The sequence below is a fragment of the Pedobacter suwonensis genome (assembly GCF_044762335.1).
In the GTDB taxonomy this organism is placed as follows: Bacteria; Bacteroidota; Bacteroidia; order Sphingobacteriales; family Sphingobacteriaceae; genus Pedobacter.
In genome coordinates, this window is record NZ_JBIWEB010000003.1 from 1 (window position 1) to 57,671 (window position 57,671).

At 39.5% G+C, this 57,671-nt stretch carries 50 protein-coding genes (1 of these 50 running past the window's edge); 22 read left to right on the forward strand and 28 right to left on the reverse strand.

Annotated features, from left to right (window positions below):
* Positions 1–170: 170 nt before the first annotated feature.
* Together pnp and rpsO are read right to left on the reverse strand one after the other, a co-directional pair.
* The gene (gene pnp / locus ACIQXP_RS05900) at positions 171–2,306 is read right to left on the reverse strand and encodes a polyribonucleotide nucleotidyltransferase (protein ID WP_387505139.1); all 2,136 of its coding nucleotides are present in this window, start codon (positions 2,304–2,306) and stop codon (positions 171–173) included.
* Between the two features lie 303 nt (positions 2,307–2,609).
* A complete protein-coding gene (gene rpsO / locus ACIQXP_RS05905) occupies positions 2,610–2,894 on the reverse strand; it encodes a 30S ribosomal protein S15 (protein WP_090979643.1) in 285 nt (94 codons plus the stop codon).
* Between the two features lie 689 nt (positions 2,895–3,583).
* Here rpsO and ACIQXP_RS05910 point away from each other — a divergent pair.
* The 5 genes from ACIQXP_RS05910 (at position 3,584) to ACIQXP_RS05930 (ending at position 9,352) form a co-directional block, all read left to right on the forward strand.
* Positions 3,584–4,003 (forward strand): acyl-CoA thioesterase, encoded by a 420-nt coding sequence (locus ACIQXP_RS05910; RefSeq protein WP_387505138.1) that lies wholly within the window; start codon positions 3,584–3,586, stop codon positions 4,001–4,003.
* Between the two features lie 337 nt (positions 4,004–4,340).
* Positions 4,341–5,765 (forward strand): MATE family efflux transporter, encoded by a 1,425-nt coding sequence (locus ACIQXP_RS05915; RefSeq protein ID WP_387505137.1) that lies wholly within the window; start codon positions 4,341–4,343, stop codon positions 5,763–5,765.
* Between the two features lie 304 nt (positions 5,766–6,069).
* Positions 6,070–7,857 (forward strand): translation elongation factor 4, encoded by a 1,788-nt coding sequence (gene lepA, locus ACIQXP_RS05920; RefSeq protein ID WP_387505136.1) that lies wholly within the window; start codon positions 6,070–6,072, stop codon positions 7,855–7,857.
* A gap of 84 nt (positions 7,858–7,941) precedes the next feature.
* Positions 7,942–8,823 carry a bifunctional 5,10-methylenetetrahydrofolate dehydrogenase/5,10-methenyltetrahydrofolate cyclohydrolase gene (locus ACIQXP_RS05925; protein WP_387505135.1) on the forward strand — a complete coding sequence of 294 codons (882 nt, stop codon included), beginning with the start codon at positions 7,942–7,944 and terminating at the stop codon, positions 8,821–8,823.
* Positions 8,824–9,010: 187 nt separating this feature from the next.
* Positions 9,011–9,352, forward strand: coding sequence for a PIN domain-containing protein (locus ACIQXP_RS05930; protein ID WP_400453352.1), 342 nt, complete (start codon positions 9,011–9,013; stop codon positions 9,350–9,352).
* A gap of 109 nt (positions 9,353–9,461) precedes the next feature.
* On the opposite strand, the gene ACIQXP_RS05935 is transcribed toward ACIQXP_RS05930, so the two are convergent.
* A complete protein-coding gene (locus ACIQXP_RS05935; protein WP_387505134.1) occupies positions 9,462–9,797 on the reverse strand; it encodes a Rieske (2Fe-2S) protein in 336 nt (111 codons plus the stop codon).
* 106 nt (positions 9,798–9,903) lie between these two features.
* Between ACIQXP_RS05935 and ACIQXP_RS05940 the strand changes: the two genes are divergently transcribed.
* The 4 genes from ACIQXP_RS05940 to ACIQXP_RS05955 all read left to right on the forward strand — a co-directional run bounded on the left by ACIQXP_RS05940 (position 9,904) and on the right by ACIQXP_RS05955 (position 13,861).
* Entirely contained in the window at positions 9,904–10,527 is a 624-nt protein-coding gene (locus tag ACIQXP_RS05940; RefSeq protein WP_090979664.1) for a 7-carboxy-7-deazaguanine synthase QueE, read from the forward strand.
* Between the two features lie 37 nt (positions 10,528–10,564).
* The gene (locus ACIQXP_RS05945; protein WP_387505133.1) at positions 10,565–12,451 is read left to right on the forward strand and encodes an OmpA family protein; all 1,887 of its coding nucleotides are present in this window, start codon (positions 10,565–10,567) and stop codon (positions 12,449–12,451) included.
* A gap of 142 nt (positions 12,452–12,593) precedes the next feature.
* Complete coding sequence (locus tag ACIQXP_RS05950; RefSeq protein ID WP_387505132.1) at positions 12,594–13,010, forward strand: DUF6526 family protein; 417 nt, start codon at positions 12,594–12,596, stop codon at positions 13,008–13,010.
* A 206-nt stretch (positions 13,011–13,216) separates the two neighbouring features.
* Positions 13,217–13,861, forward strand: coding sequence for a YceH family protein (locus ACIQXP_RS05955; protein ID WP_378934600.1), 645 nt, complete (start codon positions 13,217–13,219; stop codon positions 13,859–13,861).
* Between the two features lie 181 nt (positions 13,862–14,042).
* On the opposite strand, the gene fabF is transcribed toward ACIQXP_RS05955, so the two are convergent.
* Positions 14,043–15,293 carry a beta-ketoacyl-ACP synthase II gene (fabF, locus tag ACIQXP_RS05960; RefSeq protein ID WP_387505131.1) on the reverse strand — a complete coding sequence of 417 codons (1,251 nt, stop codon included), beginning with the start codon at positions 15,291–15,293 and terminating at the stop codon, positions 14,043–14,045.
* A gap of 395 nt (positions 15,294–15,688) precedes the next feature.
* Between fabF and ACIQXP_RS05965 the strand changes: the two genes are divergently transcribed.
* The 3 genes from ACIQXP_RS05965 to ACIQXP_RS05975 all read left to right on the forward strand — a co-directional run bounded on the left by ACIQXP_RS05965 (position 15,689) and on the right by ACIQXP_RS05975 (position 18,549).
* A complete protein-coding gene (locus tag ACIQXP_RS05965) occupies positions 15,689–16,600 on the forward strand; it encodes a helix-turn-helix domain-containing protein (RefSeq protein ID WP_387505130.1) in 912 nt (303 codons plus the stop codon).
* Positions 16,601–16,688: 88 nt separating this feature from the next.
* A complete protein-coding gene (locus ACIQXP_RS05970) occupies positions 16,689–17,522 on the forward strand; it encodes an SDR family NAD(P)-dependent oxidoreductase (RefSeq protein WP_387505129.1) in 834 nt (277 codons plus the stop codon).
* 187 nt (positions 17,523–17,709) lie between these two features.
* Entirely contained in the window at positions 17,710–18,549 is an 840-nt protein-coding gene (locus ACIQXP_RS05975; RefSeq protein WP_293741099.1) for an SDR family oxidoreductase, read from the forward strand.
* Positions 18,550–18,724: 175 nt separating this feature from the next.
* Here the strand turns inward: ACIQXP_RS05975 and ACIQXP_RS05980 are convergent, their stop codons facing one another.
* Positions 18,725–21,010, reverse strand: a complete 2,286-nt coding sequence (locus tag ACIQXP_RS05980) for a GH92 family glycosyl hydrolase (RefSeq protein ID WP_387505128.1) — start codon at positions 21,008–21,010, stop codon at positions 18,725–18,727.
* A gap of 318 nt (positions 21,011–21,328) precedes the next feature.
* Between ACIQXP_RS05980 and mnmA the strand changes: the two genes are divergently transcribed.
* The gene (gene mnmA, locus ACIQXP_RS05985; RefSeq protein ID WP_387505127.1) at positions 21,329–22,420 is read left to right on the forward strand and encodes a tRNA 2-thiouridine(34) synthase MnmA; all 1,092 of its coding nucleotides are present in this window, start codon (positions 21,329–21,331) and stop codon (positions 22,418–22,420) included.
* A gap of 192 nt (positions 22,421–22,612) precedes the next feature.
* Here the strand turns inward: mnmA and ACIQXP_RS05990 are convergent, their stop codons facing one another.
* The 3 genes from ACIQXP_RS05990 to ACIQXP_RS06000 form a co-directional block, all read right to left on the reverse strand.
* The gene (locus tag ACIQXP_RS05990; RefSeq protein WP_134203646.1) at positions 22,613–22,927 is read right to left on the reverse strand and encodes a hypothetical protein; all 315 of its coding nucleotides are present in this window, start codon (positions 22,925–22,927) and stop codon (positions 22,613–22,615) included.
* A 699-nt stretch (positions 22,928–23,626) separates the two neighbouring features.
* Positions 23,627–24,223, reverse strand: a complete 597-nt coding sequence (locus ACIQXP_RS05995; protein WP_387505126.1) for an FMN-dependent NADH-azoreductase — start codon at positions 24,221–24,223, stop codon at positions 23,627–23,629.
* Positions 24,224–24,343: 120 nt separating this feature from the next.
* A complete protein-coding gene (locus ACIQXP_RS06000) occupies positions 24,344–25,033 on the reverse strand; it encodes a DUF4142 domain-containing protein (protein ID WP_387505125.1) in 690 nt (229 codons plus the stop codon).
* A 162-nt stretch (positions 25,034–25,195) separates the two neighbouring features.
* Here ACIQXP_RS06000 and ACIQXP_RS06005 point away from each other — a divergent pair, with 162 nt between their 5' ends.
* Positions 25,196–25,498: a hypothetical protein gene (locus ACIQXP_RS06005; RefSeq protein ID WP_293741103.1), complete on the forward strand. Its 303-nt coding sequence runs from the start codon at positions 25,196–25,198 to the stop codon at positions 25,496–25,498.
* Positions 25,499–25,619: 121 nt separating this feature from the next.
* On the opposite strand, the gene ACIQXP_RS06010 is transcribed toward ACIQXP_RS06005, so the two are convergent.
* Entirely contained in the window at positions 25,620–26,471 is an 852-nt protein-coding gene (locus ACIQXP_RS06010) for an SDR family oxidoreductase (protein WP_387505124.1), read from the reverse strand.
* Between the two features lie 443 nt (positions 26,472–26,914).
* Here ACIQXP_RS06010 and ACIQXP_RS06015 point away from each other — a divergent pair, with 443 nt between their 5' ends.
* Both ACIQXP_RS06015 and ACIQXP_RS06020 read left to right on the forward strand, forming a co-directional pair.
* Complete coding sequence (locus tag ACIQXP_RS06015) at positions 26,915–27,634, forward strand: DUF481 domain-containing protein (RefSeq protein ID WP_391527756.1); 720 nt, start codon at positions 26,915–26,917, stop codon at positions 27,632–27,634.
* 336 nt (positions 27,635–27,970) lie between these two features.
* Positions 27,971–28,171 carry a hypothetical protein gene (locus ACIQXP_RS06020; RefSeq protein WP_387505122.1) on the forward strand — a complete coding sequence of 67 codons (201 nt, stop codon included), beginning with the start codon at positions 27,971–27,973 and terminating at the stop codon, positions 28,169–28,171.
* A 172-nt stretch (positions 28,172–28,343) separates the two neighbouring features.
* Here ACIQXP_RS06020 and ACIQXP_RS06025 read toward each other — a convergent pair whose 3' ends face one another.
* The 3 genes from ACIQXP_RS06025 to ACIQXP_RS06035 are packed head-to-tail and all read right to left on the reverse strand — an operon-like array spanning position 28,344 to position 33,321.
* On the reverse strand, positions 28,344–29,645 hold the full coding sequence (locus tag ACIQXP_RS06025; protein WP_387505121.1) for a PepSY-associated TM helix domain-containing protein: 1,302 nt from the start codon (positions 29,643–29,645) through the stop codon (positions 28,344–28,346).
* A gap of 38 nt (positions 29,646–29,683) precedes the next feature.
* Positions 29,684–30,931: a DUF4374 domain-containing protein gene (locus tag ACIQXP_RS06030; RefSeq protein WP_293741107.1), complete on the reverse strand. Its 1,248-nt coding sequence runs from the start codon at positions 30,929–30,931 to the stop codon at positions 29,684–29,686.
* A 32-nt stretch (positions 30,932–30,963) separates the two neighbouring features.
* Positions 30,964–33,321 (reverse strand): TonB-dependent receptor, encoded by a 2,358-nt coding sequence (locus ACIQXP_RS06035; RefSeq protein WP_387505120.1) that lies wholly within the window; start codon positions 33,319–33,321, stop codon positions 30,964–30,966.
* Between the two features lie 270 nt (positions 33,322–33,591).
* Here ACIQXP_RS06035 and ACIQXP_RS06040 point away from each other — a divergent pair, with 270 nt between their 5' ends.
* The gene (locus ACIQXP_RS06040) at positions 33,592–34,173 is read left to right on the forward strand and encodes a DUF4142 domain-containing protein (RefSeq protein WP_387505119.1); all 582 of its coding nucleotides are present in this window, start codon (positions 33,592–33,594) and stop codon (positions 34,171–34,173) included.
* A gap of 251 nt (positions 34,174–34,424) precedes the next feature.
* Here the strand turns inward: ACIQXP_RS06040 and ACIQXP_RS06045 are convergent, their stop codons facing one another.
* The gene (locus ACIQXP_RS06045; protein ID WP_387505118.1) at positions 34,425–35,099 is read right to left on the reverse strand and encodes a competence protein; all 675 of its coding nucleotides are present in this window, start codon (positions 35,097–35,099) and stop codon (positions 34,425–34,427) included.
* 522 nt (positions 35,100–35,621) lie between these two features.
* Here ACIQXP_RS06045 and ACIQXP_RS06050 point away from each other — a divergent pair.
* The 3 genes from ACIQXP_RS06050 (at position 35,622) to ACIQXP_RS06060 (ending at position 39,316) form a co-directional block, all read left to right on the forward strand.
* The gene (locus tag ACIQXP_RS06050; protein ID WP_090979705.1) at positions 35,622–35,840 is read left to right on the forward strand and encodes a DUF6965 family protein; all 219 of its coding nucleotides are present in this window, start codon (positions 35,622–35,624) and stop codon (positions 35,838–35,840) included.
* A 189-nt stretch (positions 35,841–36,029) separates the two neighbouring features.
* Complete coding sequence (pta, locus tag ACIQXP_RS06055) at positions 36,030–38,117, forward strand: phosphate acetyltransferase (protein ID WP_387505117.1); 2,088 nt, start codon at positions 36,030–36,032, stop codon at positions 38,115–38,117.
* A 2-nt stretch (positions 38,118–38,119) separates the two neighbouring features.
* Positions 38,120–39,316, forward strand: a complete 1,197-nt coding sequence (locus ACIQXP_RS06060) for an acetate/propionate family kinase (RefSeq protein ID WP_387505116.1) — start codon at positions 38,120–38,122, stop codon at positions 39,314–39,316.
* 64 nt (positions 39,317–39,380) lie between these two features.
* Here ACIQXP_RS06060 and ACIQXP_RS06065 read toward each other — a convergent pair whose 3' ends face one another.
* Positions 39,381–39,764: a VOC family protein gene (locus ACIQXP_RS06065; RefSeq protein ID WP_378934564.1), complete on the reverse strand. Its 384-nt coding sequence runs from the start codon at positions 39,762–39,764 to the stop codon at positions 39,381–39,383.
* Positions 39,765–39,857: 93 nt separating this feature from the next.
* Positions 39,858–40,370, reverse strand: coding sequence for a DinB family protein (locus ACIQXP_RS06070; protein WP_293741114.1), 513 nt, complete (start codon positions 40,368–40,370; stop codon positions 39,858–39,860).
* A 76-nt stretch (positions 40,371–40,446) separates the two neighbouring features.
* Between ACIQXP_RS06070 and ACIQXP_RS06075 the strand changes: the two genes are divergently transcribed.
* Complete coding sequence (locus tag ACIQXP_RS06075) at positions 40,447–41,520, forward strand: aminotransferase class V-fold PLP-dependent enzyme (RefSeq protein ID WP_293741115.1); 1,074 nt, start codon at positions 40,447–40,449, stop codon at positions 41,518–41,520.
* Here ACIQXP_RS06075 and ACIQXP_RS06080 read toward each other — a convergent pair.
* The 5 genes from ACIQXP_RS06080 to ACIQXP_RS06100 are packed head-to-tail and all read right to left on the reverse strand — an operon-like array spanning position 41,517 to position 47,554.
* On the reverse strand, positions 41,517–42,491 hold the full coding sequence (locus tag ACIQXP_RS06080) for an L-histidine N(alpha)-methyltransferase (RefSeq protein ID WP_387505115.1): 975 nt from the start codon (positions 42,489–42,491) through the stop codon (positions 41,517–41,519). The two genes, ACIQXP_RS06075 and ACIQXP_RS06080, sit on opposite strands and share 4 nt — an antisense overlap.
* Before the next feature lie 7 nt (positions 42,492–42,498).
* Entirely contained in the window at positions 42,499–43,647 is a 1,149-nt protein-coding gene (egtB, locus tag ACIQXP_RS06085; RefSeq protein ID WP_387505114.1) for an ergothioneine biosynthesis protein EgtB, read from the reverse strand.
* Entirely contained in the window at positions 43,647–45,218 is a 1,572-nt protein-coding gene (locus ACIQXP_RS06090) for an ABC transporter permease/substrate-binding protein (protein ID WP_387505113.1), read from the reverse strand. The genes egtB and ACIQXP_RS06090 overlap by 1 nt, the downstream gene beginning before the upstream one ends.
* Positions 45,211–46,170: an ABC transporter ATP-binding protein gene (locus ACIQXP_RS06095; protein ID WP_387505112.1), complete on the reverse strand. Its 960-nt coding sequence runs from the start codon at positions 46,168–46,170 to the stop codon at positions 45,211–45,213. Before ACIQXP_RS06095 ends, ACIQXP_RS06090 begins: the two co-directional genes overlap by 8 nt.
* A gap of 1 nt (position 46,171) precedes the next feature.
* On the reverse strand, positions 46,172–47,554 hold the full coding sequence (locus ACIQXP_RS06100; protein WP_387505111.1) for a mercuric reductase: 1,383 nt from the start codon (positions 47,552–47,554) through the stop codon (positions 46,172–46,174).
* A 177-nt stretch (positions 47,555–47,731) separates the two neighbouring features.
* On the opposite strand from ACIQXP_RS06100, the gene ACIQXP_RS06105 reads away from it, so the two are divergent.
* Positions 47,732–47,866: a hypothetical protein gene (locus tag ACIQXP_RS06105; protein ID WP_293741121.1), complete on the forward strand. Its 135-nt coding sequence runs from the start codon at positions 47,732–47,734 to the stop codon at positions 47,864–47,866.
* Between the two features lie 309 nt (positions 47,867–48,175).
* Here ACIQXP_RS06105 and ACIQXP_RS06110 read toward each other — a convergent pair whose 3' ends face one another.
* From ACIQXP_RS06110 to epsC, 8 genes are all read right to left on the reverse strand, one after another.
* Positions 48,176–50,737 (reverse strand): M1 family metallopeptidase, encoded by a 2,562-nt coding sequence (locus ACIQXP_RS06110; protein WP_387505110.1) that lies wholly within the window; start codon positions 50,735–50,737, stop codon positions 48,176–48,178.
* Positions 50,738–50,748: 11 nt separating this feature from the next.
* Positions 50,749–51,933, reverse strand: coding sequence for an NRAMP family divalent metal transporter (locus tag ACIQXP_RS06115; protein WP_387505109.1), 1,185 nt, complete (start codon positions 51,931–51,933; stop codon positions 50,749–50,751).
* Positions 51,930–52,691 (reverse strand): 5-oxoprolinase subunit PxpA, encoded by a 762-nt coding sequence (locus ACIQXP_RS06120; protein WP_387505108.1) that lies wholly within the window; start codon positions 52,689–52,691, stop codon positions 51,930–51,932. The genes ACIQXP_RS06115 and ACIQXP_RS06120 overlap by 4 nt, the downstream gene beginning before the upstream one ends.
* The gene (locus tag ACIQXP_RS06125) at positions 52,688–53,686 is read right to left on the reverse strand and encodes a 5-oxoprolinase subunit C family protein (protein WP_387505107.1); all 999 of its coding nucleotides are present in this window, start codon (positions 53,684–53,686) and stop codon (positions 52,688–52,690) included. The genes ACIQXP_RS06120 and ACIQXP_RS06125 overlap by 4 nt, the downstream gene beginning before the upstream one ends.
* Positions 53,667–54,428 (reverse strand): 5-oxoprolinase subunit PxpB, encoded by a 762-nt coding sequence (pxpB, locus tag ACIQXP_RS06130; RefSeq protein WP_387505106.1) that lies wholly within the window; start codon positions 54,426–54,428, stop codon positions 53,667–53,669. Before pxpB ends, ACIQXP_RS06125 begins: the two co-directional genes overlap by 20 nt.
* A gap of 168 nt (positions 54,429–54,596) precedes the next feature.
* The gene (locus ACIQXP_RS06135) at positions 54,597–55,880 is read right to left on the reverse strand and encodes an ATP-binding protein (protein ID WP_387505105.1); all 1,284 of its coding nucleotides are present in this window, start codon (positions 55,878–55,880) and stop codon (positions 54,597–54,599) included.
* 322 nt (positions 55,881–56,202) lie between these two features.
* Positions 56,203–57,075, reverse strand: a complete 873-nt coding sequence (gene cysM / locus ACIQXP_RS06140) for a cysteine synthase CysM (protein WP_387505104.1) — start codon at positions 57,073–57,075, stop codon at positions 56,203–56,205.
* Positions 57,076–57,086: 11 nt separating this feature from the next.
* Positions 57,087–57,671 carry the 3' portion of a serine O-acetyltransferase EpsC gene (gene epsC, locus ACIQXP_RS06145; protein WP_387505103.1) on the reverse strand. It continues 228 nt past the right edge of the window, so the window shows 585 of its 813 coding nt (coding positions 229–813); the start codon falls outside the window, past its right edge; it ends in the stop codon at positions 57,087–57,089.

Here is a 57,671-nt window from a genome sequence, read left to right on the forward strand (position 1 = left end):
TCACCCGCGACACCCTTGTCTCTGGCTAGCACTTCCTACTGCAGAGCGTGTTCGGGACTCTAACCCTATAGTCGATTGCCATGCCCGGCGCACCAACAAAAAACCCTTTCAGTAACCTGAAAGGGCTTGTATTTGAGCTGCTGAAACAAGTTCAGCAAGCCGATTACCAATTAAGCTTTTGGCGCAGCTGGTTTTTCTGGTCTTGGCAATAAAACTTTACGTGAAAGTTTCATTTTACCCTGTTTATCGATGTCTAACAATTTAACTTCGATTTTATCACCTTCTTTCAATACACCGTCCATAGTTTCTAACCGCTCCCATGAAATTTCGGAGATATGTAATAAACCATCTTTACCTGGCATTACTTCAACAAATGCACCAAACGGCATAATTGATTTTACTTTACCCTGGTAAATTTCACCTATTTCCGGTTTGGCAACAATATTACGGATACGGGTAACTGCTGCATCAATTGCCGCTTTGTTATCGGCAAATACTTCAACGATACCTTTACCGTCAACTTCTTCAATTGAGATGGTAGCTCCGGTTTCGCGTTGCATTTCCTGGATAATTTTACCTCCAGGGCCAATAATAGCACCAATGAATTCCTTATCAATAGTTAAAGAAACAATACGAGGTGCATGCGGTTTGTAATCCTCATTAGGCTGACTGATGGTTTTCTTCATCTCGTTTAAGATGTATAAACGACCTTCTTTAGCCTGTAATAACGCTTTGGTTAATACTTCGTAAGATAAACCATTGATTTTTAAATCCATCTGGCAGGCAACAATACCATTTTCGGTACCGGTTACTTTAAAATCCATATCACCTAAGTGATCTTCATCACCTAAAATATCAGAAAGGATAGCATATTTACCCGTTTTTTCATCGGTAATCAAACCCATCGCGATACCAGAAACCGGTGCTTTTATTTTAATACCTGCATCCATCAGTGCCAATGTACCTGCACAAACAGTCGCCATTGATGATGAACCATTAGATTCTAAAATATCAGATACGACACGGATAGTGTAAGGATTTGCCTCGCCTTGAGGTAATACCTTTTTCAAAGAACGCTGAGCCAGGTTACCGTGACCAATCTCGCGACGGCCGGCGCCTCTGTTTGGTCTAACCTCGCCAGTAGAGAAACCCGGGAAATTATAGTGTAACAAGAACTTCTGGTAGCCATTAAAAAAAGCACCATCAATCATTTGCTCATCATCTTTACCACCCAAAGTAACCGAAGTTAACGATTGGGTTTCTCCCCGCGTAAATACAGCTGAACCGTGTGCAGCAGGCAAATAACCCACTTCACTCCAGATCGGACGGATTTCGGTAGTCTTACGGCCATCTAAACGGATACCTTCATCCAACAACAGGTTTCTGATTGCATCATACTGAACATCATGGTAATAATGTTTAGCCAATGCTTTGGTCAAATCGGCAGTATCTTCAGGCATGGCCTCAAAGAACTCGTTTATGATCGCTGTGAAACCTTCTTTACGCACATCCTTATTACCGCCAGCTTTAGCCACGGCATAAACTTTATCATAAGTATCAGCGTAAACCTTTGCTTTTAAATCGGCATCATGGTCTTCATGACTGTATTCACGTTTAACGGTTTTGCCGGTTGCTTCGGTTAATTCAACCTGAATAGCGCACTGAACTTTAATCGCATCGTGTGCAAATTTTAAAGCTTCAACCATTTCATCCTCCTGAATTTCGTCGCATTCACCTTCCACCATACAGATATCGTTGGCAGAACCTGCCACCATAAATTCAAGTGTTGCACGCTCTAAATCGCTGGCAAATGGATTGATTACCAGTTTACCATCAATTTTAGCCACACGTACTTCAGAAATTGGCCCGTTGAAAGGAATATCAGAAACGGATAATGCAGCCGATGCGGCTAAACCCGCCAAACAATCTGGCATGATATTTTTATCAGCAGAGATTAAAGAAATCATTACCTGTGTATCGGCATGATAATCTGAAGGGAACTGTGGACGTAAGGCCCTGTCTACCAAACGGGAAATTAACACCTCATAATCAGATAATCTTGCCTCACGACGTAAAAAGCCACCTGGAATACGGCCGGTTGCCGCATATTTTTCCTGATAATCAACCGATAACGGTAAAAAATCAGTACCTGGTTTAGCACCAACAGTAGATACAACTGTTGCCAGTAGCATGGTATCACCCATTTTTACTACAACCGAACCATCTGCCTGTTTAGCCAGTTTACCTGTTTCAATTTCTACAATTCTACCATCGCCCAAATCGAACGATTTTTTTATTACATTCATTTAAAAATTATTGTGATCTGTTTTTCCTCTTTCGAACAGATCGGGTTTATATATTCGAATTTATTTATTATTTCTTAGTAAAATAGCCCCGGCGATTGCGCAAAGTCCAAAAAATGTACCTGCTCCATCATTAATGTGAATACCTGTAAATGGTATGGATAGATATAATACAAAAAATAAAATCGCTGGTAAAAATAAAATTATTGCAATAATTTTAAGTAATCTATTTATGATCATTTTCAAATAACGTAAGAACGAAAAAAAGCCATTCCTTAAAGAATGGCTTTCGTTGATAAAATTCGCTTATTTTTGTTTAATGATATCACGAAGCGATAAAGCTTTGATGATAGCACGATAGCGCTCAATATCTTTTTTGTATAGGTAAGCCAAAATACCGCGGCGTTTACCTACCAATTTTTGAAGTGACAACTGTGTAGAGAAATCTTTACGATTTTTCTTTAAGTGTTCTGTTAGGTGCGCAATACGGTATGTAAATAACGCTACCTGACCTTCTGCAGAACCAGTGTTGGTTTCTACTTCGCCGTGTTGTTTAAAGATTTCGGCTTTCTTTTCTGAACTTAAATACATTCTTGAATAATATTAAAGCAATAAATTAATTAATTGTGGCGCAAAGATAATGCTATTTTTATTCATTAGCAAGTGTTTATTGTACGATGAACAAAAGTTTCTTTTAGCGAATTTCTGGATAACGTAAACCGATCGATATTCTTAATCAATTGCTCTACCCCCGCCCACGCTTCAACTTTAAAAACTTCTGTCGTGCTTCGTGCCTCAGCATAACAGCGTATTCTCTACTACTTCATATTTAAAGCCAATTTAGAGAAGTGGATTGGAAAACCTCAGGCTCTGTAAGAAACTTAATCGCTTTTATTAATTCTTTCTAATTCTATAACATCAAGCTGATCTTTAGGCCTATTCGTAGTCCGCTTGTTATCCTAAAGATGATTATAAATGCAGAAACCTTGCTTTTATTCCATTAATTTCATCTACAGTGGACATTCGGAAATACTCATCAAATTTTCGTTTATCCAATCCGGGAATATCTGTCATCAAAACGCTTGTCGGCGGTATGGCTCAAATAAATAGCACCACGTTCCTCAACGATTGATTCGCGTGGAATATTAATATCATATCATTTGAGTTTTCCCATTTTCATATCAAAAATAGGCAACTAATACGTTATTTTTTTTTCCGCATTAAGCAAGTAATACCTTACAATCAAGCTTTATTTTTACTTTTGATAAAAACGTTTAACCTTGGAAAAAAATCAATACAGCATATTTGAAACCGAATTACGTGTCCGTCCGGATGATATAGACATGTTTAACCATGTACATAATAGCAAATACCTGGATTATGTACTGGCTGCACGTTATGAGCAGATGGAAAAGTTTTACGGCATGCCCTGGGAGCATTTTACCCAGCAAGGTTTGGGCTGGGTGGTCAGCCATGTTGATATCAATTTCAAGCGACCGTTATTAATGAACGATTTAATGCTGATCCGGACAGGCATTTTAATGATGCACGATAAAGGCTGCTCTGTTCAATTCGAAATCATCAGCAAAAAAACCGGAAAGGTAGCTTCGGATGGGATCTTTGATTATGTACTTATCGATTTAAATACAGGCAGAGGGACCAAAGTTAGAGAAGAAATGATTGTAGCATATAGCATATAACTTTATTTAGTCGTTCTTTCGAGCTAAGCCGGAAAATCGTTAGAACTCATTAACTCAACTTTCAACAATTCTCTACCGAATATTCGGGATTGCGCTTCAGTCGAAAGGATGAAATTGCGAGTTCTGTGTTTAAGTGGCAAAAATCTGCAAATCAATCCTCAAAATTTGACAATAAAAATTTTTACTTATCTTTGCCATATCAAAACGACCAGAACCATGATAGTATCTGCAATCCGTTTGAGGTTCTAAGCAACCGAGGATTCCCTCCCATTTTAATTTAGATATGTACGCTTAATGGCGTATCATTGGTTTATACACTATTCATTATTATAATTATATGTCACAGTCTAAAAAGACACAGGGCAAACTATCGGCTTTTTTCGATATTCTCGTTCAGTCTTTAAAAGGTCATGAGGTTGACTTAACTTCAATCAGTATTAAACGCGCCATTATTTTACTCGCCATTCCAATGATGTTGGAAATGGCTATGGAATCGGTTTTTGCTTTGGTGGATCTTTATTTTGTTGGCCATCTGGAAAATAGCAGTCATGCTATCCAAACAGTGGGATTAACAGAATCGGTTTTAACCATTATCTATTCATTAGCCATTGGTTTAAGTATGGCTGCAACTGCCGTAGTTGCACGGAGAATCGGCGAGAAGAATCCGGAAGCAGCATCGAAAGCTGGTATTCAGACCATTTTAATAGCCGTTTTTGTCAACATTATCATCAGTATCCTTGGTTTAATTTACGCCAAAAATATCCTGTTGCTTATGGGAGCTTCAACAGAAACAGCCGAGCAAGGTGTTGCATTCGTTCGTATTATGATGGGCGGAAGCATTATTATCGTCCTGCTATTCTTAATTAACGGGATTTTCCGTGGCGCAGGTAATGCGGCGATTGCTATGCGCAGTTTATGGATCGCCAACATTGCTAACATTGTCCTCTGCCCTGTTTTGATCAATGGTTTAGGCCCGATACCTGCATTGGGTTTAACAGGTGCAGCCATTGCCACTACCATTGGTCGTGGTTTAGGTGTTACCTATCAGGTATCTCATCTGTTTAATGGTAAAAATGCTTTAAAAATCCACCTTAGCCACTTTATTCCTGATTTGGAACAGGTTAAAGCCATTGTAAAAATTGCTGCTCCAGCTATTTTTCAATTCGTTATTGCCAGCTGCAGCTGGGTATTTCTGGCCGAACTGGTTGCTACCACAGGTGGAGATACCGGCTCGGCAGGTTATCAAACCGCACTGCGCCTGATGATGTTTTTTATGCTACCGGCATGGGGTTTAAGTAATGCCGCTGCTACTCTGGTTGGGCAGAATTTAGGTGCGGGCTACGTAGACCGCGCAGAAAAATCGGTATTCCAGACCTTAAAATACATCGTGATTTTTATGGGCGTGGTAACTGTATTGTTTTTAACCTGTGGACATTTGTTCGCAGCATTTTTTACTGCAGATAAAAATGTGATTGCCGTTGCAGGTGAGGCTTTAAAAATTTTAAGTATCGGCTTTGTGATTTATGGTGCCGCAATGGTATTTAATAGCGCATTTAACGGTGCCGGAGATACCTGGACGCCTACCAAAATTAATGTATTCGCCTTTTGGCTCTTCCAGATCCCATTGGCATACTTTTTAGCAAAGTATTTAGAAATGGGTCCAACAGGCGTTTTCATTGCCATCCCTGCAGCCGAAGCAGGTATTGCGGTAGCGGCATTTATTTTGTTTAAAAAAGGAAAGTGGAAGAAAACGGTTGTGTAGACAGTGAAAGAATATTTGGAGATCAGATCTTATTTTCGCAGGGAAACCGGCCCCGGAACCACTTCCTGCTGTTCAATAAACCTGACTACAGCGACATCCTTTTTGGCAAGGCAATTTTGATAACTTTGATCTCATTTTACCAAAAAGATATAGCGAAAGGCAGGACTGACTGATGCGAAAAGCAGCTGCCTTTGTTTTTCGGATCAAACAAAAACATCTCCGCTTTAAACCGTATAAAAATTCAGGAATATCACTTTCAGTAACAACTTACAATTTCCATTAAAAAACATATCTTTGCGCAAAGATGAAGCATATACGTAATTTTTGCATTATTGCACATATTGACCATGGTAAAAGTACCCTGGCTGATAGGTTATTAGAATATACAGCGACGATTTCGCAGCGTGAAGCGCAGGCGCAATTGCTCGATAATATGGATTTGGAGCGCGAGCGGGGCATTACCATTAAAAGTCATGCCATACAAATGAACTATAAAGTTGGTGGTGAAGAATATGTTTTTAACTTAATTGACACTCCTGGACACGTAGATTTTTCGTACGAGGTTTCGCGATCAATTGCAGCCTGCGAGGGTGCTTTACTAATTGTAGATGCTTCGCAAGGTATTCAGGCACAAACCATTTCGAATTTATACCTGGCTTTAGAACACGACCTGGAGATTATCCCGATCCTGAATAAAATGGACCTGCCAGGCGCCATGCCTGAGGAAGTTAAAGACCAGATTATTGATTTGATCGGCTGTGACCGTGAAGATATTATTCCCGCTTCAGGTAAAACAGGAATGGGCATACCCGATATTTTACAGGCGATTGTTGATCGGGTTCCGGCTCCTGTTGGCGACACCGAAGCGCCATTACAGGCATTAATTTTCGACTCAGTTTTTAATTCATTCAGGGGCATTATTGCTTATTTCAAAGTGGTAAATGGCGAAATTAAAAAGGGAGACAAAGTAAAATTCATCAATACCGGCAAGGAATACCTGGCTGACGAAGTTGGTATTTTAAAACTGGATATGGCTCCGCGCAACGTGGTTAAAACCGGTGATGTAGGCTATATTATTTCAGGAATTAAGGAAGCACGCGAGGTAAAGGTTGGCGATACCATCACAACTGTTGGCAGGCCGGCAGACAGTGCAATTCAGGGTTTTGAAGAGGTTAAGCCAATGGTATTTGCTGGTATTTACCCGGTTGATACAGAGGATTTTGAAGAATTGCGTGAAGCCATGCACAAATTGCAGTTAAACGATGCCTCTATTGTTTTCGAACCTGAAAGTTCTGCCGCTTTAGGCTTCGGTTTCCGTTGCGGTTTCCTGGGCATGTTGCACATGGAAATTATTCAGGAGCGTTTGGAACGCGAATTCGACATGACCGTAATTACAACGGTGCCCAACGTATCATATGTTGCACACACCACTAAAGGTGTCGAAATTACGGTAAAAAATCCGTCTGATTTACCAGATCCAAGTAAACTGGATTCGGTTGAAGAGCCTTTTATCAAAGCCAATATTATTACCAAAGCAGAATTTGTTGGTCCGGTAATGTCACTTTGTATTCAAAAAAGAGGAATTATTGTCAATCAATCCTATTTGACCTCTGATCGTGTTGAACTGGTTTTTGAAATGCCAATGGGCGAAATTGTATTTGATTTTTATGATAAATTAAAAACCATTTCTAAAGGTTACGCCTCTTTTGATTACCATCAGGTTGGTTACCGTAAATCGGATTTGGTTCGTTTAGATATGCTTATTAATGAAGAACCTGTTGATGCCTTATCTTCATTGATTCACCGCAGTAACGCTTACGATTTCGGCAAGAAAATTTGCGAGAAGTTAAAAGAACTGATTCCGCGTCAGCAATTTGAAATAAAAATTCAGGCTTCGATCGGTGCTAAAGTTATTGCCCGCGAAACATTGAGTGCCCTACGTAAAGATGTAACTGCAAAATGTTATGGTGGTGATATTTCCCGTAAACGTAAGTTGTTGGAGAAACAGAAAAAAGGTAAAAAACGCATGCGCCAGGTGGGTAACGTAGAAATTCCACAATCGGCATTTATGGCGGTTTTGAAATTAGATTAAATTAGATTTGAGATGTTAGATTTGAGACGTGAGATGATATTCTAGCCTCAAATCTAACATCTTTTATCTCACATCTCATAAAAAATGAAATTATTAGACGGTAAATACGTATCAGAAAAAGTTAAAGTTCAGATTGCTGAAGAGGCAGCTGAGTTTTTGAATAAAACCGGTCGCAAACCACACCTTGTAGCCATTTTGGTTGGTAACGATGGCGGCAGTGAAACTTATGTGGCCAGTAAGATGAAAAACTGCGAAAAAGTTGGTTTTAAGTCTTCACTACACCGTTACGATAACTCGGTTACCGAAGCCGAATTACTGGCGAAAATAGAGGAAATTAATCAGGATGCTGATGTAGATGGTTTAATTGTACAATTACCATTACCTAAACACATTGATCCCGAAAAGGTGACCGAAAAGATTGATTATCGCAAGGACGTAGATGGTTTCCATCCGGTAAACCTGGGAAGGATGATGCGTAACCTGCCTTGCTTTATTCCCGCAACTCCCTACGGCATCTTGTTAATGTTACAGGAATACAATATCGATACTACAGGAAAACATTGTGTGGTAGTAGGCCGAAGTAATATTGTAGGCAGTCCGATGAGTATTTTAATGGCTCGTAATGCCAACCCAGGCAACTGTACGGTAACACTCACCCACTCACGTACAAAAGATTTAAAAGAGCAGGTGTTACGGGGAGATATTGTAATAGCGGCAATTGGTAAAAAGAACTTTGTTACCGCTGATATGGTTAAACCTGGTGCCATTATCATTGATGTAGGCATTAACCGTGAAAATTCTACCGAAACCAAATCGGGTTTTAAATTGTATGGGGATGTAGATTTTGAAAATGTTGCACCAATATCATCGTACATTACTCCGGTACCGGGCGGTGTGGGTTTAATGACGATAGTTGGTTTATTGAAGAATACACTGGCTTCTGCAAGGAAAGAAATATACGCTTAAAGGTAGAGGATGGTATGGTGGAAGGTAGAAAGGCTGAAGGTTAAAGGTAAACCCTACCACTGAAAAATATAGAAAGCAATTCCTTTTTGGATTGCTTTTTTTATTTAAAGACATAAAAGGTAGGAAGGCGGAAGTTTAAGTAAACACCACAACTGAGGAATATCCTATTTACCCTTACTCTCCGAGGATTTTAAGCCTGGCAACACATCCAAAATTTGAAATTTATACTTCCCCGATGTGTCTGGCGATTGCTTTTTATTTTGCTGAGAAAAAACATAAAACACAGTTGGCCAAACAAAAAATCGATTTGCTTTGCCAATATCTGAATATCGCCGGCAATTCATCAAAAGGTGTATTGGATACATTATCGAATAAGAAAATACACGACTTTGAAGATGGTCTGGAATACTATGTTGCGCAATCTGTTAATTGTAAATGCATCATTACAGAAGATGTGGAGGATTTTTATTTCTCTGACATTGAGGTATTAAGCTGTCAGGAGTTTTTTAAAAGATATTTGCTTCATTAACCAAGTTACAGTTTTCAGCTAACAGTTCTCCATTTACAGTTTACAGTATTTATCTTAACAATCACCAATTTATCAATTATAACGATACCATTAACCGGTTTAAATACCATTACCCCCACAATTTACTCCACCAACTTTCTTCAAATCCAATATACAGCCCATCTTCATGTAACGCTGTTGGATAGATATTGATATAATCGCCCTGCCCCTCTGCTCCCCTTCCTGTTTTCAAACTGTATTCGTAACGATGAATCGGGCAAACCAGGTTTCCGTTTTTACACCAGCCACCACTAAAATGGCCGCCCGCGTGCGGACAATGTGACTGGGTAGCGATAATTTTACCCTCATGATGAAGTACACAAATCTGTTTGCCATCAACAGAAATCGTTTTAATGTCACCAGGAATTGGGATTTGATTGTTGTTCAGGGCTTTAAACCACTTCATACAGCTAGATAGGGGAAACAAATATCAGTATTATTTCATCTTTCTGCTAAATTTAGAAATAGAAACTGCTTCCCCATATTTTTTTAGGATATTTGCATCCTCAAAAATGAAACAGGCAATACCAGAAGACGGCACATTACTTCCTTTAATGGAAGAGTTTTACACCATACAGGGGGAAGGATTTAACACAGGTAAAGCAGCCTATTTTATCCGCTTGGGCGGTTGCGATGTGGGTTGCCACTGGTGTGATGTTAAAGAAAGCTGGGATGCCGAAATGCATCCGCTTACTGCTTCGGATGTTATTGTGGAAAATGCGAGTCAATTTCCTGGTAAGGCAGTTGTAATTACCGGTGGTGAACCTTTAATTTATAACCTTGATTACCTGACCAATAAACTTAAAGAAAGAGGAATACTCACGTTTATTGAAACATCAGGTGCCTACCCCCTTTCAGGAAACTGGGATTGGATCTGCCTATCGCCTAAAAAGTTTAAAGCGCCAAGGCCAGATATCACCCCTTTCGCTAACGAGTTAAAAGTAATTGTTTTTAATAAAAGTGATTTTAAGTGGGCTGAGGAATATGCGGCAATGGTATCTCCAAATTGCAAACTATATCTTCAACCTGAATGGTCTAAATCAAAAGAAATTACGCCGTTGATTATTGAGTATGTAATGGCTAACCCTAAATGGGAGATTTCTTTACAAACACACAAATTTTTAAATATTCCCTAAATTAGTTTACATTAGCTTTGATACCAATGTTAATGTAATGAAATTTTGTTTAATCCTCTCCTTTAGCATACTATGCTTTTATTGTTTTGGACAAAGTTCTCCAAATAAAAAAGCGCAGGTCTATTTTGAAAAAGCAGGTCCGTTTATTGATAAATTTGATTACTCCTCTGCTGAGCAGTTATTAAAGAATGCAGTAGAATCAGACCCGCTATTCCAGAATGCCTATATCTTACTTGCTGGTGTTTATAAAGCTCAAAAAAAATACCAGGAAGCCAGAATGGCTTACGAAAGGGCGCTATTAATTAATAAAACGGTTGCTCCCGACGTAATTTATGGACTTGCGGAAACTGTATTTGCTACGCAGGATTATCTAAAAGCAAAACAACATTTTACTGAGTTTTTGGTACTGGATTCTTCATCTGAAAAAGCGAGAAGAGCAAAGAAATACCTCCTGGATTGCGATTTTGCCGATTTGGCAATAAAGAGGCCTGTGAAGTATAATCCTGTAAATTTAGGTGAAGGCGTGAATACGCCTGATGCTGAATACTTTCCTGCAATAACTGCTGATGGTGAAACATTGGTTTTTACCCGCCAGGTAAATGGCAATGAAGACTTTTGGACCGCCCAGTTTAAAAATAATGCGTGGGGCCTTGCTACACCATTATCCAACAAGATAAATACAGAAAAATATAATGAAGGTGCACAAACCATTTCTCCTGATGGAAAGTATTTGTTTTTTACCGGATGTAACCGACCTGATGGCTTAGGCAGATGTGATATTTATGTTTCTCACCGTGAAGGAAAAGATTGGGGTGAACCCTATAATGTTGGTCAGCCCGTTAATTCGGAGTTCTGGGAATCGCAGCCGGCTATAAGTCCTGATGGACGTACATTGTATTTTATCAGCAACAGACCCGGCGGATTTGGGGGTTATGATATCTGGAAAAGCACCATTACCGATGATGCAAAATGGGGACCTGCCATTAATCTGGGGCCTGAGATCAACACCCCTTTTGATGAAAATACTCCTTTTCTGCATGTAGATGGCAAAACACTATATTTTTCATCAAATGGCTGGCCAGGGTTTGGGAATAAAGATATTTATTTTAGCAGGCTGGGAAATAATGACCAATGGCAAAGGCCAGTCAATATTGGCTATCCGATCAATTCTTTTGAAGATGAAAGCGGCTTAATAGTAAGTGCTGATGGAAATTTGGGGCTGTTCTCTTCAAATTTAAAAGGTGGTTACGGCATGCAGGACATTTATAGCTTTGGCATTCCCGAAACGGCCAGACCTCTAAAAGTTTCTTACGTAAAAGGAATTGTAAGAGACCGTGATACCAAAAAAACAATCGAAAGCAATGTGCAGGTAATAGATCTGAAAACCAATAAAACTGTTTTTGATGATTACACCGATCCCGAAACCGGTCAATTTTTGGCAGTAATGCCCATAGGGAGTAACTATCTGTTTAATGTAAATGCCGAAGGTTATCTATTTTACTCGGAAAACTTCGAACTTAAAAGTGGCGATATCAATAAACCTTACCAAATTGAAGTCTACATTGAAAAAATAAAACAAGGCGGAAACGTAACCTTAAAAAATATTTTCTTCGACACCAATAAATTTAATCTTTTACCTGCTTCTATCCTCGAACTCGACCTGCTAATCGACTTTTTGCATCAAAATGAACACATACAGATTGAGATTCAAGGCCATACAGATAATGTCGGCGATGATCAGTTGAATGAAAAATTATCTTTTAATCGGGCCAATGCTGTTTACGAATACCTGGTTAAAAACAGTATAGATTCAAAACGGCTTACTTTTAAGGGCTTTGGAGCCAGTAAACCCCTTGCAGATAATAAAACTGAAGCAGGGAGAAAGATCAACAGAAGAACATCATTTGTAATTACGAAAATATAGCGTACGGTGAAAGGCTATTATATTAAATGCAGATGACCAGTAAGTAAACCGGTGTAAAAATATTCAGAGTGCAGCAGTTGCGAGGCACTTTAAAAATGGGCTTAAATTTCAAAAAACAAGTAATAAAATTTAATCATTAAATATGTCTCAAAACTACGAAAACCATAAAAGATTTTATCCGCCGTTCCATTTCTTCGCGGTACCGCTAACAGTTATTGGACTGTGTTTTTCCATATATTCCTGTATTGCCATCCCTACTATCATTACGGGCTTGTTGGGGCTTGCATTTTTCCTCATTGCAATTATAGCGGTAATGGCCAGGATGTTTGCACTTAAAGCCCAGGACAGAGCAGCAAGGGCTGAAGAGAATCTGCGTTATTATATTCTGGCGGGCAGCGCACTTCCAAATGAACTAAGCATCAGCCAGATCCTCGCTTTACGTTTTGCAGGAGATAAAGAATTTTTAACTTTGGTTGATCAAGCTGTGAACAATAAATTATCTCCAACTGAGATCAAAAAAAGCATAAAAAACTGGCGGGGTGATTATCACAGGATATAATTACGCGCCTGCGATCAGGAACTACCGAAACCTCGCTTCTGATACCTTCAATATCTGATTAAAACTGCTTTTGGATTAGCTTACTAAAATCTTATTTCAATAGGTGATTTTCTTCCTCTACATCAATATTTCTTGCCATTAAATGCATAGCACAGCTTATTACAAAATAATTTTCAAAATGTTCCGCCAATTGATACTTTTATGATATGGATAATGTAAAACCCCTACCCGATTTATCAGCAGAAGAACAACGAGTTTTAGGTGCCTTAATAGAAAAAAGCCGCACCACACCTGATTATTACCCAATGACATTGAATAGTTTAACTGCAGCGTGCAACCAAAAAAGTTCAAGAAATCCGGTAGTAAATTACGATGAGGAAACCGTAACCTTAACATTAAACCAACTTAAAATTAAAGGTTTAATCGCTACAGCTACAGGCGGATCAAGCCGGGCAACTAAATACAAACATAATTTAGCAATCGTTTATCCGCTATTGCCTTCAGAGTTAGCAATAATCTGCCTCTTGCTGCTACGCGGCCCTTTAACGCCCGGAGAAATTAACAGTAATTCAGGAAGGTTATATGAATTTGAAAGTATAGAAGAGGTGTTAGAACAACTCCAAAAACTATCGAATGATGAACCTGCCTTTGTAAAACAACTGACAAAGAAAGCAGGTCAGAAAGAGGCCCGTTTTACCCATCTTTTAGGCGAACAGGCTGAAATCACCGTCGAAACTGAAACCTTTACAGCACCACAAATCGATACCACTGCATTGGAAAATCGCATTGAAAAGCTGGAGTTGGAAGTGGAAGAGCTTAAAGAACTGGTAAATTTGTTGATGGACAAGTAGATTAGCTTGTTCATTTGCATTAGTTTAATGTTTTTTTACCATTAGCTTTAACTAAAGTGCTTGTAGATCTAAGCGTATTCGAAGAACCGTAAAAATTAATTTTCCTTGCTCCTATATTTCTTTGGCAAAAATTAGGTCTTAGCGAGACGCTAAGACCAGTGCCAGATTTTTTTTGAGACAATTAAGCTTCGTACTTCTTAAAAATAGTACTCGCCGTGTGACCACCGAAACCAAAAGTATTGTTTAATACATAATTGATTTCCTTTTTAATCGGCTCACCCAAAACAATATTTAAACCCTTTGGAATATTTTCGTCCAGATTTTTGGTATTAATGGTTGGTGGAATGATATTATCTCTGATCGCAAGGATACTGATTACACTTTCAATTGCACCTGCCGCCCCCAATAAATGCCCGGTCATCGATTTGGTAGCCCCAATAATTACGGGCAAACCATTAAAAACAGTATGAATACCCTGCAACTCACTTAAATCACCTAATCCGGTTGAAGTAGCGTGTGCATTAATATAATCAATTTTATCCGCAGTTATTCCAGCATCTTTCAATGCTTTTGTCATACCTAAGGCCGCACCAATCCCATCGGGAGGTGTTCCGGTAAGGTGATAGGCATCTGCAGCCATTCCACCACCAACAATTTCGGCATAGATATTTGCGCCGCGAGCTAAAGCATGTTCCAACTCTTCCAAAACCAAAGCACCTGCGCCTTCGCTCATCACAAAACCATCTCTATCTTTATCAAAAGGTTTAGATGCACCCTGAGGATCATCGTTGTTTTTTGATAAAGCCTGAGCGGCATTAAATCCGCCGACAGATGACTTTGTTAGCACTGCTTCTGAACCGCCTGCTATCATGATGTTTGCTTTTCCTAAACGGATGGTATCAAAAGCATTTACGATTGCCGTATTGGACGACGCACAGGCCGAAACCGTACAGTAATTTGGCCCGCGCAACTTATGACGGATGGAAATGGCACCGGCAGCAATATCAACAATCATTTTTGGAATAAAATAAGGGTTAAATCTCGGCGTTCCGTCCCCGGAATGAAATTCTTCCAACTGTGCTTCGAAGGTGCCAATACCACCATTTCCGGTTGCCCAGATGACGCCGACTTCTGCCAATTCCACATCATTCATTGTTGTGAAATTCAATCCTGCATCTTTTATCGCCTGATCGCTCGAAGCAATAGCATACTGCGTAAAAAGGTCGTATTTTTTTATTTCCTTTTTCTCCAGGTATTCTTCCGGATTAAAATCCTTTACTTCACCTGCAAACTGTGTTTTAAATTTACCGGAATCAAACTTGGTAATGGGTCCAATTCCACTTTTTCCCGCCAATATCTGTTTCCAAAACTGTTCAACTGTATTACCAAGCGGGGTTATCGCACCTAAGCCAGTTATTACTACTCTTTTCATTTTAATATTTTTTAGTCAATTCTTCCTGATCAAACCAACAATTAATGTTCTCCTACAGCCCTTTTAATATCACCGGATAGCTGAATAGGCCCGATTGTTTTCTAAAAATTGATTAACATCCAAGCATTTACTGTTGATGCCGCGAAAGTAATAATTCCTGTACTCAAAACTGTCATTTAAATTGAAACTATCATTACTTTTGCTTCCCTGGCAGATCACTTTGATCGTCAACAACAGCGATGCAGGCTTTTCTCTGGGTACTTATGATGTTAAAAACATAACGCACAGGGATATTTGATACCATCATTTTTACCATTAGTTTATCTTTCCCACAACATTCCTATGCCAGCTATTCTCATGTTATAATTTACGTTTGAATTTTGTAACTTTGATTCATGAACAAACCCGAAACCATTGAAGACTTCTACCAGAAGAAATTTAACTTCCTACCCGATAACCTACAGAATGGAGTAGGCCACTTTAATGTTTTCAAACTGGAAGATTGTTTAAGGGATAATCACAAACCAATGAGTTACAACCGCAGGGATTATTACAAAATCTGCCTGACGCGTGGCCACAACGTTTACCACTATGCAGACAGGAGTATTGAGATTAATGGTACGGCTTTAATCTTTTTTAATCCGCTCGTACCTTATACCTGGGAACTGGGCAGCGGGAAGCAAAGTGAGGTAACGGGTTATTTTTGCATTTTCACAGAGGCTTTTTTTACCGAAAAGATTCGTGGAAACATTGGCGATTTACCTATGTTTACCCACGGAGGAAAACCAGCATATATCTTAAATGAACAGCAAGACAGGCATATCGAAGCTATTTTTGCTAAAATGTTTGAAGAAATCAATTCAGATTATGTTTACAAATATGATCTGCTTCGCAATTACATTACAGAAATTACTCATTTCGCTTTGAAAACCGAGCCTTCCGAAAATTTATTCAAACATACGGATGCCAACGCCAGAATTACTGCTGTTTTTACAGAGTTGTTAGAGCGCCAGTTTCCCATCGAAACCACCTCACAAAGATTTACCATGCGTTCGGCAAAGGATTATGCAGCACAGCTTTCGGTACATGTAAACCATTTAAACCGTGCGATAAAGGAAACTACGGGTAAAACCACCACCCACTACATTACAGAGCGTTTATTGAGAGAAGCTAAAGCTTTATTAAAACATACAGACTGGAATATTTCAGAAATTGGTTATTGCCTGGGATTTGAAGAACCTACCCATTTCAACAATTTTTTTAAAAAATTAACCAACCATACTCCAACTTCTTATAGGATTGTTTGAATTTCGTAATAATCAGTTTGATTAACGTAACAGCTTAAATTCATTTGCACCGTAATTTTGTCGTAACAAAAAAGATAAAACTATGGGCATGAAAAAAGTTTGGTTTATTACCGGAGCCTCAAAGGGCTTGGGATTAAGTTTAGTTCATCAACTATTGAAAGCTGGCCAATCCGTTGCGGCCACCTCTAGAAATATCAGTGAACTTATAAAAGCAGTAAATAACGATACGGAAAAATTTCTTCCACTGGCTATTAACCTGGCTGAAGAAAAAAGTGTAGAGGAGGCGATAAAAGCAACGATTGCAAAATTTGAAAGAGTTGATGTGGTGATCAATAATGCTGGTTATGGCATTGGGGGCAGCATAGAGGAACTGACTGATGCGGAAACAAGAAACAGTTTCGACGTAAATGTTTTCGGAACAATAAATGTCATCAGAGCCGTTTCACCTTATTTAAGAACTCAACGGGCTGGCCACATCATCAATATCGCATCAATTGCAGGCATTGCCGGCGCGACTGGCTGGGCAATATATTCAGCAGCAAAAGCGGCAGTGATTGCATTATCTGAGGTTTCGGCAGACGACCTTAAGGAATTCGGGATAAAGGTGACTGTGGTTGCTCCTGGTGCATTCAGAACAAGTTTCTTAACCCCCGATTCATTGATTTTGGCAACCAATCCGATTGCCGAATATGAAGAAGTGCGGGCAATACACCAAAAATACCTTAAAATGGACGGTCAGCAGATCGGCGACCCTGAAAAGGCCGCAGCAGCCATGATCTCATTGGCCAGTATGCCCAATCCGCCGGTTCATTTACTCTTGGGAAAAGATGCTTTTCAAAGAGCCAACAGCAAAATTGACGCATTAACAAAAGAGTTTAATGACTGGAAAGCCATTACGATTTCTACAGATTTCGACAATTAATCAAATGTTAATGGCGAACTAGCAATTCAAAATGAGGCTGGTTGATAACATAATTTCTCTGGAAATTTGTCACGTTGAGCCTGCCCAAACGGCTTAAAAATCTTACTGGCGGTCCTTCGACAGGCTCAGGATGACAATGTAATCATAATACAACCCGATTAATTTATTTCATTCTAAAAACAATATCATGGAAAATCAAAAAGTTTGGTTTGTAACAGGCGCGTCCAAAGGTCTGGGATTAACCTTAGTAAAAACATTATTAAACAACGGCCTTAATGTTGCCGCAACTTCAAGAAATTTAAAAGATTTAACCAAAGCCGTAGGCGAACACGATAAATTTCTGCCTTTAAGCGTAGATCTGGTTGACGAAAACAGTGTAGAAGCTGCAGTTAGCCAAACGATCAGCAAGTTTGGCCGGATAGATGTTGTGGTAAACAATGCAGGCTATGGGATGCTCGGCGCACTGGAAGAGTTAAGCGATAAGGAGTCGCGCCAAAACTTCGACGTGAATGTTTTCGGTTCATTAAATGTAATCAGAAAGGTACTGCCACAGTTGCGGAAACAACAATCGGGACATATTTTTAATATTTCCTCCATAGGGGGTTTTTCTGGTAACTTCCCAGGCTTTGGGATTTATTGCGCGACAAAATTTGCAGTAGTCGGATTTACTGAATCGCTGGCTGCTGAGGTAAAATCAATGGGGATAAAAGCAACTGTTATAGAACCGGGTTATTTCAGGACTGAATTTCTTACCACAGGCTCTTTAGCAGTGCCAGATTCTCCGATAGATGCCTATAAAGAGGTGCGCGACACACAGGCGGCGCACCAGAATGATATCAATAAACAACAGCCGGGCAATCCGGCCAAAGCAGTTGAGGTAATTATTGAAGCTTCGAAAAGCGAAAATCCACCACTTCATTTGTTCTTAGGCCCCGACGCCTATCAGATAGCTGATGCAAAAATCGCAGATGTACAAAGGGATATGGCCAACTGGAAATATTTAGCCACAGCTACCAATTTTGATTAGAAATAATTGAGAGTAGCACCTAACTGAAACAAACCTCACCGAGGATCGTCAATCCTGAACCTGTCGAAGAATTCCTTTGGAAAGTTCCAAGGGCGTTTCGACAGGCTCATCGTGACACTGGAGTTGAAAGACAGCCTATGCCGCACAGACCGTCTTTATACCGGATGATAAAAAATTATTTTTTAGGTTTTGAGCTCATGTAAAAAGTAAGCTTTCCACCGTTGGTAATATCAGCATGTTTAATCTTATGATCGGTAATCTCTTTACCATTCAATAAAACTTTTTCTACGTATACATTTTTCTCACTTTGTTTAATGGCCTCAACCGTAAAGGTTTTACCATTCTCCAGATTGATTACCGCCTGGTTTACCAATGGGCTACCTAATGAATATACATCGGAACCTGGTGCTACCGGGTAAAAGCCTAGAGAAGAAAACATGTACCAGGCGCTCATCTGCCCGCAATCATCATTTCCACCTAAACCATCAGCAGTGGGTTTGTATTGCATATTCAGGATGTGACGAACCTGTGCCTGTGTTTTCCATGGCTGATCGGCCCAGTTATAAAGGTATACAATATGATGTGCCGGCTCGTTTCCGTGCACATAGCCTCCAATAATACCCTCTCGGGTAATATCTTCTGTGTGTGCGAAGAACTCATCAGGCAGATGCATGGTAAACAAAGTATCTAAACGGGTAGCAAATTTCTTTTTACCGCCCATCATTTCAATCAATGTAGCAGGATCCTGTGGCACAAAAAAACTATAGTTCCAGCTATTGCCTTCAATAAAACCTTGTCCTTCGGTATCTTTTGGATCAAATTGCTTTTTAAAAGTTCCATCGGCCAATTTCGGACGCATAAAACCCGTTGCACTATCGTAATTATTTTTCCAGTTGTTAGAACGTTTGATAAACTCATCATAAACATCCATTCTATTTAATTTCTTAGCCAATTGTGCAATCGACCAGTCATCGTAAGAATATTCCAGATTATTGGAAACCGAAATACCGGATTTTTCTGCAGGGATATAACCTTTATCCATGTAATAGCCAATCCCTTCATAATCGCGGTGTTTCGCTGTGGCCACACAGGCATCTAAAGCTTTGTTTGCATCTCCGCTGTAAGTACCTTTAATAATGGCATCAGCAATTACCGAAACACTGTGGTAACCACTCATACACCAGTTATCATTGGCATAATGCGACCAGATCGGCAACATATGCAAACTGCTCTGATCGTAATGTGCCAACATCGATTTTACCATATCGTTACTTCGCGCAGGCTGGGTGATATTAAAAAATGGATGTAAAGCACGGTATGTATCCCAAAGAGAAAAGGTGGTATAATTGGTAAACCCTTCTGCTTTGTGCACGCCCTGATCTAAACCTTTATATTCTCCATTTATATCAGTATAAGTGGTCGGGTTGATATAAGCATGATACAAAGCAGTATAGAAGTTAATTTTATTGTCGCTGGATGTATTTACCTGGATTTTGTTTAGCTCCTTATTCCAGTCGGCCTGTGCCTGTGCTTTTACTTTTTCAAAATCCCAGCCCGAAATTTCTGCCCGCATATTTTGCAGGGCATTTTCCTGACTAACCGGCGATAAAGCGAATTTAATTTTAATCTTCTCTCCTTCCCTGGTATCGAAATCGAAAAACATTTTTAACTTTTTGCCTGCAATTTCAGGGAAATTTTGTTCCTGGTTGAACTTGCCCCAGAACCCCCTGTAAGCCTGTTTAGCATCATAGCTTTTGCGTCCATAGCTTTTAAAAGGCTTGGAAAAGCTCATCGCAAAATATACCGTTCGTGTTCTGGCCCACCCATTGGTTTGACGGTAACCGGTAACCAGCGTATCGTTTACCACACGAACATAGGTCCACACCGTTTTTTCATCGTAATTATAAATACCAGCCATGAGATCCAAAATAATATGCGATTGATCTGATTTTGGAAAAGTATACTGGTGCATCCCTACCCTGGTGGTTGAGGTGAGTTCTGCCATAATATTATCATCATCGAGTTTTACTTTGTAGTAACCCGCTTCAGCAACCTCATTATTGTGTGAATAGGCAGAACGGTAACCACCTTTAGGATTTGAAGCCACGCCTGGGTTTAACTGCAGCTTCCCTTGTGTAGGCATAATGAGAAAATCGCCCAGATCAGAGTGACCGGTACCGCTAAAATGGGTATGACTAAATCCCGTGATGGTTTTATCTTCATACTTGTAACCTGCACAATATTTGTACACATCGCCATTGTATTTTCCGTTTACTTCATAGGATAGGGTATCTGTTTCGGGACTTAACTGCACCGCTCCAAAGGGAACAGTTGCCCCCGGATACGTATGCCCCATTTTTGAAGTGCCAATAATGGGTTTAACATACTGCACCAGGTTCTGCTGTGCGGATGCAATCATTGATGAAAGCAAGAAACAAGACAGGATAACGCTTTTAGTCATATCTTTTTAAGATTAGCTTGTTGATTAAAATTCGAAGGTATAAATTTATCTCCAAATATGCATAAAGCAGACACTAAAACGTTTAAGTAAATAAAAAAATACAATCTAAGCCCGGGCAATAACCTATCCTTGCTTTAAACATGATATCCGTAAATTGCGCAGGTTTAATGTTGAGCGAACTGATGCTATATATAAAAGTGACAAAAGGGAAAGCACGTGGTGAGTAAATGTTTAGTCGCCGCTTTTTACAAGTAACTGACTTCCTCTAAATAATTTCAGCTAAATAAACCTTATTTTTGCGTCCTTATATTTTTTAAGATGAGTAAACACGGTAGAATTCTGGTGGCCATGAGTGGCGGGGTTGATAGTTCGGTAGCGGCTGTGATGTTGCATGAACAGGGTTATGAGGTTATTGGATTAACCATGAAGACCTGGGATTATGCCACCTCTGGCGGTAGCAGCAAGGAAACTGGTTGTTGTTCATTAGATAGTATTAATGATGCCCGTACGCTTGCCGTAAATTATGGATTCCCACATTACATTCTGGATATAAGGGATGAATTTGGCGATTATGTGATTGATAACTTTGTGGACGAATATCTTGCCGGAAGAACCCCAAATCCTTGCGTTTTATGTAATACGCATATTAAATGGGAAGCACTTTTAAAACGGGCTAACAAACTGGATTGCGAATTTATTGCAACTGGGCATTACGCTAATATCCGCCAGCAGGATAGTGGTCGTTATGTGATTTCGAAAGGTAAAGACGAAAATAAAGATCAATCTTATGTACTCTGGGGTGTATCTCAAGAGAACCTTTCGCGTACTAAATTCCCATTGGGCAGTTTTGCAAAGTCTGAAATCAGGCAGATGGCACTGGATATGGGACAGGAAGAACTGGCCAAAAAATCAGAAAGTTATGAAATCTGTTTCGTACCCGATAACGATTATCGATCTTTCTTAAGGCATAAAGTAGCCGATTTAGAAGACAGGGTGGCTGGAGGAAATTTCATTTTAAGTAACGGAATGGTTGTTGGCCAACATAAAGGTTATCCTTTTTATACCATTGGTCAGCGTAAGGGATTAGGTGTTGCCTTTGGAGAACCGATGTTTGTAACACAGATCCTGCCAGAAAGCAATACAGTAGTTTTAGGTAAAGCCCATGAGCTTGAACGTGGTGAAGCTATGGTACGCAATATTAATTTAATTAAATACGCAAGCATTGAAGAACCAATGAATGATGTGATTACCAAAATCCGTTACAAAGATGCGGGCATGTTGAGTACAATTGTCCAGGAAAAAGACAAAATGCGTGTCGTTTTCGATCATCATGTGTCGGCAATTGCCCCTGGTCAATCGGCTGTATTTTATGAAGGCAATGATTTATTGGGTGGAGGTTTTTTAGTTTAATAGGTTGTCAGTTCTTCTTATTGAGCATTAATATAATAACGTTACTCCACATCTAAACGGTCGTCATTTCGAGCGGAGTGCAACGCAGTTGAGAACCCGAAGGCTCTGCGAAGCAAAATCTGCCTAGATAGATTTCTCTATTCCGCTGCGCTTCAGTCGAGATGACGATCTTTTCTATAAAGTATTTCATAACTATTCGCTTCCCTTAAAAATATTAATCGATGCAGTTTTCCAGTGAATGTAACCTAAATTGCCGCAGGTTTGGGCTACAAAGTTTTCTACGTCTTCTGGCACGTCATTAACTACACGCCACCTGATTTTATATTTTGGATTATAACTGATATAAACCACTAAATCATCACTGCGTTGCCCAACGGCATGCAAAGGTTGTAAATGAATATCCTGCAGATCTGCAGCAGCATTCCTTAGTCTTTCATTCATGATTCTACCTAATGAAAGATCCGGTTTAAAATCTGTTTCGAGTATGGCTAAAACGGTAACGGTCATAGAAAAAATAAATATATCAGCAAACTAACCAGGAAAGAAGCCTTTTGTTTAAAATCATCTATTATACATCGAATAATTTCGATGATTTGTTCTTTGTCGTGTCTCTCCAAAAACAAATCTATACTAAAAAAATTAGTATCAAAATTTATTTTTATCTTTTTTTTAGCCAATTTAATAATTATAGAAACGCATGACATGAATTAAATCGCCATTAGTCAGTCATAGACTGCATAAAACAACTTAAATACCTGAAAGTTAAAGTTCTATAACATATACTGGATTAAGCACATAAAAATTGCGTCTATGCAACGGGAAGCCCTGATCAAATAGGAGAGAATTTAAAGCATATTATTAATTGGAAACGCTACCTCTCCGCATTTCCTGACGGAAACATGCTGAAAATCTTCAATGCTTTAAAACGAAATATCAAAACCTGTCTGCCAATGCTGATATTGGCTAATGATGTGAGGTTGAAAGTTTCATTAACAAGCCGGGTGATCTAAACGCTTTCGCCAGCGGGGTAATCAGGTATCTGGCAGTTTAGTTCAATGAAAAGTCATTAGTCCACAAATTAGTCTTAAGTCCTAAAATATACAGCCCTAAGTTAAAGTTTTCATTAGGATGAAAGACTTCTATTTAATGGCAGTGGATATAGTGACAATAGAGCAATGATCAGTGAACTAATGACTAATGCACCATCTAAATGGCTATACTTTCGATTGCTTTATCTAAAGCTAAATCCTTTAGACCGGGAATGCTTACGCCTTCTGCACGATATACGGTTACATCAGTCATACCCATAAAACCCAGAACCGCCCTAAGATAAGATTCTGTAAAATCATAAGGTTTCATCGGCCCTTCTGAATAAACACCACCAGAAGAAATCGCCAAATACACTTTTTTGTTTTTCACCAAGCCTTCAGGACCATTTTCGGAGTACCTGAATGTTTTACCGGCACGTGCAATATGATCGATCCATGCTTTTAGTGTTGATGCAATACCAAAATTATACATTGGGACACCGATTACAATCACATCTGAATCTTCAAGTTCGGCAATAGCCTCGTCAGAATGTTTTATAGCTGCTGTTAATTCTGCAGTATGATTCTCTTTAGGTGTAAAAAAAGAATTGATGTGCACCTCTTCCAAATGTGGAAACGGGGTATTGGTAAGATCGTGTACGGTTAAAGTGTTTCCTGGATTTGCTTCCTGTAACTTTTCTACAATGGCATTTCCCAATTTAATACTGAAAGATGCTTTGCCCCTAGGGCTGGATATTAGATGTAATATTTTCATTTTTTTTGCCTTTTAAATGTCTGGCAAAATTATAGATACACCGTATCAAAAAGCTACTACTATACAAAAGGATAGTGCTATCCTTTTGTATAGCTGCTTATTTTTTTCAGAAAATAAAACCTATTTACCCAGTTTACCAGATAAGGCATTGACCTGCTTTAAATGTTTTTTAAGGATGGGTAAATACTTTCCTGCATATTTTTTAACATCAATATCAGAAGATTGAGCAGCTTTTTCAAACAATGCAACAGCTTGTTGATGATCTGAGACCATCATCTCTACATAAGCTTTATCAAATGCGCCTCCACTCAGGCTGTTCAACCGGCTGATTGCATGGGTTACTTCCGCTTCCGCGTTACCTGTTCTTGGGGCTAAGCCTGTGTTACCTGCCTCGCCTCCGGCGTTCCTGGTACGGGAAGTATCTTTCAAGTTTTCAGGAGCAGAGTCAACTCTGCCATCAGGTCTTAAACCACCTTCCGGAGTGCTCATCGGCAAGGTTACTTTTTTAAGTTTCGCTAATGCCCTCAATTCCTCATTGGCCTGGTTATGGTCATCAACCATCATCTGCCCAAATGCCTTAATTTTTTTGTCAGTTGCTTTATCTGCAGCAAGCTTTCCGGTTAAAACTTCCTTCATTCCTGCAATTGCAGCCTGCTGCAAAAATTGCTCGATAGTAATGGTATCTTGCTGAAGACTGTAACCAGTTAAAGTTGCATAATGCCAATCGGCATTTGCAACTGCATTAAATGAAGTAGCTGAAATGATCATTCCCACTACGGCTATTTCACGGGTTTTAAAACGTTTTTTCATAATAGATCAGTTAAGGTATAACGCACTAATAGAACCATACCAGTAATTAAAAAGTTTGAACAACCTTATCATTTAAAACCCTACAACAATAGGGTTTAAGATTTTAAATTTCTACTAAACTTAATCCATTTTCATCCTGTTCTATTATAAAAAACATAAACTATGGAAAATCAAGAAAACAACCAACCGGAAGAAGAAATTCAAAATATCGAACAGTTCCAGATTAACCGTTCGCAAGGAAATGCATCTGAAGGACATGCTACGCCCCAACCAGATGGCGATAATGACTACACAGAAGATGAGATACCATTTGCGGATGGTGAAGGGACACAATTGGATGAAGAAATTCAGGATCCCGAAGATGATGAAGAGCTGGAAGAAAAGGATAACTACAATGAATCTGACATAGAAGAATTGGATAACGATCCTAATGCCTATGACGAGGAAGATAGCGAAATGCTGTAACACATTATTGTGTCAAAAAAATGCCAGGCTTTGAATAGCCTGGTATTTTTTTTATTTAACTACACCGCACTAAACACCAATTTCATAAGATATTAACATGATGAACATTATGTTCAAACAATTATCCATTCACCACTTCTCCGCCATTAACATGCATTACCTGCCCGGTAATAAATGAGGCATCATCTGAAGCCAGGAATACGTAAGATGGACCAAGCTCCGACGGCTGCCCTGCTCTTTCCATTGCGGTTTCAGACCCAAATGACTTGATCTTTTCTTCATCAAAGGTAGATACAATGAGCGGTGTCCACACCGGGCCAGGCGCCACCGCATTTACACGGATACCGGTTTTAGCTAAATTTGTTGCCAGTGAACGGGTAAAAGATGTTATCGCTCCTTTCGTTGATGAATAATCGATCAGGTTTGGAGAAGAACGGTAGGCGGTCACCGAGGTTGTATTGATAATGGTATCGCCCGCCTTCAAATGGTTCAATGCTTCGTGGGCGAAATAGAAATAGCCAAATATATTGGTCCGGAAAGTATCTTCTAATTGCCTGTCATCGATCCCTTTCGGATCTTTCTGCGGAACCTGCATTCCAGCATTATTTACTAAAATATTAATCTTTCCGAATTTTTTAACTGTTGTTTCTACGGCTTTTTTACAAAAAGCAGGTTTTTTGACATTGCCTTTAATCAGCAGGCAGACTTTTCCTTCAGCTTCAACCATTTTCCTGGTTTCTTTTGCATCTACATCTTCATCCAGGTAAACAATGGCTACATCGGCTCCTTCTCTTGCAAAATGAACAGCTACCGAACGACCGATTCCACTATCTCCACCGGTAATCAATGCAACCTTATCAGCTAGTTTGCCCGATCCTTTATAATTTGCTTTAATCACTTCCGGTCTCGGATCCATTTCTGCCTCGATACCAGGCTGTTTGTTTTGCTTAGCAGGTGTTTTCTGTGTTTTCATCGCTTCTTATCTAATTAAATTTCACTCTAACCATTAAACAAGAACATCTTCCGCAAAGTTTTAAGAACCTCTCCCCTGGCATAAAATCCAGGCTTGGGCTAAAATGAACAAAATTTATTTTGATTTCTATTGCCTTTCCGAAAAGGCATCATCAAATTAAAAGGAATATTTATTTACTCCCTTACACAGGAGAAAATGTTTTGATTTTATTGACCGAGAATAAATCTGAACAGGAAAAACTTTATCATTATCTTTCCATCGATGCTTACCGGTTGAAAAAATAAAATTGTAGAAGAAGCGCCCAACATTGAAATGATCTTTGTTGGTTACAAAAATGAACAATGTAAAATGATCTGGAGCTAAAATATATTCCTGCATCAAAATGGCACGACGCTAATTAAAAGCTTACTAAACATATCGATGGGAACAAATGTTAAGCATTTATGAAGTTTATTTTATTGTCACTGTGTTTTTTCGTGTATATGCTTAACTCGTACGCTCAATATGCCGACAGCACCAATTACCACATGCTGCTTACATCAACTGGTTCTATTAACCGAACCAATAACGACCGCGCTTATTTATTGAATAATGCACTTAATTTTGGACTAAAAAAGAAAAGTTTTGTATTAAATTCCACTTCGGCATGGTTGTATGGAAAGCAAAACAGCTATTTAACGAACAATGATTTTTCTACCACGTTAAACTTTAACCTCTATAAAACCTTTCCACATTTTTACTATTGGGGTTTAGTGAATTATAATACCAGTTATTCCTTAAAGTTAAAAAATCAATTGCTTGCCGGCGGAGGCATCGCCTACAGCATATTAGACAAGCCAAACGCATATATTAACCTGAGCGACGGCGTATTATTTGACCAAAGTAGCCTGATTGTGGGCGATAGCTATCACACTTATCGTAATTCACTCAGAATGCAGTATCATTTTGCCATAAAAGAACTCATTACGATTGACGGAAATCATTTCCTGCAAAACTCGTTTGACAGAAACGGGGATTATATTATCCGCTCTACCACTACACTCGGCTTGAAATTACGCAAATGGATTAGCCTCACCACCGCTTTGAATTATAACAGACTCAACATTACCCGCAGCGAAAACCTGAACCTGACCTACGGGTTAACGTTAGACAAGTATTTTTAAATCGTTTTCAGTTGATCAGCCAGTAATAAATATTAATTCTTAGTTTCTATTTATTCTCTTTTACTGTCATCCTTGAACAATGAAAGATCTTCATTTATCCGTAAAACTGCTTTAGCAAGCACATCAAATCATCAATTAATAGGCCTGGGGTTGAGTGTTTACCGTGTTAATTAACAGATAAAATAAATGCAGGCATAGCAAATTCTTAGATGCTTTAACAATTGTTGATAATTTTATAAAAATAAAACCCGCTGGAATAGAACACTTAGCATTTTTTATGGTTACAAGCGACAAAAAGAAGTTCGAAGATATGCCATCAAATGATAATTTTGTGTTATGGCAAATATAAACGTTAGAAAATCGATCCAAAATAAAATCGAATCATTAGCTAAGGAAATTGAAACCTTACAGGCGGAACTAAAGAGGTGGGAAAAAATTGCAGCCGATTATGAAATTAACTCGGAAAGCATTGATTTGATTTTATCGATCCAATTACCAGAAAAACCTGAACCAAAAGCCAAAAAGGTAAAATCGTAAAGCTTTAAGAATGATTCCCGGACAATATCCGGGAGTTCATTGCATCACGACTTCGGATTATTTTAGGATCGATCAAGAAAGATGCTGACCACGAAGTAGCTGTAAGGCAGTTGAAAATACTATCCTGCTGGTAAAACAAGCTCAGTATAACGATTTCGAGAGACAAAGGGTATTACTCTACAACCTCTTCTACCCTTTTTAGCGGAATTTTAGCCCGAGGTTTAAAATTACCATTAGTATTACCTTCTTCAGTTAAAACAGGTACTTTCTTTGTCGTTTTCTTCTTAAATTTTCTACCATACCAGATCAAAAATCCGGTTATGGGTAAACTAGCCCCTATTAGTGATGCTAAAAAAGCCATTACTTTGCCCGGGAAACCCAAGATGCTCCCCACATGGATATCGTAATTCATTTTCCTTAGTTTACCACCAAAGCCAGCTTTTTCGTAAGCAATGGAATAAACCCCTTCGGGTTTAAATTCTTTTAAAGTATGCTGATCGAACGTATAACTCTGGTTATTGTAAAACTGACCGGCATTTGGATAAACGATGATATTGATGGTAGCTTTTGCTTTTGAAGTATCAGGAAAATTGTAGTAAAAACCCTTCGATTTTGGATGGCGGCTAATGACTTTCTGCCAGGCCAGATCCATCACCTTTTCTGGGGTATAGAATTTTCCAACAGCCAGAGAATCTGATTCCACTCGTCGAAAATCGCCCAATTTGTCGCCACCAGAAGTTACCCAATATAAACCTTCACTGTACCATTTAATGCCATAAACCATGCCGGTTAAGGCGATAAATAATAAAAAGATCAAAGAATAAAAACCGAGTACATTATGCAAATCAAGGTTTACCCTTTTAAATGAAGCGCCCCATTTAATTTTGAAACTCTTATCTCGGGTTGATTTGTTCCATTTTTTAGGGTACCACCAGATTAAACCTGTAATGAGCAAAATTACAAATATCATGGTACCATAATTTACAATAGGCCTTCCGATAGCATAGGGTAACCATAAAAAACGGTGACCATTGAGGATAAACCTAAAAAAATCAACCTCTCCCTTTTTATGAACCACTGTACTGATTACGGCACCTGTGTAAGGATTAATTTTTAAATTCGTGCCCCCTCCACGACGCCCTTCATCCTTTTTTCCCCTTAAATTTAAGCTGATTGACCTTCCCTGTTGATACTGTGCATAAGAAGGAATTTTATCAGGATAAAGCTTAAACGCAATTGCAGTCAGCTGCGATGGTGTAATTACAGGTTTATCTTGCTTTTCAACCTTGGTTTCCGGCTCCAATAAACCTGTAATTTCTTCATTAAAAACCCAGATACAGCCGGTTATGCAAACAATCAGAACAATGATACCAGATACGAGGCCAAGCCAGAGGTGAAGCCATTTATTGATTCTGCTAAACAATGAATCTTTATTTTTTTTCTTTACCGGGTTGGTTTTATTTACTGTTGCCATTATGCTGTTCTGTTTAGTTTTATCATTAATATCTGAGGCTATTTTAAATGTTGAACAGCAGTAATTACGCCGCCCTCCACTTTTAAGCCTCTTGTAGCCGTTGCGGTAGCAGCATCAATTTTGTACACGTAGCTTGTACCATCACTTAAGTTAAAGCCCATGTAAGCCAGTTTTCCATCTTTTGGCGTGTAGTTGTTCGTAGTAACGCTAGAAACAGCACTTTCGGCAGGAAGTCCGCTAACCTTTTTAAAGGTTTTATCAACCACATTTAATACTCCAATGGTCTTACCCACTGTATAGGCACCTTTATTGGCTTTTAATACCGCATTTACGATAAAATTATTACCACCGATATAAATCCAATTGGTAATTGCATAACCACCAGATGCAGACTCAAAATCAAGAAAATAAGTTAAGTCGAACTCGGTGGTACCGGCTTTAATTTTGGTAATGGCTGAAGGTTTTGTAGAGGTGATTTTAGAATCGGTCAGCACATCTGTGGTTTCAGTATTATCGTCAACAGCCACTGAAGTCGAAAATGCATAAACATCTCCGTTTTCAACTACGCCCAATCCATCTGTAAAATATCTTCCGATAAAACTCGTGCGGTCGTCTTTAATCACTTTCTCTAATTTCATCTCCGGATAAGAATATACAGCTATCCAGGCCGTGTTAGGGTATTTCGTCCAGAATCTGCTGCCGTAGATACAGAAAAATGGTGCATAAACTTTGTTTCCTACCTGTTTAATCCAGCTAAAGTGTGCAATTTCTCCATTGTTTGCTGGAAGAGTAGCATCCAATGTCCCTTCGCCGGAGATTAAAAGGCTATTGGTATTTACTTTATACCAGTTTGCTGTTGGAGCGGCTAAATTTCTGGGGATTTTAACCAATAACAGATCATCGTTAACCGGCGCAAAAGCCTGAACGGTTTCCGTCTGAAAATTAGAAACCTTATTTAGTTTTCCAGCCAAAATGTTATAAGTAGTTACTGCCCCCGGATTTCCCTGTCCGTAAAGCATGCTGAAAAACTTATTGTTGTGCGTAACATAATAACGGTAAGTTCCGTCCTGCTCCACTCCGTTTCCGGCGGTAGAGATTGTACCTTTTTCCAGATCGCTAGCTGTAAGCAGGTAATCTGCAACACCTGTAGAGGCAACTGGTGTAACCGCCAGGATAAAATTGCCCGGGTTTTCAGGAACATTTTCGCCTTCTTCTTTTTTTGAACAAGAGATAAGTACGGCAGCGAAAGCTAGAGCGATAAACGCTTTGGTAAAGTTTGTTTTCATATTACTTTTATTTATCTATTTAATTATTGATTTTAATTGATGAAATATCTCAGGTTGAGGTAGAACGCCCGACCGGGTTTTTGAAGGCTAAAATTGTCGAAGAGATCGGCATTGGTGATATTCTTGGCTTCTACCCCAATATTATAGCGGCCATGCTTTAAACTGTACACCAGGTTTAAATCGTGATTGAGTTGCCGGGGAATCACTTTTTTATCAGCAGTGGCTCCCTGACTTGGCCAATACAGCCAAAAAGCATGCACATATAATAAGTTATAACCAATTGACAGGTTATTGCCCTCATGGCCCACATCTTTCAACGAAACCGAAACATCTCCGTTTCCATACAAGTAAGGAATGTTTGGCATCTGATCCAGGTATACATTGCTTACATTGGCAAACTTTTGGCCTGTACCTGGATTAATTTCGTATTTCTGAAGGTTTTTAAGGTTCTGGTAAGTAACGGTAGTACCAGCACTTAACCAGTTTTGATACGAATACCTGATTTCGGCATCACCACCTACTGTCCTTACCCCATCACGGTTATCGGCAACCAGTTTCGATTGATTTTGGTTCAATCTGTTATAGATAAAATTGGTTGCATTACGGTATATGCCATTAGCCGTAACGGAGAAGTTATGCTCCTTATTTATAGAAAAGGCGTAACTGATTCCTAAATTAAAATTATCACTTTTTTCGGGTTTTAAACCCGGGTTGGCATCCTGGTTTTCTACATCGCCAAAAATCTCCTGAGCTTCGGGCATGCGATTGGTTAGTTCGTAAGAGGCTTTTAATTGCATGTTACGGTTAATAAAGTAGGTAACCGCAGTACCATAGCCCAGTCTATCGATACTGTTTTTACCAGCATTGCTGCCGTTTCCGTTCACGTTGCCCTGATTGATATATTTACCAAAAATGGTTGCCCCCCATTTATCTTTTACATCAAAATTATAACCAAGCCCCAGCACATTCTTATTGGTTTTCTTTGGCCGCTCGTAATCTGCATTAGTTGGATTTAACTCATCACTGCCTTTTCGGTTAAAAGTGGTAAATACATTACTTAACGCTACGGATTGATTGTCGTCTATTTTGTAGTTTAACATCGTTGTTGCCAAACCGTTGTTGTTTTTGTATTTGTACAAACTCCGTGAGCGTTCGCCATTCGTTCCATTGGGTTTGCTGTTCCCATACCAGTCATACCGCACATTTAAAGTATCTATATTCTGCTCGTGCCCTAAATTGTAATTGGCGTTAATGGTTACATCCAAACCTTTGATCAGGTTTTCTTTCTTATATTTTAAGGTGGGCATTAAGATATTTCCCCTGCGGTGCCAGCCACCAAAAACAGAAACCATTCTGGCCCCAGTTTGTATTTCCTTATAATTCTGGCCAACAGTAATACCAAACAATAATTTATCGGCATAGCTTTTACTCACCACACCCACATTTGCAATTAAAGTTTCGTTATGGTAAGTATCGTTAAACCTCCTTAAAGAGGCTATAGGTGCATAAGCTCCGGTATAAATATCTGAGGCTTCTACATTAACCTTATAATTGTTATCCGAATAATTCTGGAAGGCATTTAATTGAAATGTTAAACCGTTTGCTGAAGTAACTGCGGCATTAATTACGCTTCTATGCGTATTAAATGACCCAAAAGAATAAGAAACATCAGCATAGTTGCGGTAACGATCGCCGGTTACAATGTTAATGGCGCCACCTAAAGCATCAGAGCCCAACCACATGGGTACCACACCTTTATACACTTCTATTCTATCGGCTATATTAATGGGGATATTATTGATCTGGAATGATGATCCAAAATTATCCATTGGAATACCATCGATAAAATACCTCACATGATTACCAGAAAAACCGTTCAGTGAAAGGTTGAAATTTGATCCAACCCCGCCCGATTCTCTTACCCGAATACCGGCAACGCGATCTAAAGCACCAGAAATATCAAGCGTGGTGTTATAAAGTTTTTTGGCATCAACAGCAGTCACGTTAAAAGCCTGCCGGTTCACTTCCTGACTGGTGGTTCTACCGATTACATTAACGGTTTCCATTTGCTCAGCAGATTCTGAGAGGCTGAAATTGAAATTCCCGGCCTGTCCATCTGCAAGCTTAATTTCCTTTTTTTGCGTTTTAAAACCAATTGCCGATACCTGTAAGGTGTAATTACCCAAAGGAATATTGGAGAGTTTAAAATTCCCGTTCTGATCTGTTAAAGTGCCGTAATTGGTTTTATGTAATTTAACGGTGGCACCGGGAAGGGGCTCACCACTGCTGGTTTTAATTTGCCCGGAAACACTCAACGGTCGATTTTGGGCGGAAGTAAAAATTACACAGGCACATAGTATGCCCAATAGCAAAATTTTCTTAATTTGCATGACTTTTAATGGAGATTAAAGGTGAGCCGGATTTCCGGTTTTGCCACACGGGTCCGAACCGTGTGGCTTTCTTATCTTCGGCAAAGATAGAGCTTATTTAGATCAAGTCCAAATAAGAATACATATAATTTATGCAGATATATCCCTCTTGGCTCATAAATAAGTATAGCTTTCTGAGCATTTGACTATTAGGTGAGTTTATCAATCTCGAAAAGCTTAAAACCCTTTCGTCCCAAAACGTGTTAAACATATACAACAAAAACAATGTATATGAAAAAGTTTATTTATGTAATGGCTGTTTCTGCCCTGGCCTTTCAGGCTTGTAATGGTGGGAATAAAGATGCCAAAGAAAGCGCCGATAGTTTAAACATGGCCAAAGACACCACCACCAATACCGCGGCTACAGGCGGAATTGCAGTAGACGAAGCAGATGCCAAATTTACCACAGAGGCAGCTGTTGGCGGAATGGCAGAAGTAGAATTGGGAAAATTGGCCCTCGAAAAAAGCAGTAATCCGCAAGTTAAAGAATTTGCAACCATGATGGTTAAAGATCATGGTATGGCAAATACAGAGTTAATGGCGATCGCAAAACAAAAAAACATTACCCTTCCTAGTACTGTAGATGATGAGCATAAGAAAAAAATGGAAGACCTGAGCAAAAAGACAGGTACTGATTTTGATAAGGCTTATGTAAGCGCCATGGTTGATGGACACAAGTCTACCTTAAAATTAATGGAAGATGAATCAAAGGATGGAAAAGATGCAGATCTTAAAGCTTTTGCAACTAAGACCGCACCAATTGTTCAAAGCCACTTACAAATGATCAATAAAATTAACGATAGCATGAAATAACATGCGTTAACAGTTATCATGAGAGAAGGCACGGTATATCGCACCTTCTCTCCATGATGATTTCTTTAAAAATTTAATGACTTAACATTATTTGTCACGTTGAGTTTAGCCTGCGCTGAGCTTGACGAAGTATCAAAACGCCGTTAAAGAATTTTAAAAGTCCTTCGAAAAGATCAGGGTGAAAATTTTTACCGGTAATATACTTTTATACACTAAACAAGACCGATTATACTTCAGATATATACTGATGTCTAAAGCTCTGGTGGCGTATGCCAATCAATAAATGATTTTCTGCTCATCATTTTCAGATAAGGATAATTTCCATTCAACTGTTTTCGCTGTTTGAGTTCATATAAAAAATGTCCACCTAAATCAACAATGATCCTGGCAGTAGCAGCATACCATACACTATGGGGCTGTTTCCAGCAAAAAGAATATAAATCGGAAGTTAGTTTAATTCCTTTCAGTTCGGGATGGTAAAAATTAAGTATTTTTGGATTGGCTAATCCCTGCATAACCTCCGCTTTCCGAACCATTGAAAGGTGATCGGAATGACAAAACTCATATCCTGATAACTTGGGATCATCCACATCGGGAAGGTGCTTCAATATTTTAAAGCCCTTAAATTTCTTACCATTCAATACCCATATCAAATTTGGATAAAAAGACTCCCTGCTGTTTAGTTCTGCAAGTGTTAGCGGCGAATTTTGAAATTCGATGGTATAACCGGATGGAGTAAATATATCTGCCCGGTGAAGATCGGAATTGGCAGCATCATAAAAGGCAACTTCTCTAAATGACGGTGGAAAAGCCAGCTTCCAATCGCGGTGCCAGGCCGTTTCCTTTCTGTAATGTTCCTTTTTAACTAATGGAATACCCGGAACCATTTCATCAACAGAAATATCTCTTCTGATTGCATTATCCATTCTCTGCATTTACAATAAAAAATCAATTAGGGAAACACAAAGCTAAACTAAAATTTTTAGTACAACAAGCCTCATTTATACTTTATTAAGCCACAACTTACAAGCGTAAGTCACCGAGCACACAGGCTGGAGCAACTATTCTTTAAAACTCTGCCCCTGGACCTCCGACTTCGGAATCTGTTTTTTATTAACCGCAAAGTACGCAGCGTACTACGCCGAGCGCACAAAGAGTTGAAAGCATATCTTTAAATATCTTGGTCTTCGGACCTCCGGCATCAGAATTCTGTCTTTTATTAAACCGCGAAGTACGCAAAGTAATACGCCGAGCGCACGAAGAGTTGGATGCATATCTTTAAAAAAATCGATCTTTGAACCTTCGGCACCAGACTTCTGTCTTTTACTAAGCCGCAAAGTACGCAGCGTAATACGCCGAGCGCACAAAGAGTTGAATGTATATCTTTAAAAATCTTGATCGTCGGACCTCTGACTGTTAGACTCCAAACTATTCGTTAACTTTGCAGTATGACCATCCAAGAAATACAGCAGTTAGAAGATTTTTTTGCCCAGGCAGGCAAGCAGCAGGTTCCCATTTATCTGAATGAGGCCACAGTAATTACCGATTATGATCATTTTTTGGAAAGCCATCTTATGCCGCTAAAGCTCAATCCCGATGCAAAAGTAAATCAACCGCTTATTCACAGACTGAAAATGCTAAAGCTGCTGATTGAATCAAATGTTTAGGGTAGTAAAACTAAAGTAAATCACTCAACAGAATTGTTAATCCTAATCTGCTTTTGGAACCTGCAACGGGCGCCCGGCAGACCAACGCATACGAAACAATAAATAACTTCACTTACTTTAGTTTTTAAAATAAATATTTCCAACTATATTGGGCATAATTCGTTATTGATATGCATTTGCGCCTTTATTATGACTAAAAATATATTTATTGCTTCAGCCGAACCCTATACAGGCAAATCAGTAATTGCTTTCGGCATGATTAACATGTTGCTGGCTAAAACCCAAAAGGTGGGTTATTTTAAACCTATAATTGCCCAGGATGATCCTAATAAAAAGGACGAGCATGTAAAAGCCATGTTAGATTATTTTTCACTCCCGGTAAACTATGAAGATGCTTTTGCTTTTACCCGCCAGGAAATGCTCCACCAAGCAGAAGACAGTGGAGGAATTATCAATACCATCATCAGTAAATATAAAAAGCTTGAAGACAATTACGATTTTACAGTAATTGAAGGAAGCGACTTTTTAGGTGAAGGTATGGCTTTTGAGTTCGAATCGAATGCGTTAATGGCCAAAAACTTAGGTGCGCCTGTTTTAATAGTCGTGTCTGGTAAAAATAAAACGGCAAGTCAACTTTTTAAATCAGCCATCAATATTTACCGTAACTTTTTATTGCGCGATGTACAGGTATTAGGCGTCGTGGCGAATATGGTAAATCCGGAAGAGGCTGACCGTATTAAGCAAGCTTTAAGCAATCAATTACCGGCTGAATTATTGATTGCAGTAATTCCAACCGAAACAGGCCTGCAAAGTCCGACCATGAATGAAATTACAGCTGCATTAGGTGGCGAGGTACTTTTCGGCACAGAACTGCTGGATAATCAGGTTGATAATTTTGTGACCGGTGCCATGATGTTACCTAATTTTTTGCGGCATATTAAAGACAATTTGCTCATTGTGACGCCTGGCGATCGTGGTGATATCATTATTGGGGCACTTCAGGCAAATTTATCAGCCAATTACCCAAAAATTGCCGGCATTGTGCTAACCGCAGGAAGTTTGCCGGATGAACCAATTATTAAACTCATTGAAGGTTTACAGACCATTATCCCCATTATAGCCGTACAAAAAGGAACTTTTGAAACCACGACCACTATTGGGGGGATTCATTCAAAAATTACTATTGAAAACAAGAAAAAAATTAAGCTGGCCATAGAGCTTTTTGAAAAGTATGTAGATATCAAAGCATTGGATGATAAAATAATCACCTTTAGCTACCAGGGCATCACCCCACACATGTTTCAATATCAACTCGTTAAATGGGCCAAACGCGATAAAAAACACATCGTTTTACCCGAAGGTAACGATGACCGGATTTTAAAAGCTGTAGAAAAACTCATCACGCAGGATATTGTAGACATTACCCTTTTAGGGGATCCTGTCGAAATTACCAACAACATCAAAAGGCTTGGATTAAACCTTGACATCAATAGCTTAAAGATACATAATCCTGCCCATTCAGTTCATTATGCCGATTACGTAAATACCTTACATGAATTGCGTAAAAACAAAAACGTAAACCTCGAAATGGCCAGAGATATGATGACAGATGTATCTTATTTCGGAACCATGATGGTTTATAAAGGTGATGCTGACGGGATGGTTTCGGGTGCTGTTCATACCACTCAGCATACCATCAGGCCCGCTTTACAATTTGTTAAAACAAAGCCAGGTGTATCCGTAGTTTCTTCTATTTTCTTTATGTGCCTGCCAGAACGCGTAGCCATATTCGGCGATTGCGCGGTTAATCCCAATCCTTCTGCGCAACAACTGGCAGAAATAGCCATCTCTTCAGCAGAAAGCAGTGCCAAATTCGGTATTGAGCCACGTATTGCCATGTTATCTTATTCTTCAGGCACATCAGGCGAAGGTGAAGATGTAGAACGCGTAAGAGAAGCCACCGCTATAGTTAAAGCAAGGCATCCTGAATTAAAAATAGAAGGGCCAATACAATATGATGCTGCTGTAGACCCGCTTGTGGGTAAACAAAAACTTCCTGGATCTGAAGTAGCAGGCAGAGCCAGTGTATTGATTTTCCCTGATTTAAACACAGGCAATAATACCTATAAAGCCGTGCAACGCGAAACCGGCGCATTGGCCATAGGCCCAATGTTACAGGGCTTAAACAAACCGATAAACGATCTGAGTCGCGGTTGTACCGTAGACGATATCTTTAATACTGTTGTGATTACAGCAATTCAATGTCAAGACATTTAAATATGAACATTTTAGTCATCAATTCAGGAAGTAGTTCCTTAAAATACCAGCTCTTTAAAATGCCTGAAAAAGCGCCTGTTTGCAGTGGGCTGGCAGAGCGTATTGGCATTGAGGGTTCTTTCATCAAACATACCGTTTACAACAAAGGCGAAAAACAAAGCATCGAAGCACCTGGCTTTGTTGCCGATCATGGCGAAGCGTTAAAGCAGGTTTTAGCTTTATTAACCGAGGGAGATTATGCCGTAATTGCAAGTCCTGATGATATTGCAGCTGTGGGCCACCGGGTAGTACATGGCGGTGAACATTTTTCCGGCCCGACAATAATTACAGAAGAGGTGAAGCATCAGATCAAAAAACTTTTCTCCCTTGCGCCATTGCACAACCCTGTAAACTATAAATGTATTGAAGTAGCAGAACAGACTTTTGTAAACGCAAAACAGATCGCGGTATTTGATACAGCTTTTCACCAAACTATACCCGAACAAGCTTACCGTTATGCTATTCCGGAATCATATTACAAAGAAGATGGCATTAGGGTATATGGGTTTCATGGCACGAGCCATAAATATGTAAGTGAGCAGGCGGTTAATTGGCTTGGGCAAAAAGAAAGTAAAATCATCAGTGTTCATTTAGGTAATGGTTGCAGCATCACGGCTATCAAAAATGGCCAATCAATAGACACCAGCATGGGTTTCGGCCCTTTGAGCGGGTTAATGATGGGTACACGGTCCGGAGATATTGATCCATCTGTTATTTTCCATTTAATGGAACATTCAGGATATACCTTATCACAATTGAGTACGCTGGTCAACAAACAGTGCGGCCTTCTGGGCGTGGGTGGCTCAAGCGATATGCGCGACATCAGAAAAATGGTAAATGAAGGCAAAAAAGCTGCTGTGTTAGCCGTTAAACTATATGCCTACCGCATTAAGAAATTTATCGGGGCTTATGCAGCTGTTTTAAATGGCATAGATGCTATCGTATTTACTGCAGGTGTTGGTGAAAACGATAGCCAGATGCGGGAAGCGGTATGCTCGGAACTCGAATATTTGGGCATTGAATTAGATCAGGAACTTAATGCCACTTATAAAGGTGAATTAAAAGAGATTAGCGCTGCAACCGCCAGGGTAAAGATATTGGTAATTCCAACTAACGAAGAATATGAAATTGCCCATCAATGTTTTGGGCTCACGGTCTAAATACAAGACTTCCGAAGCTTATGCAATCGTTTTACGCTTTGCCAACTTCGGAAGTCTGGCTAACTCAGGTGTTTTGCAAAACAGACAAAATGTTACCTGACGGATCTCTGAACCAGGCAATAGCCGGTCCGCCGTTTCCACGAGAAATACCTTTTTGATCGGTTTTGATCGATTCCTGATGGTAAATCTCAAACTTAACTCCTTTGGCAATCAATTCGTCAACAGCCTGATCTATATTTTCGACCGGAAAGTTGAGTACTGTAAAAGTTGCCGGAACATGATTTGGTTTTGGATAAAGCAAGATATTTGAGGAACCGGAAACCACCACTTCAATCACTCCCATTGGGTTATCCTTAACTTCAAGGCCCAATACGTCCTGATAAAATTCTTTTGCTTTCTGTACATCATCTACAGAAAAGGAGCTGAATGCTTTTGAGTTTTGTAACATAACTTAATTGTTTAATTATTTTGAAGAACGGACGGATTATTTTGTCAGATTAGCATGTTCATATCAACTGATATAGCCATACATTTAACTATATTAATTTTTCCATGCTCCCAACAGGCGCCTGATGATAACGATTTCAGCAATATGGTAAGCATTATGATCAGCAATCTGCAAAGCTTCAGTCAAAATACGCTGCCCGTCACCATGTGGTATATGGCCGTATAGGTCTGACGAATCCAAAAGCGCTATAAATGCCTGCAGATCATCATCGATTTGCCTTAATGCGTTACTCCAGGTTGCTTCATCTTTTGGCGCAAGTTCTTTTGGCCAATATCCATCAGGCCATTTTGGCGATTGATGGCTTCCGTCCCTGCTAAATTCCAACATATCCCACTGGGCAATTCTAATATGTTCTACCAATTGCCAGATGCTGTAAGGCAAATGACTGGGCTTTTCGCCTAAAAGATTTAAAGGCAGACCGGCTACAGCATCCTTAAACCCTACATGTGCTCCGCCCCCTTGTAAAAGTTTTTTTAATTCAGTAATCAATATTGCGGTTTCATTTTCCATCATCATGCACTTCTTTAGAAAAAGAACAATTCTCATTCTCATAGGTTTGTATAAAAATTGATTTTAGATAACAGCATTTAATTTTTAATGCATAATTCCTTTAATTTGGGTCATGAAACAATCATTCCCCATTTTAGAAAAGTATACTTATCTGAACACCGCCAATTCTGGTATTCTATCGGAAAGCTTAGCAGAATGGCGGGTAAAGCACGACGAAGCATTTATGGCTAATGGAAGCATTTTCAGAATGGAAAATCTTGCTCTTTTCGCTAACCTCAAAAATAACATCGCTACACTTTTTGGATCAAAGCCCGAAAACACCTATCTCGTTCAAAATTTTTCAATAGGCTTCAATACACTTCTTAACGGGTTGGATCGAACTCATCGTTTCCTGCTATTAGCAGACGAATATCCTTCGGTGAGTTACCCAATAATGAGTATGGGTTTTGATTATCATTATGTAACCATTGATGAAAAATTAGAAGGGAATATCATTAATGCCATTGAAAAATTTAAACCAACCATTCTGGCTTTTAGCATGGTACAATACATAAGCGGTTTAAGAATGGATGAAGACTTTATCAAAAAAATAAAAACTGCCTATCCTGATCTGTTATTGGTCGGAGATGGTACTCAGTTTTTAGGCACTACTGCCTTCAATTTTAAGAAATCGGGTTTAGATGCGTTGATTGGCAGTGGATACAAATGGCTTCTGGCCGGATATGGAAATGGTTATGTCATGTTATCCGATCAGATGAAAGATATAATCTATATAAAAAATAAAGCAGTTAGCCTACCCTCAATACCGTTTTTAAATGAAAAAGATCCTTTATCAATTTATTTTGAGCCTGGACACCTGGATACCTTAAACTTTGGCTCCTTAAATGAGAGTTTAAATGAACTAGGTACAGTGGGTTTTGACGCCATTGAAAAGAATACGCAAGCGCTCAGTAATCAGGCAAGATTAGCCTTAAATTCCAGAGGCTTAGTTCCCGATTGGATGCTTGACCGAAAATATCAGTCTGCTATCATGAGTATGCCCCTGGATCAGGAAATGGTGGATAAATTGGTGTCAGCTAAAATCATTTGTTCTGCAAGGGGCGCCGGCACCAGAATTTCTTTTCATTATTATAATACGGATGAAGACTTAAACCGGCTGCTTGAGGTTTTAGATGACGGGCGTTAATCTACCCTCCAAATGGCATCCACAAAATAATGTTTCTGATCAAAAAAGCTTTGAAGCGGCTTAAAACCTGTTTTTACTGCCAATTTATTAATGTCTTCCAGGGAATACTTTTGTGAAATCTCCATATATATGTATTCATTTTCCGAAAAATGAATCACCTGCCGACCTATGTTCACGATCTGATTTTGTAAACTGATCAGATAACTTTTACAAGCCCCTGATGCCGGATCGTAACTGGCGTAATGCTCGAATTGATCGATGTTAAAATCACCATCGAGTTCTTTGTTGATGCGACGAAGCAGATTAAGATTGAAAGACCTGGTAATTCCACCTTTATCATTATAGGCAGCAAGGATCTGCTGGGGATTTTTTTTAAGGTCGAAGCCGATAATGACGAGGTCGTTTGGAGAAAGCAATTGCTTTAGCGAAAGACAGAACCTTTCAGCATCATCAACAGTCATATTACCTATATTCGCCCCCATAAACAATACTACTTTTCTACGATGGGAAAGTTCGGCAGCCTTTTGCAGCATGTCAAAATAATCACCATTTAAACCCTTGATATCCAACGAAGGCAGTTTTTTGGGCAGGTTTTCTTCCAGATCAGAAATAACGTGTTCAGAAATATCAATGGGAAAATAGCTAAATTCCATTTTGGCATCCAACAGTGACTTTAATAGATAAATAGACTTAGTAGCATCGCCGGCGCCCAATTCGATAAGATCGAAAGCGGTCCCGTCTGCAGATATGGCCTGTGAAAGCTGTGCTGACTGATTTTGGAGAATCTCCATTTCAGCATTGGTTAGATAATACTCTTCCATGTCCATAATCTGCTGAAATATGCGGTCTCCGGTAGCATCATAAAAATACTTGGAAAGCATAAATTTAGGTTCAGATTGTAGCCCTGCCAGGGTTTCATGAAGAAATTGCGTTTTGTTGCTGGTTGGTATTTCAATGGTAGTTGTGCTCATAACATTTTTATTTTACCAGGCGTACGCCTGTATATTGCCATCTTAAATAGGGATGAAAAAAGTTTCTATACGTAATGCGTGAATGATTTTGAGGTGTAGCGATGGAAGCGCCACGAAGTACTTTTTGATTGACCATAAACTTGCCATTATATTCACCAATGGCACCGGGCGCCTTGCTGAAACCAGGATAAGCGAGGTAAGCGCTTTCTGTCCATTCCCACCTTTCACCCCAATTAAAATGTTTCGCCGCCACTTCCCATTCAAATTCGGTGGGCAAACGCATGCCATTCCAACTGGCATAAGCATAAGACTCATAATAGCTGATATGGCTAACCGGGGCATTCAAATCAACGGGCAAAAGTCCGCCTAAAGTATAATTAAACCATTCGCCATCCACCAGATGCCAGTACATGGGTGAGATGATGTGGTTACTTTTCACCCAATCCCAACCTTCTGAATGCCAATAGTTAAAATTTTCATAACCACCTGCATGGATAAATTCCAAAAATTCTGCATTGGTTACCAATGTTTTACTAATGGAAAAATCGTGCAGATAAACCTGATGTCTGTTTAATTCATTGTCGAAACTGAAACCTGTTCCATCATAACCGATTTCGTAAACCCCTGCCGGAATGTCAATCCAGCCTGGCTTATTTTGGATCCCTGAAACTTCTTTTTTATCTTTAACATAAACCGGGAATAAAGGATTATTGCCTAAAATATACTTAATATCGGTTAACAGTAATTCCTGGTGCTGTTGCTCATGATTAAAACCTAAAACCAGTAATTCTTTAACCTCGTCATTTACCGCGTTAGCTAAAAAATTTACCATGGCTTCATCTACATACGCCCGGTATTGATAAATTTCATTCACACCAGGGCGGCTCAAATTGCCACGATCGGTACGGATTACCCGATTGCCAACGGTTTCATAATAACTGTTGAAAACAAAATTATAATCATCATTATACACCTGATAGTTAGACGAAAACGGTTTTAATATAAAAGTTTCGAAGAACCAGGTTGTGTGCCCTAAATGCCATTTTGGTGGACTCACATCTACAACAGGTTGTACTACATAATCTTCAGTTTGTAAGGGTTCACAAACCTGTTCGGAATATTTCCTAATCTGTAAGTATTCTTCTACTAGTGTCATTAATTTTTTTCCAGGTAGTTTTTAAGGTCAGTGATGGTATTAACATTCAGCGCTGTGGATTGTTTTCTCCGCATCATTAAAGCGTAAGAGTTATTGAAACCAATGGGCTTGAGCCATTTGATTTTAAACCTCTTTTCAAATTCTGCACTTACATAACGGTAAGTTTTCTCCTTATCATGGGCCATTTCCTTTGCAATTTTAGGATCTGGCTGCAATAACACCAAAAGGCCTGTACCGGTGTATTCTGGATAAAAATCGATTTGATTATTCATAAGTGCGTCGAAACAGATCTTCGTTCCGCCCAGACCGGTTTTGGTGGAAACATTGTAATCCGTATAGCCTTTAATCAGCATGCTGTATATTTCAGCAAGAATATATTGCTCACCGAAAATCTTCGAACCGATCCGCACAGTGCCCCTATTTCCATTTTTAGATGTTTTATATAAGCCCTTACTGATCAGGAAGTCTCTAGCCACCTGCTCAGGCTGTTGATGAAGATAATCAGTTCTATAGTTCAGATCGGTCATGACCGAATCGGTAATTTTACCGGAGAGCAGATTCAAAGTTTTTTCCAGTTCCGGAAATTGTTTTAACGCTTCATTTCTAACAATGGGCGCAGCAAAATAAGGCGGAAAAATGTTTTTGTCGTCCTTTAAGATCCTCAGGTCAAATGCCTTTAAACGTCCGTCAGTAGAATAACCGCTGATGACATCCAGTTCTTTCGCGTAAGCAGCCTTATACATCACGGCATCGCTGATCACAATGGTATGGATTTTTAAGCCATAAGTTGATTTCAATCCGAGATCTCCATCCTGTCTTCCCATAAATTCGGGTGTAAACCCAGCTGTTAAAGTTGATCCATAAGCTGAGGGTAACGCATAAAATGCGCCTAATGCCAAAATCACCACAGGAAAAATGTAGAAAGCTTTCCTCAATTTTCTGACATCCATTTTTTGAACAAGCGAAAGTAAAGCATCAAGTACAATCGCCAATAAGGCGGCCGGAATGGCTCCGGCCAAAATCATGTTGGTGTTATTAAGTGAGATGCCCCCAAAAATAAATTCACCCAGGCCTCCTGCAGCAATAAATGAAGCCAATGTAGCCACCCCTACATTAATTACAGTCGCGGTGCGGATGCCTGCTAAGATAAAGGGCATGGCCAGGAGTAATTCCACTTTTAACAAAACCTCTCTTTTACTCATCCCCATGGCCCTTGCTGCCTCTTTAACATGTAAATCGATACCGATAATGCCCGTATAAGTATTTCTGATGATCGGTAGCAAAGCATAAATCAGCAGGGCCACAATCGCTGGTTTGGCACCGATGCCCAAAACAGGAATCATAAACCCCAGGAGAGCAATACTCGGAATGGTTTGTAATATACCGGCAACACCCAAAACTATTCCTGAAAGTTTCCGCTTTCTTGCAATGAGTATGCCTAATGGTAAACCGACTGCAATAGCAAGGATTAAAGAAATAAAGGTTAACCCTACATGTTGTAAGGTTTGGCTGAACAATTTATCAGACTGCCCATACATAAACTGCCATAAGGTCTGCTGTTGCTCATTCATGCTGTTGTGCGTTTCGATATTGATTGAATGCCGTAGTTAATTGCCCGAAATTGACGGACTTGATCGTATTTCTCGCGTCTGATACAAACAGCTCATGCCTATCCTTTTTCCGTAATAATTCCATAGCTTCCCAGATACTTAAACCAGCGGTTTCACTTTTTCCTTCGTAAATTATTTCTTCAGGTAGATAACACCAAATATCCTGAATATTAACCACTTTAAATTCTAATACCAATCTTTGTCCGGCAAGAAAATTCTTTGCGATATCATTTATCGGCTGGAATAATAATTCTTTGGGCGTACCGATCTGAACCACCTCACCCTTATCCATCAAACAGATCCGGTCTGCCAGCTCAAAAGCTTCCAGTACATCATGTGTTACCATCACAATCGTTTTTCTTTTCAACTCTTCTAAAGCTTTAAATTCTTTTTGGATACTGGTTCGGGTAAGATTATCTAAGGCTCCAAATGGCTCATCCATCAACAATACCGGTGGATCGGCAACCAGCGCACGTGCCAGGCCTACACGTTGTTGCTGTCCGCCGCTTAATTCATGCGGATACATTGCTAAGGTGCTTTCCGGAAGATGAAGTTTTTCAATGAGCGCTTTTGTGCGGCTTTTAGTTTTTTCCTTATCCCATTTCAACATATCCGGTACAAGGGCAATATTTTCGGCTATGGTGTAATGTGGAAAAAGCCCGATATTCTGCATCACGTAACCGATTCCTTTTCGCAATACGTCAGAATCCTGGTCGGTTACATTTTCACCATTGATCAGAATCTGTCCTGCGTCAGGTTCAATTAAACGATTGATCATTTTTAAAGTTGTGGTTTTACCACAGCCGCTGGTCCCCAGCAATACCAGGGTTTCTCTGCTGGCCACATTAAAAGAGACTTGCTTTACCGCCAGGGTATTGCCAAATTTCTTGCTTATCTCTTTTAATTCAATCATATTATCTATCGAGTTTCATAAATAGGTTATTCAGCGATTCGGTATACGTAGGATGAGCAAAAACGCAGTACCTGATCCTGTCATAAGTGATATTTCCTTCTATGGCCATTTGCAAAACAGACATGATTTCACCGCCTTCTGAGCCCAGAATAGCTGCTCCTAAAATCTGTTTTGTCTCGGGATCTACAACCGCTTTCATTAAGCCCAATGTCTCGTTGGTTTCTATGCCTCGCGCCACCTGCGACATTGGAATCATGGCCACTTCATAATTTAATTTCTTTTCCTTTGCTTCTTTTTCTGAAATACCAATCCTACCCAATTGCGGGTCGGTAAACATACAATATGGCACAGGACGGTCTTGAATGGTATATTTTGTCCCTTCAATCAGGTTACGGTAAACAATGGTATAATCGTTATAGGCAATATGCGTAAAGGCAGGCCCACCTTTTACATCTCCTAATGCGTAAATTCCTTTAATATTGGTTTCCAGTTTTTCATTCACCATTACATGGCCTTTATCATCCAATTTAACACCACAATTTTCGAGTCCCAGATAAGCGGTTTGAGGTACACGTCCGGCTGCAACGAGCAAATGACTAGCCGTTATATCCTTTTTAGTTTTACCGGAACGGACTGTTATATGAAGGTGTTTTTTATCCTGATCGATTTTTTCAACCTTTACATCCGTAATAATTTCGACCTCCTCATCGGTCAAAATCTCTGTCAGTGCTGAAGAGATGTCTTCATCTTCTTTTGCCAATATACCCGTTGACTTTTCCAGAATGGTAACTTTACTACCAAAACGGCTAAACATTTGCCCAAACTCCAATCCAATATAATTACCACCAATTACCACTAAATGCTCCGGAACCGTTTCCAAATCAAGGATTGTTGTTGAGGTAAGATAATCAATTTGATCCAGTCCTGCTATATCGGGTATGGCTGTTTTTGCACCGGTATTGATAAAAATCCAATCTGCAGTTACTTTTTCTTCTCCGCCGTCATTAAGGGTAATGGTTAATTCTTTTTCTGCACTGAATTTTGCCGTTCCAAAGATAAGCTTGAGTCCATTTGTTTCGGCAATTCCTTTTTCTGATGAAGACCTAAATTGTTCTACAATATCGTTTTTTCGTCGGACAATCTTCTTAAAGTCTATTTTAACAGACCCTATATCAACGCCTAAAGCTGAAGCTTTTTTAGCCTGGTGTACAGCCTTTGCAGAGGCAATCATGGCTTTGGTCGGTGTACAGCCATCATTGATACAGGTACCACCAACTAATCTTTTTTCAATAAGAACTGTTTTTTTACCGGCCTCTGCAAGTTTTTTAGCCAACGGCACACCTGCTTGCCCGGCTCCAATAATTACTGCGTCGTAATGTTTCATGGGTGGAATTTGTTTTGTTGTAATAATAACCCGAATAAGCAGGTCAATGTTTGACCACAAACGATTTATTCTTTTATTGGAATATTTATGTTTAAATAAAAAAGTTACAAACCATATTCAAAAATCTGCGTTAAAGATTTGTAGACATTAAATTGACAAACGTAAAATCCCTAACTCATGCAAACACAAACAGCAGAAAATACAAACCTTACCGTTCTTATTCAGGATGATACTTCTATTGAAGATAAAAGAGAAATTTTATTGAATGGTTTATTGGAAGATCTGAATAGCCAGACCGAGTCTTTTAATTAGAAGAACGGTGTAGCAAAATATTTTACAATAAATGAAATCATCATTCAATCCTGGTTAACTAGTAATCTATTAACCTAAATTCAATTATTAATATTGCCGCTAGGAATTTTATATCGTTTTTTCCATTCATTGCATTTCAGTAGAGATGACGGCAATGCTATACTAGCTTATAAAGCATTATAATAAAAAAGAAAAGGGCAAACAAATTAATGCTTACCCTTTTCAAATCTAAATTAACGCTCTCGCCACAAATATATAAATTCTTTTCGGATCTGTATACAACAAATTTAACTACATAAAGCCTTAAGATTATTTCACGATCCGTTGTGCCCGCCGAAGATTATCAGTTGCTTGCAAAATCTTATCTTTTAGATTCGGATTATAACCGTGATGAGATTTTAAGAAATCCTGTACCAGTAGGTTTGCTTCTTTACTGTTATAAGCGGAAAACGATGCTGCTAACCAGGATTGCGGAAAAAAGATGTCTCCTGTTTTCTGTATTTCGGCTAATAAATCCAAACTTTCTTTCAGGTAACGAATAGATGTTTTTTGCCTGATGGGATGATGCAAATAGGATAAAGCATTGGTTACCCAGGCTTCTTTCTGACGGTTTTTTCTATCTTTTAAGCCATTAAAAAAAAGATCTCTTTCATTAACATCCAAAGATAATGCAGGCATTAAATACATTAGCCTATTTTTTCTGTCTTCGTTTTTAGTACGTGCTAACTGTTCTTTTAATATGGTGTTTGCCGTATCTGTTTTAAGCGCCAGCGTTAAAGCAAGTGCGCTATAATCATCTTCTAACAATTTAACGCCATCTGGCGTTGTTTGTTTCTGCCAGATATCATACATTCTTTTTCCAGCCTCAGCACTTAAATAAATATTTTGATAAGCATTGAACAAAATCTTCTTATTGTTCGGCATTTGCTGTTGCTCCATTGCACTCCATATGGTACTCTCCATATTTTCGTATATGGTATTCCGTACTTCACCATTAATAAAAACCCAATAAATATTCGTAAGATATCCGGTGATCAACCTTAGGTTCATTTCATTTTTCTCAACCGCTAATCCCTGCAGTAATAAGCCTAACAGTTCGCCTGGTTTATTGTATTTGCCCGAAAGCATATTTTCATAGGCGTCGATATAAGCCGAGGCCCGTTCTAAAGGATCTTTGATGTGAAAAAGATTTGCCATCATCTCTTTCTCAATCGGAAAAAGGCCATATCCCGCGCCATTTGCATTAAATAAAATATATTGAGGTTTAGGTAAACCTTTTGCCTCCACTAAATCTGTTTTAGCAGTTTTGGCATTTACCATAAGTATCTTATCACCTGTTGGGTAAACCAGCTTTACCGTAAAAGATTGCGGCCACACCTTTGGCTGTCCCGTCTCACTGTTTTGGCTCAGGCTAAAATAGCTTATTTTATCTTTCTCGTATTCAATACGATAACTAAAAACCGGTCTGCCAGGTTCGTTTACCCAAACTTTATTCCAACTCAAGAGATCACGTTTACTGTGTTTACTTAAAATGGCAATCAGATCGTTCCAGGTAGCATTGCCATAACTATATTTTTTCAAATACTCCCTTATTCCTTTTTGAAAATCGTCTTTACCCATCAATAATTCCAACTGGCGCATCATAATCGGGGCTTTATGGTAAATGATATTTCCATACATGGATCCGGCTTCCTGTAAGTTATCCAGTTGCTGCCGAATGGGATTAGCCCCCAAAGTTCTGTCTACCCCATAAGCTGCAGGATAGTGATCCTGCAAAAACTTAAGGTCGAAGGTGTTTTTTCCCATTAACTTTTCAGTAACCTTATCAGCCATAAAATTGGCAAAAACCTCTTTCATCCATACATCGTTAAACCATTTCATGGTGACCAGATCGCCAAACCACATATGCGCTGTTTCATGCGAAATAAGATTAGAACGCGAAATAAACTGATCTTTAGTCGCACCCTGATCTAAAAACAATGAAGATGCTTTATATTGCACCTCACCCGGATGCTCCATTCCTCCAAACTGAAAATCAGGAATGCTTACAAAGCCAATTTTCTGAAAAGGATATTTGATTGCTGTCCAGTCTTCCAAAAAGTCAAGGGCATCACGGTGCGCAACGAAAACAGAATCTACACTGAATTTAATCTTTGCCGAATCGGTTTCACGGTGTAGAAATTCCATGTTGTGATTTTTTATTTTCCGCTTGATGAGCGCGTATTTACCGGCTGTAAACGAAAACAAATAGGTGGGCAGTTTATCAGAGCGATCAAAATGGTAAGTAGTTGCTTTTCCCTGTACCACAGAGTCTCTTTTGGCCGCATTAGCCATTACTTTCCAATCTGTTGGAACGGTTAATGAAAGTAAAAAATCAGCCTTTAGATCGGGTTGATCGAAACAGGGAAAGACGGTCCTTGCATGATCAGGTACAAAAAGGGCGTACAAAAAATCTTTGTTTCTATTTAATGATTCATTGCCAGCTATGAATGCTGTTTCAATACGGTTGTTACCAATCTTCAAATACTCCTGTTTAATTAAGATATGTTCTGCCTTGAAATCGATTGAGATGTCTTTTCCATTCACTGTTACCCGCTTGATATGATCTTCATTTTGCTTAAAGTCAACTTGCAGATGAAACAACTTATTTAATTTAAAATCAATATTTTCAATAGTTTCAATTGAAGCTTTTTGTTCAGCTGGTATCGTAAAATGAAGCTTATAGCTAATGTTACTGATTGCAGCACTTCTGGCATTTGCCAATGCAAGCGATACCCCTGGTTCTACAATTACTGATTTCGACTTTTGCTGGGCAAAACAGGTTGCAAGCAGCAATGGTAAAGCACAAAAATATTTAACTATTGTATTCATTTTATAAAAATTTATTCTCCATTTATCATTTGTATAATCGTACCATAACTCATCCAAACCATGGTTAATAACACGGCCAGACCAGCCAAAGTTAACCATAGCGGCTGCCTGTAACTTGCAATAATCTTGGTTTTGTAGGCTGCAATAAGCATAATTCCCAATGCGATGGGTAAAATAAAGCCATTTATGGCTCCTACGGTAAGCAGCGTTTTAACCGGTTTTCCAACAAGGAGAAAAATAATGCAGGAGATGGATATGAAGATGGTGATAATTTCCCTGTTAAACTTTAATATCAGCGGGTGAAAACTCTTGATAAAAGAAATAGAGGTATAGGCAGACCCGACTACAGAAGAAATCCCCGCAGCCCAGATCACCACACCAAAAATTTTATACCCTATCTGGCCACTGGCCAGTTTGAAAACTGAAGCAGCCGGATTGGCCGGATCTAAAGTAAAACCTTTGCTTACTACGCCCAACGCGGCAATAAACAGCAACAATCGCATAACCGAGGCGATTCCAATGGCACTTAATGCACCTTTGTTTACAGCATCTAAATTTTCAATACCGGTTTGTCTGGCGTCGAGTAAACGGTGAGCCCCCGAAAAAGTAATGTAGCCGCCAACAGTTCCACCAACGATGGTTAATACTGCGGCAAAACTAAACTGTGTAGGGTTTACAGCCCTTAATGCAGCTTCTGCCAATGGTGGTGAGCTGGTGTAAGCTATAATCAAAGCCAGTACAATTTTAATCAGTCCCATGGTTTTGGCAAAAACATCCATCGCTTTACCAGCTTCCTTGTAAATGAAGATCCCTATGGCCATAATTGCACTAATGACGGCGCCCTGCCCTACACTAATGCCGAATAGCACATTTAGTCCTAAGCCTGCGCCGGCAATATTGCCAATGTTAAAAGCCAAACCGCCTAAAAAAACAAGGAAAGAAATAAAATAGCCTAAACCGGGAAATACCTTATTGGCGATATCCTGTGCGGGTTTATCGGCTACGGCAATAATCCGCCAAATGTTTAACTGCGCAATAGCATCTAAAATAATGGATAGCAGGATAACAAAGGCAAAACTTGCACCCAACTGCTGTGTAAAAACGGCGGTTTGTGTTAGAAATCCGGGGCCTATGGCAGATGAAGCCATTAAAAAAGCGGCACCTAAAAGTACACTCCAATTGTATTTTGGCTTCATTTTAGTGGCGCTTTAATCATAATTCCTTCTTTTTTTAGCCTTCCGGCTATCAAGCTGGCAAACGCTACCGCATGTTCACCATCGCCATGCAAACAAACCGTTTCTGCCTTAACGGTAATCAGGTTTCCATTCATACTACTTACTTGCTGTTTTAATGCAAATCCTAACACCTGTTTAACAGCATCTTCATCATTGGTAATTAAAGCATGATCTGCACCGCGCGGGGTAAGTAAACCATTGTCCTGATAGCTACGGTCAGCAAAAACCTCTGATGCGGTTGCAATCCCAACTTTTTCCGCTTCTTCAATCATCCTGCTTCCGGCCAGGGCATATAGCATTAAACCCGGGTCGAAATCTAAAATGGCCTGTGCAATTGCTTTTGCCAAAGCAGTATCCTTTGCGGCCATGTTATATAATGCCCCATGTACTTTAACGTGATGCAATTTACTGCCTGCAGCTTTTACGAAACCAGCCAATGCACCCATTTGGTATAAAGTAAGCTGATAGGCGTCATTTGGTGTAATTTTCATTTCTCTGCGACCAAATCCCTGCAAATCCGGCAAACCAGGATGCGCACCTATAGCTACCCCATTTTTTATGGCTAAACTTACGGTTTGCTGCATTACCGCCGGATCGCCTGCATGGAAACCGCAGGCTATATTTGCAGATGAAATATACTCCATCAGTTTTTCATCATTTGGCATGGCATAACTTCCAAATGCTTCCCCCATATCACAATTAAGATCGATCGTTTTCATATTTGAGTATATTTAAGGTTTATTGCCCTGGTAATCAACAACAAATCATGCTCACGTTCAAAGTAAAGTTCTTCTGCCTCATCTCTTGAAATTTCAGCAAACTCAATAGTATCACCCGGCTTAAGCTGTGCACATAAAGGCAAATCGACCGCTGCAACCTGTGCAATGCGCGGATAACCACCTGTTGTCTGGCAATCGGCCATAAGCATAACCAAATCGCCACTTCCGGTTACCTGGATAGTCCCCGGAGTTACTGCCGTACTGAGCAATTCTTCTGTAACTTTCCTTACCAATGGTTTTCCGGTTAACTGGTAGCCCATACGGTTACTTTTTAAGTTTACAGTATAAGCGTTCGTTAGAAATGAAAGAATAGATGTTGCATCGAACCAACAGATTTCATTGGATGGCACAACCCTGATTTCTCTTTTTTTCACAGGCAGTAGACTATTGCGCGAAATGCACCAATTCGGATAGATTAACGATCTTTCAACCAACTGCTTTAAAATTTTATTGGATATTTCGTTCAGGTTAGGTCCGCTGACCAAGACATCTGCTTTTTGCAATGCTCTTCCGTTATAACCTCCGAAACCTGCGGTAAGATACGTGCTTTTGCTTTCCATAACATCATGCACATCCCATCCACCGGCAACAGCCAGATAGGTACGTACCCCAATTGGATTGCTGATCAATTTGATTACCGAGCCTGCTGAAATAAACAATGGCTTTTCTGCAGGCATTAATTCACCATGATAAACTAAAAATGCACCGTCGCCGGAGTAAGAAATGAGAATGGATGTTTCAGCTTTAAACGAAGCATCAGCATAGGTAAACTCAATGGTAGCACAATGATCATCATTGCCAACAGCTTTGTTGGCTAAACGATGTGCCAGCTCATCCATAGCACCAGAAACAGGTACAGCCTGCGAAAGATAACGGTACCTGCCCATATCCTGAACGGTACTTAGCAGGCCGGGTTTAATGATAGTGATTTTCATATTCTTGTTTCAACATCGCATTAAACTCTTCCTGATCAACAGCTTTCAAAATCACCCGATCTCCACCCTTTAAAAGCGATGGCTGTTTACGGTTTACATCAAACATCTTTAAGGGTGTTTGGCCGATAATCTGCCAGCCCCCAGGTGTTTCCAAGGGGTAAATCCCAGTTTGATTGCCCGCAATACCAACAGATCCCGCTGGAATTTTAGCAGCAGGCACCTCTTTTCTTGGTGTTGACAATCTGTTATCCATCCCCCCCATATAAGCAAATCCCGGTACAAAGCCGATCATAAAGACAGTATATTGGCCAGCGGTGTGAATGTCGATCACCTCGGTTTCAGTAAGGTTATTGGTTTTGGCTACAGTTAATAAATCCTGCCCAAAATCACCTCCATAACATACCGGAATGACCAGATGATGGGCTATTACATTTGATTTTGCTGTTATTATCGCAGCAATTTTATTTACATGTTCAGATACCTTTTCGAAACAATTCTCGCCGGGAAGATCGGATAATTTTACTGTTAATGGATCATAAAAAACAGTTAAGGTAGTATAAGCCGGAACAGTGGTAATCAAGCCAGAAAAGGGATTTTCTAAGAGTAACTGGTTAAAACCGGTAATCAGATCCAGCAAACCATTATCGATTGATGTCCCAAACGTTACGGTTAGCGATTTTTCGCTCAATCCATAAATTTTCAGGGGAATGTTTGTCCCAGAATATCTTTCCTCCTTAATCATGCAAAACGGAAAGATCTATTCATTAATCATCTTCATCATACCTGTAAAATAATTAAACTACCGGTATAAAAATGGCTATATATTATCAAAATCACAACAATTTCGGCAATGAGATCGCTAAAAATTGTCTGTTTGCAAAAAAATTGAAGGCTAAAGCCTAATATTAGGTCATTTTTCTGTCGATGCAAGTCCTTTTATCAACTGTAAGAGCTCCTGCTGTTCCTCAGCTTCCAATTCAATCACATTGTTAAACATTTCAAAAATCTCATCGTGGAGATTAGCACGCATTGACAGATCGATCAGGCGTACAATGGTTTTCTTTTGATCGGTATTTAAGCTGCCAAATAATTTAGGTTCCAGTTCATACAGCGCTTTAATGAAATCAACCAATGCAGGCTTTTTTAATTGCTTTTCTCTTTCGCTGCTATAAACCGGAAATATTCCATCCTGCTCATAACCTTGAATCAAGTTGTTGGCATATTCTTTTAAAAATGGTTTACGCTTGCTTTTGAGATACTCTGTTAGTGCCTTAATCAAAAACCTGTACTCCGGCGAAGATTTGGCAGCACCAAATATGGCTACCTGCCTTTCATTTTCGAAACTCTTAAAATCGAAATCACGGAAAAAATCACTTTCGATATATACACTGTGAAAATAATCGTCGCTCTTTTTGTTTAATGTGGTATAATCTTTATAAATTTCTTCTCCAGCAGCTAAAAAGTAGTACTTTGACAATTCTTTGTGAAGATTTTCTTTCCAGTGGACATACTTGATCTTAAACGTGACGGCGGTATCGGGATAAAAAAGCTTAAACTCCTCTATACTTTTAATATTACTGCTAAAATCCAACGCTTCTCCATTTACAATAATCGAGTAATTTTTGTGTTTATTCAGTTCGATAAACCAACAGAATTCGTTGATTAGAAACGGAAGCACAATGGTTTCCAGATCTTGCTGGCTGATCTTTAAATTGGAGAAAGATACACTGGTACCAGTTGCTCCAGCCTGGCTGGTAGCGGGAGAAAAATCGGAGCTGTAACTGTTTAAGCCACCTGTATTAATGCGGATCTCGCCATCGCGAAAGCCTTGTTCTGATTGATAGGTAGTATGCCAAACGGCGTCGTGCGCAAAGGTAAAAAAGGTTAGCCTACCTACCCCATTACGCCCATGCATTTTGGAAGTATGCTTTGGTGCTACAATCTGAACGGCTTTTTCTGATTCGAAAAAAGGGTCGAATTTTTGTTGTAGGCGGTCGAAATTAATTCCATAACCATTATCAGCTATATTTAAATGAGTTAAAAGACCTAATGGATTGGCCTCATAATCTAACCGGATGGTGTTTGCATTGGCATCAAAACCATTCCAAATATATTCGGCAATCGCCTGTCTTTCATTATAATTTTTAAGTACCTTTTGTATTCCCTTTGAAGTAATATTAACTTTTACCGACATATTTACTAATGTAATTAGCAAATATATAATAAAATCTGATCATTAGACTTATAATTTTGGAAAGCACCAGGGAAATTGCTTTTAAAGCATGTGTAAATAATTGGCCACGGAAACACAGAAATCACAGAGGACATTAAAGTTTTTCCGTATTTTTCGTTCCTCCGTGGCAAACATAATGCTCAGGCATGCGTGGAAAGATGAAGATGATTTGGAAGAGTTAAAGGGGATTTCTCCCTGGAAAGGCACCTTTGAGATGTTCAAATTATTCAAAGGTGCTGCATGCTTGTGTCAAAATAGGGCCGGCAACTTCAATGGATTATGTTCAACCGAATAAATCGCTGCTTAAGTATCGGTCTCCCCGATCGCAGGCGATAAAAACAATAGTACCCTGATCTAATTCACCGGCAAGCTTCAGAGCAGCGGCACAGGCACCGCCAGAACTCATACCCGCAAACAAACCTTCTTCTTTAGCCATTCTCCTGGCCATTCGGGTTGCTTCTTCCTGCGCAATATCCATTACCCGATCTACCCTTTTGGGATCAAATATTTTTGGCAGATATTCCTCAGGCCAACGCCTGATACCCGGAATGGATGAGCCCTCTGTAGGTTGGCAGCCGACAATCTGAATATCAGCATTTTTTTCCTTGAAAAATCTCGAACAGCCCATAATCGTTCCGGTTGTTCCCATAGAACTAACAAAATGCGTAATCTGCCCATCAGTATCCCTCCATATCTCTGGCCCGGTTGTTTTGTAATGGGCCAGGTAATTATCCTGGTTGGCAAATTGATTTAACAGATAATATCCTTTTGAACCCCCTTTTTCTTCTGCATAATCCCTGCAGGCTTCTATACTCTCCAACAAGGTTACTTTTGCACCAAAGGCCTCCATGGTTACCTTTCTTTCGCGTGTAGAGTTGGCCGGCATAACCAATTCAATATCTAAATTGTACAAACTTGCAATCATGGCCAAGGCAATTCCGGTATTGCCACTTGTAGCCTCCACCAATTTAGTATCAGGAGTAACTTCGCCACGTTCAATTGCACTTCTGATCATATTGAGCGAAGCCCTGTCTTTAACGCTACCACCTGGATTGTTGCCTTCCAGTTTGGCAAATACGCGAACGCCGGGGTTTACATTCAACTTTTGAAGTTCGGCCATTGGCGTGTTTCCGATCAAATCGATTATTCCTGCCATATTGTACTGTATTAATGGGTTTCTTTATAATTTCTTATGGTTATAATGGGCGAATGATAAGCGGTGGAAAATGCCGGGATACTCTCGGTAAGCCATACGTTTCCTCCAATGATACTATCGTGCCCGATGACGGTTTCGCCACCTAATATGGTTGCGCCGGAATAAATCACCACCCTGTCTTCTACCGTAGGATGGCGCTTACTGCCCGCCAGTGTTTTTTTAACACTCAACGCACCAAGGGTTACCCCCTGGTAAAGTTTAACATAACGACCAATGGTGCTGGTTTCTCCGATAACAATCCCTGTTCCGTGGTCGATATAAAAATACTCACCTATACTGGCCGCCGGATGAATATCAATACCTGTTTTAGAGTGTGCATACTCTGTGAGGATCCTCGGCACAAGCGGTATCCCAAAATTGTAAAGCATATGGGCAATCCTGTAGAAACAAATGGCATAAAAGCCAGGATAGGTCCTGATTACCTCGAACCTGCTCTGCGCCGCCGGATCGCCCTCGTAAATCGCGATGATGTCAGTATTTAGAATTCTATAAAGTTCCGGTAAACTTTTGAAAAACTGGCCTGCTGCATCTTTGCA

Coding starts and splice junctions, on each gene's coding strand:
- pnp (WP_387505139.1), bottom strand. CDS start 2,306: ATGAATGTAATAAAAAAATCGTTCGATTTGGGCGATGGTAGAATTGTA.
- rpsO (WP_090979643.1), bottom strand. CDS start 2,894: ATGTATTTAAGTTCAGAAAAGAAAGCCGAAATCTTTAAACAACACGGC.
- ACIQXP_RS05915 (WP_387505137.1), top strand. CDS start 4,341: ATGTCACAGTCTAAAAAGACACAGGGCAAACTATCGGCTTTTTTCGAT.
- lepA (WP_387505136.1), top strand. CDS start 6,070: ATGAAGCATATACGTAATTTTTGCATTATTGCACATATTGACCATGGT.
- ACIQXP_RS05925 (WP_387505135.1), top strand. CDS start 7,942: ATGAAATTATTAGACGGTAAATACGTATCAGAAAAAGTTAAAGTTCAG.
- ACIQXP_RS05935 (WP_387505134.1), bottom strand. CDS start 9,797: ATGAAGTGGTTTAAAGCCCTGAACAACAATCAAATCCCAATTCCTGGT.
- ACIQXP_RS05940 (WP_090979664.1), top strand. CDS start 9,904: ATGAAACAGGCAATACCAGAAGACGGCACATTACTTCCTTTAATGGAA.
- ACIQXP_RS05945 (WP_387505133.1), top strand. CDS start 10,565: ATGAAATTTTGTTTAATCCTCTCCTTTAGCATACTATGCTTTTATTGT.
- ACIQXP_RS05950 (WP_387505132.1), top strand. CDS start 12,594: ATGTCTCAAAACTACGAAAACCATAAAAGATTTTATCCGCCGTTCCAT.
- ACIQXP_RS05955 (WP_378934600.1), top strand. CDS start 13,217: ATGGATAATGTAAAACCCCTACCCGATTTATCAGCAGAAGAACAACGA.
- fabF (WP_387505131.1), bottom strand. CDS start 15,293: ATGAAAAGAGTAGTAATAACTGGCTTAGGTGCGATAACCCCGCTTGGT.
- ACIQXP_RS05965 (WP_387505130.1), top strand. CDS start 15,689: ATGAACAAACCCGAAACCATTGAAGACTTCTACCAGAAGAAATTTAAC.
- ACIQXP_RS05970 (WP_387505129.1), top strand. CDS start 16,689: ATGAAAAAAGTTTGGTTTATTACCGGAGCCTCAAAGGGCTTGGGATTA.
- ACIQXP_RS05975 (WP_293741099.1), top strand. CDS start 17,710: ATGGAAAATCAAAAAGTTTGGTTTGTAACAGGCGCGTCCAAAGGTCTG.
- ACIQXP_RS05980 (WP_387505128.1), bottom strand. CDS start 21,010: ATGACTAAAAGCGTTATCCTGTCTTGTTTCTTGCTTTCATCAATGATT.
- mnmA (WP_387505127.1), top strand. CDS start 21,329: ATGAGTAAACACGGTAGAATTCTGGTGGCCATGAGTGGCGGGGTTGAT.
- ACIQXP_RS05990 (WP_134203646.1), bottom strand. CDS start 22,927: ATGACCGTTACCGTTTTAGCCATACTCGAAACAGATTTTAAACCGGAT.
- ACIQXP_RS05995 (WP_387505126.1), bottom strand. CDS start 24,223: ATGAAAATATTACATCTAATATCCAGCCCTAGGGGCAAAGCATCTTTC.
- ACIQXP_RS06000 (WP_387505125.1), bottom strand. CDS start 25,033: ATGAAAAAACGTTTTAAAACCCGTGAAATAGCCGTAGTGGGAATGATC.
- ACIQXP_RS06005 (WP_293741103.1), top strand. CDS start 25,196: ATGGAAAATCAAGAAAACAACCAACCGGAAGAAGAAATTCAAAATATC.
- ACIQXP_RS06010 (WP_387505124.1), bottom strand. CDS start 26,471: ATGAAAACACAGAAAACACCTGCTAAGCAAAACAAACAGCCTGGTATC.
- ACIQXP_RS06015 (WP_391527756.1), top strand. CDS start 26,915: ATGAAGTTTATTTTATTGTCACTGTGTTTTTTCGTGTATATGCTTAAC.
- ACIQXP_RS06020 (WP_387505122.1), top strand. CDS start 27,971: ATGGCAAATATAAACGTTAGAAAATCGATCCAAAATAAAATCGAATCA.
- ACIQXP_RS06025 (WP_387505121.1), bottom strand. CDS start 29,645: ATGGCAACAGTAAATAAAACCAACCCGGTAAAGAAAAAAAATAAAGAT.
- ACIQXP_RS06030 (WP_293741107.1), bottom strand. CDS start 30,931: ATGAAAACAAACTTTACCAAAGCGTTTATCGCTCTAGCTTTCGCTGCC.
- ACIQXP_RS06035 (WP_387505120.1), bottom strand. CDS start 33,321: ATGCAAATTAAGAAAATTTTGCTATTGGGCATACTATGTGCCTGTGTA.
- ACIQXP_RS06040 (WP_387505119.1), top strand. CDS start 33,592: ATGAAAAAGTTTATTTATGTAATGGCTGTTTCTGCCCTGGCCTTTCAG.
- ACIQXP_RS06045 (WP_387505118.1), bottom strand. CDS start 35,099: ATGGATAATGCAATCAGAAGAGATATTTCTGTTGATGAAATGGTTCCG.
- ACIQXP_RS06050 (WP_090979705.1), top strand. CDS start 35,622: ATGACCATCCAAGAAATACAGCAGTTAGAAGATTTTTTTGCCCAGGCA.
- pta (WP_387505117.1), top strand. CDS start 36,030: ATGACTAAAAATATATTTATTGCTTCAGCCGAACCCTATACAGGCAAA.
- ACIQXP_RS06060 (WP_387505116.1), top strand. CDS start 38,120: ATGAACATTTTAGTCATCAATTCAGGAAGTAGTTCCTTAAAATACCAG.
- ACIQXP_RS06065 (WP_378934564.1), bottom strand. CDS start 39,764: ATGTTACAAAACTCAAAAGCATTCAGCTCCTTTTCTGTAGATGATGTA.
- ACIQXP_RS06070 (WP_293741114.1), bottom strand. CDS start 40,370: ATGAGAATTGTTCTTTTTCTAAAGAAGTGCATGATGATGGAAAATGAA.
- ACIQXP_RS06075 (WP_293741115.1), top strand. CDS start 40,447: ATGAAACAATCATTCCCCATTTTAGAAAAGTATACTTATCTGAACACC.
- ACIQXP_RS06080 (WP_387505115.1), bottom strand. CDS start 42,491: ATGAGCACAACTACCATTGAAATACCAACCAGCAACAAAACGCAATTT.
- egtB (WP_387505114.1), bottom strand. CDS start 43,647: ATGACACTAGTAGAAGAATACTTACAGATTAGGAAATATTCCGAACAG.
- ACIQXP_RS06090 (WP_387505113.1), bottom strand. CDS start 45,218: ATGAATGAGCAACAGCAGACCTTATGGCAGTTTATGTATGGGCAGTCT.
- ACIQXP_RS06095 (WP_387505112.1), bottom strand. CDS start 46,170: ATGATTGAATTAAAAGAGATAAGCAAGAAATTTGGCAATACCCTGGCG.
- ACIQXP_RS06100 (WP_387505111.1), bottom strand. CDS start 47,554: ATGAAACATTACGACGCAGTAATTATTGGAGCCGGGCAAGCAGGTGTG.
- ACIQXP_RS06105 (WP_293741121.1), top strand. CDS start 47,732: ATGCAAACACAAACAGCAGAAAATACAAACCTTACCGTTCTTATTCAG.
- ACIQXP_RS06110 (WP_387505110.1), bottom strand. CDS start 50,737: ATGAATACAATAGTTAAATATTTTTGTGCTTTACCATTGCTGCTTGCA.
- ACIQXP_RS06115 (WP_387505109.1), bottom strand. CDS start 51,933: ATGAAGCCAAAATACAATTGGAGTGTACTTTTAGGTGCCGCTTTTTTA.
- ACIQXP_RS06120 (WP_387505108.1), bottom strand. CDS start 52,691: ATGAAAACGATCGATCTTAATTGTGATATGGGGGAAGCATTTGGAAGT.
- ACIQXP_RS06125 (WP_387505107.1), bottom strand. CDS start 53,686: ATGAAAATCACTATCATTAAACCCGGCCTGCTAAGTACCGTTCAGGAT.
- pxpB (WP_387505106.1), bottom strand. CDS start 54,428: ATGATTAAGGAGGAAAGATATTCTGGGACAAACATTCCCCTGAAAATT.
- ACIQXP_RS06135 (WP_387505105.1), bottom strand. CDS start 55,880: ATGTCGGTAAAAGTTAATATTACTTCAAAGGGAATACAAAAGGTACTT.
- cysM (WP_387505104.1), bottom strand. CDS start 57,075: ATGGCAGGAATAATCGATTTGATCGGAAACACGCCAATGGCCGAACTT.